The 57,197-nt window shown below is 69.0% G+C and carries 49 protein-coding genes and 1 tRNA gene (1 of these 50 running past the window's edge); 27 read left to right on the top strand and 23 right to left on the bottom strand.

Translation table 11 applies throughout. The features are described 5' to 3' along the window. The 5 genes from queG to FE263_RS09535 form a co-directional block, all read left to right on the top strand. Positions 1-203, top strand: partial view of a tRNA epoxyqueuosine(34) reductase QueG gene (gene queG, locus FE263_RS09555; protein ID WP_138325788.1) — the 3' end only. The gene continues 844 nt to the left of window position 1, outside the view; 203 of the gene's 1,047 nt are visible here — the last part of the coding sequence; the start codon falls outside the window, past its left edge; its stop codon occupies positions 201-203. After that, on the top strand, positions 200-460 hold the full coding sequence (locus tag FE263_RS09550) for a ribbon-helix-helix domain-containing protein (protein WP_138325787.1): 261 nt from the start codon (positions 200-202) through the stop codon (positions 458-460). Before queG ends, FE263_RS09550 begins: the two co-directional genes overlap by 4 nt. A gap of 88 nt (positions 461-548) precedes the next feature. Further along, positions 549-746 carry a 23S rRNA (pseudouridine(1915)-N(3))-methyltransferase RlmH gene (locus FE263_RS09545; RefSeq protein ID WP_138325786.1) on the top strand — a complete coding sequence of 66 codons (198 nt, stop codon included), beginning with the start codon at positions 549-551 and terminating at the stop codon, positions 744-746. 99 nt (positions 747-845) lie between these two features. Beyond that, positions 846-1,676 carry a TerB family tellurite resistance protein gene (locus tag FE263_RS09540; RefSeq protein WP_138325785.1) on the top strand — a complete coding sequence of 277 codons (831 nt, stop codon included), beginning with the start codon at positions 846-848 and terminating at the stop codon, positions 1,674-1,676. A 34-nt stretch (positions 1,677-1,710) separates the two neighbouring features. Continuing rightward, on the top strand, positions 1,711-4,413 hold the full coding sequence (locus FE263_RS09535; protein ID WP_205880329.1) for an MGH1-like glycoside hydrolase domain-containing protein: 2,703 nt from the start codon (positions 1,711-1,713) through the stop codon (positions 4,411-4,413). Here FE263_RS09535 and FE263_RS09530 read toward each other — a convergent pair. After that, the gene (locus FE263_RS09530; protein WP_205880328.1) at positions 4,396-4,848 is read right to left on the bottom strand and encodes a MarR family winged helix-turn-helix transcriptional regulator; all 453 of its coding nucleotides are present in this window, start codon (positions 4,846-4,848) and stop codon (positions 4,396-4,398) included. The genes FE263_RS09535 and FE263_RS09530 overlap by 18 nt on opposite strands. Positions 4,849-5,001: 153 nt before the next feature. On the opposite strand from FE263_RS09530, the gene FE263_RS09525 reads away from it, so the two are divergent. Then, positions 5,002-5,427, top strand: coding sequence for an organic hydroperoxide resistance protein (locus FE263_RS09525; RefSeq protein WP_138325783.1), 426 nt, complete (start codon positions 5,002-5,004; stop codon positions 5,425-5,427). A 32-nt stretch (positions 5,428-5,459) separates the two neighbouring features. Here FE263_RS09525 and FE263_RS09520 read toward each other — a convergent pair whose 3' ends face one another. Next, positions 5,460-6,389, bottom strand: a complete 930-nt coding sequence (locus FE263_RS09520; protein WP_138325782.1) for an alpha/beta fold hydrolase — start codon at positions 6,387-6,389, stop codon at positions 5,460-5,462. After that, positions 6,367-7,356, bottom strand: coding sequence for a methylenetetrahydrofolate reductase [NAD(P)H] (gene metF / locus FE263_RS09515; RefSeq protein ID WP_138325781.1), 990 nt, complete (start codon positions 7,354-7,356; stop codon positions 6,367-6,369). The genes FE263_RS09520 and metF overlap by 23 nt, the downstream gene beginning before the upstream one ends. Before the next feature lie 231 nt (positions 7,357-7,587). Between metF and FE263_RS09510 the strand changes: the two genes are divergently transcribed. Next, positions 7,588-8,373, top strand: a complete 786-nt coding sequence (locus FE263_RS09510) for an MlaA family lipoprotein (RefSeq protein WP_138325780.1) — start codon at positions 7,588-7,590, stop codon at positions 8,371-8,373. Positions 8,374-8,387: 14 nt separating this feature from the next. Then, complete coding sequence (locus FE263_RS09505; protein ID WP_171034025.1) at positions 8,388-9,032, top strand: MlaC/ttg2D family ABC transporter substrate-binding protein; 645 nt, start codon at positions 8,388-8,390, stop codon at positions 9,030-9,032. Positions 9,033-9,058: 26 nt separating this feature from the next. Here the strand turns inward: FE263_RS09505 and FE263_RS09500 are convergent, their stop codons facing one another. From FE263_RS09500 to FE263_RS09480, 5 genes are all read right to left on the bottom strand, one after another. Continuing rightward, a complete protein-coding gene (locus FE263_RS09500; RefSeq protein WP_138325778.1) occupies positions 9,059-9,643 on the bottom strand; it encodes an NUDIX domain-containing protein in 585 nt (194 codons plus the stop codon). A gap of 77 nt (positions 9,644-9,720) precedes the next feature. Then, the gene (gene infC / locus FE263_RS09495; RefSeq protein ID WP_138325777.1) at positions 9,721-10,242 is read right to left on the bottom strand and encodes a translation initiation factor IF-3; all 522 of its coding nucleotides are present in this window, start codon (positions 10,240-10,242) and stop codon (positions 9,721-9,723) included. Positions 10,243-10,417: 175 nt separating this feature from the next. Then, the gene (gene thrS, locus FE263_RS09490; RefSeq protein ID WP_138325776.1) at positions 10,418-12,391 is read right to left on the bottom strand and encodes a threonine--tRNA ligase; all 1,974 of its coding nucleotides are present in this window, start codon (positions 12,389-12,391) and stop codon (positions 10,418-10,420) included. 39 nt (positions 12,392-12,430) lie between these two features. Further along, complete coding sequence (locus FE263_RS09485; RefSeq protein WP_138325775.1) at positions 12,431-13,345, bottom strand: glycosyltransferase family 9 protein; 915 nt, start codon at positions 13,343-13,345, stop codon at positions 12,431-12,433. Beyond that, positions 13,330-14,505, bottom strand: coding sequence for a glycosyltransferase family 4 protein (locus FE263_RS09480; protein ID WP_240759319.1), 1,176 nt, complete (start codon positions 14,503-14,505; stop codon positions 13,330-13,332). The genes FE263_RS09485 and FE263_RS09480 overlap by 16 nt, the downstream gene beginning before the upstream one ends. A gap of 132 nt (positions 14,506-14,637) precedes the next feature. Here FE263_RS09480 and FE263_RS09475 point away from each other — a divergent pair, with 132 nt between their 5' ends. Further along, entirely contained in the window at positions 14,638-15,399 is a 762-nt protein-coding gene (locus tag FE263_RS09475; RefSeq protein WP_138325773.1) for an alpha/beta hydrolase, read from the top strand. Between the two features lie 4 nt (positions 15,400-15,403). Here the strand turns inward: FE263_RS09475 and FE263_RS09470 are convergent, their stop codons facing one another. Together FE263_RS09470 and FE263_RS09465 are read right to left on the bottom strand one after the other, a co-directional pair. Beyond that, the gene (locus tag FE263_RS09470) at positions 15,404-16,285 is read right to left on the bottom strand and encodes a Rossmann-fold NAD(P)-binding domain-containing protein (RefSeq protein WP_138325772.1); all 882 of its coding nucleotides are present in this window, start codon (positions 16,283-16,285) and stop codon (positions 15,404-15,406) included. Between the two features lie 10 nt (positions 16,286-16,295). After that, a complete protein-coding gene (locus tag FE263_RS09465; protein ID WP_138325771.1) occupies positions 16,296-16,964 on the bottom strand; it encodes a glutathione S-transferase family protein in 669 nt (222 codons plus the stop codon). A 220-nt stretch (positions 16,965-17,184) separates the two neighbouring features. Between FE263_RS09465 and minC the strand changes: the two genes are divergently transcribed. From minC to FE263_RS09445, 4 genes are read left to right on the top strand one after another with little or no spacing between them, the layout of a single operon-like run. After that, entirely contained in the window at positions 17,185-17,889 is a 705-nt protein-coding gene (gene minC / locus FE263_RS09460; protein ID WP_338086708.1) for a septum site-determining protein MinC, read from the top strand. Between the two features lie 24 nt (positions 17,890-17,913). Next, positions 17,914-18,729 (top strand): septum site-determining protein MinD, encoded by an 816-nt coding sequence (minD, locus tag FE263_RS09455; protein WP_138325770.1) that lies wholly within the window; start codon positions 17,914-17,916, stop codon positions 18,727-18,729. Beyond that, positions 18,726-19,076: a cell division topological specificity factor MinE gene (gene minE / locus FE263_RS09450; protein WP_138325769.1), complete on the top strand. Its 351-nt coding sequence runs from the start codon at positions 18,726-18,728 to the stop codon at positions 19,074-19,076. The genes minD and minE overlap by 4 nt, the downstream gene beginning before the upstream one ends. An 11-nt stretch (positions 19,077-19,087) precedes the next feature. Beyond that, the gene (locus tag FE263_RS09445) at positions 19,088-19,549 is read left to right on the top strand and encodes a GNAT family N-acetyltransferase (protein WP_138325768.1); all 462 of its coding nucleotides are present in this window, start codon (positions 19,088-19,090) and stop codon (positions 19,547-19,549) included. Between the two features lie 25 nt (positions 19,550-19,574). Here FE263_RS09445 and FE263_RS09440 read toward each other — a convergent pair whose 3' ends face one another. Both FE263_RS09440 and FE263_RS09435 read right to left on the bottom strand, forming a co-directional pair. Beyond that, entirely contained in the window at positions 19,575-20,288 is a 714-nt protein-coding gene (locus tag FE263_RS09440) for a GntR family transcriptional regulator (protein ID WP_138325767.1), read from the bottom strand. 139 nt (positions 20,289-20,427) lie between these two features. Beyond that, a complete protein-coding gene (locus tag FE263_RS09435; protein WP_138325766.1) occupies positions 20,428-22,233 on the bottom strand; it encodes an ABC transporter ATP-binding protein in 1,806 nt (601 codons plus the stop codon). 373 nt (positions 22,234-22,606) lie between these two features. Between FE263_RS09435 and FE263_RS09430 the strand changes: the two genes are divergently transcribed. From FE263_RS09430 to FE263_RS09420, 3 genes are all read left to right on the top strand, one after another. Next, positions 22,607-23,662, top strand: a complete 1,056-nt coding sequence (locus FE263_RS09430; RefSeq protein WP_138325765.1) for a glycosyltransferase family 4 protein — start codon at positions 22,607-22,609, stop codon at positions 23,660-23,662. Positions 23,663-23,899: 237 nt separating this feature from the next. Then, on the top strand, positions 23,900-25,306 hold the full coding sequence (locus FE263_RS09425; RefSeq protein ID WP_138325764.1) for an O-antigen ligase family protein: 1,407 nt from the start codon (positions 23,900-23,902) through the stop codon (positions 25,304-25,306). Between the two features lie 193 nt (positions 25,307-25,499). Beyond that, the gene (locus FE263_RS09420) at positions 25,500-26,582 is read left to right on the top strand and encodes an acyltransferase family protein (protein ID WP_171034023.1); all 1,083 of its coding nucleotides are present in this window, start codon (positions 25,500-25,502) and stop codon (positions 26,580-26,582) included. A 3-nt stretch (positions 26,583-26,585) separates the two neighbouring features. On the opposite strand, the gene FE263_RS09415 is transcribed toward FE263_RS09420, so the two are convergent. Together FE263_RS09415 and FE263_RS09410 are read right to left on the bottom strand one after the other, a co-directional pair. Continuing rightward, complete coding sequence (locus tag FE263_RS09415) at positions 26,586-27,974, bottom strand: ABC1 kinase family protein (RefSeq protein ID WP_138325762.1); 1,389 nt, start codon at positions 27,972-27,974, stop codon at positions 26,586-26,588. Then, on the bottom strand, positions 27,974-29,782 hold the full coding sequence (locus FE263_RS09410; RefSeq protein ID WP_240759316.1) for a M3 family oligoendopeptidase: 1,809 nt from the start codon (positions 29,780-29,782) through the stop codon (positions 27,974-27,976). The genes FE263_RS09415 and FE263_RS09410 overlap by 1 nt, the downstream gene beginning before the upstream one ends. A gap of 182 nt (positions 29,783-29,964) precedes the next feature. On the opposite strand from FE263_RS09410, the gene FE263_RS09405 reads away from it, so the two are divergent. Continuing rightward, entirely contained in the window at positions 29,965-31,449 is a 1,485-nt protein-coding gene (locus FE263_RS09405) for a TolC family outer membrane protein (RefSeq protein WP_138325760.1), read from the top strand. Between the two features lie 11 nt (positions 31,450-31,460). Here FE263_RS09405 and FE263_RS09400 read toward each other — a convergent pair whose 3' ends face one another. The 9 genes from FE263_RS09400 to FE263_RS09360 all read right to left on the bottom strand — a co-directional run bounded on the left by FE263_RS09400 (position 31,461) and on the right by FE263_RS09360 (position 46,643). Further along, positions 31,461-32,588 carry an AI-2E family transporter gene (locus FE263_RS09400; protein WP_138325759.1) on the bottom strand — a complete coding sequence of 376 codons (1,128 nt, stop codon included), beginning with the start codon at positions 32,586-32,588 and terminating at the stop codon, positions 31,461-31,463. A 74-nt stretch (positions 32,589-32,662) separates the two neighbouring features. Then, on the bottom strand, positions 32,663-34,234 hold the full coding sequence (locus FE263_RS09395) for an MFS transporter (protein WP_138325758.1): 1,572 nt from the start codon (positions 34,232-34,234) through the stop codon (positions 32,663-32,665). A gap of 4 nt (positions 34,235-34,238) precedes the next feature. Then, on the bottom strand, positions 34,239-35,327 hold the full coding sequence (locus FE263_RS09390) for an HlyD family secretion protein (RefSeq protein ID WP_138325757.1): 1,089 nt from the start codon (positions 35,325-35,327) through the stop codon (positions 34,239-34,241). Continuing rightward, a complete protein-coding gene (locus FE263_RS09385; RefSeq protein ID WP_138325756.1) occupies positions 35,324-36,487 on the bottom strand; it encodes an HlyD family secretion protein in 1,164 nt (387 codons plus the stop codon). Before FE263_RS09385 ends, FE263_RS09390 begins: the two co-directional genes overlap by 4 nt. Before the next feature lie 81 nt (positions 36,488-36,568). After that, positions 36,569-38,221, bottom strand: coding sequence for an inorganic phosphate transporter (locus FE263_RS09380; protein WP_138325755.1), 1,653 nt, complete (start codon positions 38,219-38,221; stop codon positions 36,569-36,571). A gap of 118 nt (positions 38,222-38,339) precedes the next feature. Further along, positions 38,340-39,365 (bottom strand): ABC transporter substrate-binding protein, encoded by a 1,026-nt coding sequence (locus FE263_RS09375; RefSeq protein WP_138325754.1) that lies wholly within the window; start codon positions 39,363-39,365, stop codon positions 38,340-38,342. A gap of 115 nt (positions 39,366-39,480) precedes the next feature. Further along, entirely contained in the window at positions 39,481-44,034 is a 4,554-nt protein-coding gene (gltB, locus tag FE263_RS09370; RefSeq protein WP_138325753.1) for a glutamate synthase large subunit, read from the bottom strand. 5 nt (positions 44,035-44,039) lie between these two features. After that, complete coding sequence (locus FE263_RS09365; RefSeq protein ID WP_138325752.1) at positions 44,040-45,506, bottom strand: NAD(P)-dependent oxidoreductase; 1,467 nt, start codon at positions 45,504-45,506, stop codon at positions 44,040-44,042. Positions 45,507-45,701: 195 nt separating this feature from the next. Further along, positions 45,702-46,643 (bottom strand): complex I NDUFA9 subunit family protein, encoded by a 942-nt coding sequence (locus tag FE263_RS09360; RefSeq protein WP_138325751.1) that lies wholly within the window; start codon positions 46,641-46,643, stop codon positions 45,702-45,704. Positions 46,644-46,853: 210 nt separating this feature from the next. Here FE263_RS09360 and FE263_RS09355 point away from each other — a divergent pair. The 10 genes from FE263_RS09355 to FE263_RS09310 all read left to right on the top strand — a co-directional run. Beyond that, positions 46,854-46,940: transfer RNA gene (locus FE263_RS09355), tRNA-Leu, on the top strand. A 92-nt stretch (positions 46,941-47,032) separates the two neighbouring features. Further along, the gene (locus FE263_RS09350) at positions 47,033-47,686 is read left to right on the top strand and encodes a ribonuclease D (protein WP_138325750.1); all 654 of its coding nucleotides are present in this window, start codon (positions 47,033-47,035) and stop codon (positions 47,684-47,686) included. 53 nt (positions 47,687-47,739) lie between these two features. Then, complete coding sequence (locus tag FE263_RS09345; RefSeq protein ID WP_240759314.1) at positions 47,740-48,882, top strand: KpsF/GutQ family sugar-phosphate isomerase; 1,143 nt, start codon at positions 47,740-47,742, stop codon at positions 48,880-48,882. Between the two features lie 52 nt (positions 48,883-48,934). Next, positions 48,935-49,681 carry an LPS export ABC transporter periplasmic protein LptC gene (lptC, locus tag FE263_RS09340; RefSeq protein ID WP_240759312.1) on the top strand — a complete coding sequence of 249 codons (747 nt, stop codon included), beginning with the start codon at positions 48,935-48,937 and terminating at the stop codon, positions 49,679-49,681. Beyond that, entirely contained in the window at positions 49,681-50,754 is a 1,074-nt protein-coding gene (locus tag FE263_RS09335) for an LptA/OstA family protein (protein WP_138325749.1), read from the top strand. The genes lptC and FE263_RS09335 overlap by 1 nt, the downstream gene beginning before the upstream one ends. A gap of 5 nt (positions 50,755-50,759) precedes the next feature. After that, positions 50,760-51,527 carry an LPS export ABC transporter ATP-binding protein gene (gene lptB, locus FE263_RS09330; RefSeq protein WP_138326274.1) on the top strand — a complete coding sequence of 256 codons (768 nt, stop codon included), beginning with the start codon at positions 50,760-50,762 and terminating at the stop codon, positions 51,525-51,527. A 9-nt stretch (positions 51,528-51,536) separates the two neighbouring features. After that, a complete protein-coding gene (gene rpoN / locus FE263_RS09325; protein ID WP_138325748.1) occupies positions 51,537-53,081 on the top strand; it encodes an RNA polymerase factor sigma-54 in 1,545 nt (514 codons plus the stop codon). A gap of 109 nt (positions 53,082-53,190) precedes the next feature. Beyond that, positions 53,191-53,805, top strand: a complete 615-nt coding sequence (gene hpf / locus FE263_RS09320; RefSeq protein ID WP_138325747.1) for a ribosome hibernation-promoting factor, HPF/YfiA family — start codon at positions 53,191-53,193, stop codon at positions 53,803-53,805. Between the two features lie 20 nt (positions 53,806-53,825). Further along, positions 53,826-54,926, top strand: a complete 1,101-nt coding sequence (locus FE263_RS09315; protein ID WP_138325746.1) for an NADH:flavin oxidoreductase/NADH oxidase — start codon at positions 53,826-53,828, stop codon at positions 54,924-54,926. A 118-nt stretch (positions 54,927-55,044) separates the two neighbouring features. After that, on the top strand, positions 55,045-57,197 hold a 2,153-nt coding region (locus tag FE263_RS09310; RefSeq protein ID WP_205880327.1), incomplete at its 3' end, for a hypothetical protein.

Below are 57,197 nucleotides of genomic sequence, written 5' to 3'. Positions count from 1 at the left end.
ACGATGCCGGCTTCCGGGCGCGCTTCTCGGGCTCGCCGATCAAGCGCATCGGCCGCAACCGCTTCGTGCGGAACGTGCTGATCGCGATCGGCAACTCGCGCGATCCCGGGCTCGCTGCTGCCGCCCGCGCACTGGCCGGCGATCCCGATCCGGTGGTGGCGGAGGCGGCCCTCTGGGCGGCGGAGCAACTCGGGCCGTCATGACCGCCGGGCTGGTGAAGCGCAGCCTGTCGCTGTCCGGCCACCGGACCTCGGTGGCGCTGGAGGCGGAATTCTGGCGCGCCCTGGAGCGGATTGCCTCGGAAGAGTCGGTCGGCCTTGCCGCGCTGGTGGCGCGGATAGACCAGGCGCGCGACCCGGCACGGCCACTCGCCTCGGCGCTGCGCGTACTTGCCCTGGACCGCACCAGGGACACACCTTCAGGTTGCACGAAAAAATGCGACAAATCTTCTGGTTGTTAATCTCCGGGTAAGCTTCGCACGCCATGTTCGGGGCATCGGAGACCAGCGCCGGAACGGCCGCTGACCGCTTCCAGAAAGGATTGCCACCATGCTCTCGATCAGCCCGACCACCTACCTCGTCCCGGCCATGAAGGTGAGCCCGCTCACCCTGTCGCACCAGCTGCTGATGCTCGCCGAGCAGGCCGACCAGGCCGGACTCGACCGCAGCGCCCGGTCGCTGCTCAAGCTGGCGCACACCGTCTGCGGTGATCGGCCGCGCCGTGGCCTGGCGCTCGATCTGGACTGAACGGGCAGCCCGGTGCAACCGACGGCAGGCCGGCCCGTAGGGTGGGCATGGCGGGGTGGTCGTTGGCCGCCCCGGGCGGCGCATGATATTGGGCAGGGCATGGCGATCTGGGGCAAGGTCTTCGGTGCAGTGACCGGGTTCGCCGTTGGCGGCCCACCCGGAGCCGTGATCGGCGCCGCCCTCGGACATGCCGCCGACCGCGGCTCGCTGCTCGATCCGCCACAAGGCGGCGGCTGGCTCGGCGCCGTCGGCGGCGACGCCCGCGCCAGGCTGGCGCCGGATCCGACCAGTGCCGCGGCCCGGGTCACGTTGCGCATGGCCGCGGTGATGGGACGCAAGGACCAGCTGTTCGCCATCGTGGCCGTCGTGCTGTCGGCAAAGCTCGCCAAGGTCGACGCGCCGGTGAACCGTGCCGAGATCGACACCTTCAAGCGCTGCTTCCGCATTCCCCCGGAGAGCACGCGCGAGATCGGCCGGCTGTTCGACCAGGCACGCAGCCGCACCGACGATTTCGAGCCGTTCGCCGCCGAGCTGGCCGGCGCCTTTGCGGACAACAAGCTGGTGCTCGAGGACGTGCTGGTGGCGCTGTTCGCGATCGCCCGCGCGGACGGGCCGGTGAACGCCCGCGAGCTCGACTTCCTCAAGCGGGTGCATGCGGTTCTCGGGCTGGGCCGCGCCGCCTGGGACCGGGCCGAGAGCGGCGCCGCCCGGCCGAGCTCGGACGAGCCGGACGCCTACGCCGTGCTGGGCCTCAAGCCCGGCGCCACCGACGACGAGATCCGGCAGACCTGGCGCCAGCTCATGCGCGAGCATCATCCCGACCTGATGACCGCGCGCGGCGTTCCGGAGGCCGCCATCGCCAAGGCCGGCGACCGGGTCGCGCGCATCAACGCGGCATGGGATCGCATCAAGCGCGAACGCGGCCTCTGAGCTCACCCGCCTCGTCAGGAACAAGGACTACCCGATGCAGCCAGCGCCGATCATGCAGACCCGCGAGGGAGCCCGTCTGCGTGCGATACGCGAGGGTGCCGCATGGCGGCATTGGGGGCCGTATCTCAGCGACCGCCAGTGGGGCACGGTGCGCGAGGACTACAGCGCCAAGGGCGATGCGTGGACGTATCTCACGCACGACGATGCCCGCAGCCGCGCCTATCGCTGGGGCGAGGATGCGATCGCCGGATTCGGTGACGAGAAGCTGCGCTGGTGCCTGGGGCTGGCGCTCTGGAACGGCCGCGATGCGATCCTGAAGGAGCGCCTGTTCGGCCTGAACAACTCCGAAGGCAACCACGGCGAGGACGTCAAGGAACTCTACTACTATCTCGATGCGACGCCGACGCATTCGTATCTGCGCATGCTCTACAAATATCCGCAGGGCGCCTACCCGTACGAGCGCTTGGTTGCGGAAAACGCCCGACGCGGCCAGCACGACCCGGAATTCGAGCTGATCGATACCGGACTGTTCGACGAGCAGCGTTATTTCGACGTGTTCGTCGAATATGCCAAGGCCGACCCCGAAGACATCCTGATGCGCGTGCGCGTCATCAACCGTGGGCCCGACACGGCGTCGCTGTCGGTGCTGCCGCAGATCTGGGCACGCAACGACTGGTCCTGGGAGCACGACGCGACCAGGGCCGTGATGCATGCCGACGGCGACAGGCAGGTGCTGCTGTCGCACCCCCGCACCGCCCCGCTAAGGGTCAGCGTCGAGGCGTCCGATACGCTGCTTTTCTGCGAGAACGAGACCAACGTGGCGCGGCTGTACGGCGAACGCACGTCGGGCTACTTCAAGGACGGAATCAACGACTACCTAGTGGGTGGCCAGCAGCACGCGGTCAATCCCGAGCGGACGGGCAGCAAATGCGCGGCGTTGCACATGCTGTCGCTGTCGGCCGGCGAGGAGCGCGTGCTGCGGCTGCGGCTGCGACCGGAGTCGGCAACCGGCGACGCCTTCGCCGACTTCGACGCGATCTTCAAACAACGCATGGAAGAGGCGGACGAGTTCTACGCGGCGCTGCAGATCGGCAACGACGATGCCGACGTCAGGCTGGTGCAGCGCCAGGCGTTCGCCGGCATGATCTGGAGCAAGCAGCTCTACGACTACGACGTCCGGCTGTGGCTGGAAGGCGATCCGGCCGGTCCGAAGCCGCCGCCGGGACGCGGCGGCATACGCAACGGCGACTGGCAGCACGTGCACGCCTCCGAGATCATCTCGATGCCGGACAAGTGGGAGTATCCCTGGTTCGCGTCGTGGGACCTCGCGCTGCAATGCCCGGTGCTGGCGCTGGTGGATCCGGATTTCGCCAAGGGTCAGCTGCTGCTGCTGACGCGCGAGTGGTATACCCACCCCAACGCCGCCCTGCCCGCCTACGAATGGTCGTTCAGCGACGCCAATCCGCCGCTGCATGCCTGGTCGGCGTGGCGCGTGTTCGAGATCGACCGCGCGCTCAACAACGCGCCGGACCATCATTTCCTGAAGCGCATCTTCAACAAGCTGACGATGAACTTCACCTGGTGGGTGAACCGCAAGGACGCCTCGGGGCGCAACATCTTCCAGGGCGGTTTCCTCGGCCTCGACAATATCGCGATCTTCGACCGCTCCTCGCCACTGCCGACCGGCGGCGAGCTTTCGCAGTCCGATGGCACCGCCTGGATGGCGATGTATGCATTGCAGATGCTGCGCATCTCGGTGGAGATCGCGCTGCAGGACAGCGCCTTCGAGGATGTCGCGGCGAAGTTCTTCGAGCATTTCCTGCTGATCGCCAGCGCCGAAGGCAACAGCCTGTGGGACGAGCAGGACCAGTTCTTCTACGACCAGCTGGGCTTCGCCGATGGCCGCCGTATCCCGTTGCGCGCGCGCTCGATGGTCGGGCTGATCCCGGTGTTTGCCACCGCGGTTCTGCAGGGCTCCGAGGTGGACCGGCTGCCGCAGCTCAAGGCGCAGATGACCTGGTTCCTCAAGAACCGTCCGGACCTTGCCCAGCTGGTGTCGCATTGGACCGTGCCGGGGCATGGCGACAGCGTGCTGATCTCCCTGCTGCGCACCCACCGGCTGACGGCGATCCTCGACCGGGTGCTGGACGAGACTGAATTCCTGGCGCCGGGCGGCGTGCGCGCGGTTTCGAAGTTCCACGAGCAGCACCCATATCGGCTCGAGTGGGAAAGCCAGTGTTTCGAGTTGAACTACTGGCCGGGCGAAAGCGAGAGCCGGTTGTTCGGCGGCAACTCGAACTGGCGCGGCCCGATCTGGATGCCGGTGAACTACCTGCTGATCGAGAGCCTGCTGCGGCATCACCGCTACTATGGCGACACGCTGACGGTGGAGTTTCCGCGTGGCTCCGGGCGGCAGGCGAACCTGCACGACGTAGCATCCGAGCTGTCGCGCCGCCTGGTGAGCCTGTTCACGCGTGGCGCGGATGGGCGTCGGCCGGTGCACGGCGACTATCCGCTGCTGCAGCAGGATCCGCACTTCCGCGACCTGGTGCTGTTCTACGAGTATTTCCACGGCGACAACGGCCGTGGCGTTGGCGCCTCGCACCAGACCGGCTGGTCAGGCCTGGTCGCGAGCCTGATCCACCGCCTCGCCGGGTACGACTACTCGCACTGGGACGGACCACGGGCCGAGGCCACCGGCGGGAAGCCGGCCGATCCCTCAGGCCGCTTCATGTAGCGAGCGGCGCAGGCTCTCGAGCTCGGCCTGCAGGCGGCGCAGTTCGACGAGCGAGCGACCGGTCGCCTTGATGACGCAGGCCGGGATCGCGGCGGCGTCGCCACGCCGCCGGCGGCCGGCGTCGGTCAGCAGCAGGCGCACCTGGCGCTCGTCCAGGCTGTCGCGCACGCGCCTCAGCAGCCCGGCCGCCTCGAGGCGCTTGAGCAACGGCGTCAATGTGCTGGACTCCAGGAACAGCCGCTCGCCGAGCTGCCCGACGGTGAGGTCGTCGCGCTCCCACAGCACCAGCATGACGAGATATTGCGGGTAGGTCAGGCCAAGCGCGTCGAGCAGCGGCTTGTAGACGCGGTTCATCGCATGGCCAGCCGAGTAGATGGCAAAGCAGACCATCTGGTCGAGCGTCTGATCCTCGGCCGTGGAGCCGTCGTCCTGCATGATGGCTCCGTCCGGCCGCATGACATCCCAGAAGCATCGCGTGCGAGCGGATCGCAACCGCTCTCGTCGCATGGCGCCCATGCGCGCGACTATATTGCGCGCGATTCGATCGCAGGCGATGCACATTCTGCAACCACCGCAAGGGATATCCCGATGCCGACCAACGTCCTCTACAATACCGCCGCACGCGCCACCGGCGGCCGCGACGGCACCGCCGCCACCCTCGATGGCAGCCTCGACGTCCGGCTGAGCACGCCGAAGGAACTCGGCGGCGCCGGCGGCGCCGGCAACAATCCGGAGCAGCTGTTCGCGGCCGGCTACGCCGCGTGCTTCATCGGCGCGATGAAGTTCGTCTCCTCGCAGGGCGGCCCGAAGGTGCCGGCGGATGCCAACGTGACCGCCAACGTCGGGATCGGCCCACGCTCCGAGGGCGGCTTCGGCCTGGAGATCGCCCTCGAGGTGGCCCTGCCCGGGCTCGATCGCGAGCAGGCCGAGACGCTGGTGCACAAGGCCCACGAGGTCTGCCCATACTCCAACGCGACCCGCGGCAACATCGACGTGAAGCTCAAGGTCGTCTGAGCACAGCGGCTGCATTGCGGGACGGCGGTGGGCTACCGCCGCCGTTCCCGACCGCCCGTGTCACCCACCCACCGCCGCACCGTCAGCACCGCATCCGCGAACGCGTCCGGCGCCTCGTAGGGCAAGGCATGCCCGGCATCGATCACCCGATGCTCGTGCCGGGCGGTGAACCGGGCGGCGTGGTCCGCGGTGCCGCCAGGCTTCAGCGGATCCCTCGACCCGTCGAGCGTGACCGTCGGCACCGTGATCGCGGGCCTGCCGGCAAGACGCGCCTCGTGTGCGGCGAGCCCCGGATCGCCGGCGGCCGCGGCAAAGCAGAACCGGTAGGCATGGATGACCACCTCGACGAAGTCGGGGTTCTCGAACGCCGCCGCCGCCGCCTCGAAACGCGCCTCGTCGAGCATCCAGCCGGGAGACCACTGCTCCCAGAGCAGGCGGCACAGCGCGCGGCGATGCATGGCCAGCCCTTCGCGGCCGCGCTCGGTCTGGAACAGGTGCTGATACCACATGACGTGCTCCAGCGCCGGCGCAGCGGGATGGCGCTGCCGGTCGATGTCGATCACGTCGTAGCCGGCATACGAGACCAGTCCCGCGACCCGCTCCGGCCAGAGCGCCGTGGCGACACAGGCGGACAACCCACCCCAGTCGAAGCCGGCCAGGATCGCCCGCTCGATCCCGAGCGCGTCGAGCAGGGCGACGACATCGCCTCCGAGGGCCGCCTGCTGCCCGCTCCGCATGGTGTCCGCCGCCAGGAAGCGGGTCGGGCCGAAGCCGCGCAGATAGGGCACCACGACGCGGGCACCGGCGTCCGCCAGTGCGGGCGCCACCTCGTCGTAGGCCCGGACGTCATACGGAAAGCCGTGCAGCAGGAGCACCGGCCAGCCATCGGCCGACCCGTACTGCAGATAGGCAACCTCCAGGAGCGCGGTGCGCGCGGTGCTAGCCCGCGGCGGCGGCGGCATCGTCGGCCGGTCGCGCGGCCTGCGGGCGCACGCCCAGCACGTGCGCGATCGCATAGGTCAGGTCGGGCCGGTTCAGCGTGTAGAAGTGGAACTCGTCGACGCCGTTCGCCTGCAGCAGGCGCACCTGCTCGGCCGCCACCACCGCACCGACCATGCGGCGGGTGTCGGCATCCTCCTCGGTGCCGCCGAACATCGCGGCGAGCCAATCCGGCACCGTCGTTCCGCAGGAGGCCGCGAATCGCACCGCCGCGCCGAAATTCGAGACCGGCATGATCCCCGGCACCACCGGTTCGGTGATGCCGGTAGCCAGGCACCGGTCGAGGAACCGCAGGTAGGTATCGGCCTCGAAGAACACCTGGGTGATGGCACGGGTGGCGCCGGCATCGAGCTTGCGCTTGAGGTTGTCGAGGTCGGCCTGCACGCTGGTCGCTTCCGGGTGCTTCTCCGGGTAGGCGGCCACCGAGATCTCGAAATCCGCGACGCGCTTGAGCCCGGCGACGAGCTCGGCGGCGCTGGCATAGCCGCCCGGATGCGCCTCGAACGCGCTGTCCTTCGGCGGATCGCCACGCAGTGCCACGATATGCCGCACTCCGGCATCCCAGTATTGCCTGGCCACGTCGTCGACCGCGCCGCGCGAGGCGCCGACGCAGGTGAGATGCGCCGCCGGCGTCAGGCTGGTCTCGCGGACGATCCGCGCCACGGTGTCATGGGTGCGCGCCTGGGTGGAGCCGCCGGCGCCATAGGTCACCGATACGAAGCTCGGCCGCATCGTCTCCAGCCGCCTTATGCAAGCCCAGAGCTGGCTCTCCAGCGCCTCCGTGCGCGGCGGAAAGAATTCGAACGAGAGGATCGGCGCCGGGCTGGCGAAGTCGCGCATCGGCAGCCCGGCGACACGCGGGCCGGTCAGCCAGCGCTCCAGCGGCGCCAGGCCTGAAATCGGCCCGGAGATCGGACTTGCCTCGTTCATGCGGTTCCCAGCTCCGCCATGCGACGGCGCCCAGTTGATGGTAATGGAGGGTATTGGATGGTAGCCAGGACACGCATCCGGCACAAACGTCATGACACGGCAGACAAAGAGGCAACGCGGCGTCATGGTTGCGCGTGGTCGCCCCCGTGTTAATGAAGTTGCCGTGTGACCGTCCGGTCAATCGCCAGGACCGCCGCGGACCAAGCAGGTGCAGAGAAGTCGGGAATGAGAATGCGGACCGTTAAGAACCTGCTGGCACACACCCGGTGCGCCGCTCCGGTCATCGCCGCCGCGCTCCTGCTCGGCGCCGGCGGCTGCGCCCAGAAGCCGACCGATCCGGACGCGCTCGCGGACTACAACAGCACCAACGATCCGCTGGAGCCGACCAACCGCTTCTTCTTCAGGGTCAACAACACGGTCGACAAGTACACCCTCAAGCCGGTCGCCCAGGGCTACGTCTACGTGGTGCCGCAGCCGGTGCGAACCGGGGTGCACAACGCGCTCGCCAATTTCGCCAGCCCGGCCACCTTCTTCAATGACATCTTCGAAACCAAGCCGCGCCGCGCCGGCGACACCCTGGTCCGCTTCGTGGTCAACTCGACGGCCGGCATCGGCGGCGTGCTCGATGTGGCCAAGGGCCTCGGCTACCCGGCGCACGACGCCGATGGCGGGATGACGCTGGCGAGCTGGGGCGTGCCGCAGGGGCCGTACCTCTACCTGCCCGGCCTGGGCCCGTCCTCGCCGCAGGCGGCCACCGGCTTCGGCATGGACATCGCGCTCTCGCCGTTGACCTACGTGCCGCGCGGCTATGGCTTGCTGACCCTGAACTGGGCGCTCTACGGTATCGGGGTGGTGGATGCCCGCGCCGGAGTGCTCGACGCCCTCGACCAGATCAACCGCGATGCGCTCGATCCCTATGCCACGCTGCGCAGCCTGTATCGGCAGCACCGTGCGGCGCAGATCGAGGCGATGCGCAAGGACAACCGTATGACGACACCGGACTGGTACACGCAATGATCGGGGCCGACAGCATGCACGACCGACGTGCTCTCCCTCGCGGCGCCGTGCCTCGCCGCCGCCTCGGCGCCCTCGCCGGCGCCGTCGCACTGTGCTGCGGCATGGCGATGGCAGGCACCCCGGCTCGCGCCGAAAGCGCCGACGTCGCCTTCGTGCACCAGTTCGGCGACAAGCTGGTTGCGGTGATCAACGGTCCAGGTTCGGCCGCCGAGAAGCGGCAGCAGATCCAGCCGCTTATCGATCGCAACGTCGATGTCGATGGCATCGCCAAATTTGCGATGGGCCGCTACTGGAAGCTGGCCTCGCCCACCCAGCAGCAGCAGTTCGTCACCCTGTTCCACCATGTGCTGCTCAACACCATCACCTCGAGGCTGGGCGAATACCAGGGCGTGCGCTTCTCGGTCGGTGCCGACACGCCGCACGGCAACGGCCAGACGCAGGTCGCGACCACCATCGACCGGCCGGGACAGCCCTCCGCCGATGTCGACTGGGTGCTTGGCCATGCCGGTGGTGCGCCGCGCGTCGAGGACGTGTTCGGCGAGGGTGTCAGCCTGAGCCTCACCCAGCGCCAGGACTATGCGAGCTACCTCTCGCGCAACGGCAACGATATCGACAAGCTGCTCGACGCCATGCGCAGGCAGGCTGCCCGCTCCTCCTGACCGGGCCAGCGCCGCGGGCGGCGGCCTCAGATGAGGCCGGACAGCCTTGCGTGCTGTAGCAGCATGATGGTCTTGGCATCGACGATCCGGCCATCGCTGATCATGGCGATGGCGGTGTCGGCAGGTATCTCGACCACCTCGATATCCTCGCCCTCGCCGATCAACCCGCCACCGGCGCCGGTGCGGTCGGACGCCTCGTATTCGGCGACGAAGAAGCTGAGCCGCTCGGTGATCGCGCCTGGGCTCATATAGGCCGCGAACACCGGCCGCACCGCGCGCAGTGTCAGCCCGGCCTCCTCGTGAGCTTCCTTGCGTATGGCGACATCGGGTGGATTGTCGTCCACCAGCCCGGCAATGACCTCCAGCAGCGGCGCGGCATGGCCGCTCACGTAGGCCGGATACCGGAACTGCCGCACCAGCAGCACGCATCCACGAACGGGATCGTAGGCGAGCAGCGCGCATCCGTTGCCGCGATCGTAGGTCTCGCGGTTCAGGGTCTGCCAGGTGCCATCGAAGCGGCGATGCTGCATCCGGGTGGTCCGCAGCACGCCATGGCCCTCGGCCAGCACGCGGACCTCCAGGATCCTCACCTCGTCCGGGCTCTCATCCATGCGGGGTCTCCTCTGCACAAAAGAAAACCCGGGCTCTCACCCGGGTCCTCGTGTCGATCGCGTGGGTGCCGCCCTGCTCAGCGCGGAGAGAGCACCATGATCATCTGGCGGTTTTCCATGCGTGGCATCTGCTCGACCTTGGTGCGCTCGTCCATGTCGCCACGGATACGCTCGAGCACCTTCACGCCGAGATCCTGGTGCGCCATCTCGCGGCCACGGAAGCGCAGGGTGACCTTCACCTTGTCGCCCTCCTCGATGAACGACCGCATGGCACGCAGCTTCACCTGGTAGTCGTTCTCATCGATGTTCGGCCTGACCTTGACCTCCTTGATCTCGATGACCTTCTGCTTCTTCCGAGCCTCGTTCTTCTTCTTCTGCTGCTCGTACTTGAACTTGCCGTAGTCCAGGATCTTGACCACCGGCGGCTCGGCGTTCGGGCTGATCTCGAGCAGGTCGAGTCCTACCGAGAAAGCCCGCTGCATCGCCTCGCGGGTCGGCATCACGCCCTGCATCTCGCCTTCTTCGTCGATCAGACGGACGGACGGGACACGGATCTCCTCGTTGACGCGCGGGCCCTCACGGGTCGGAGGCGCGGGCATCGGTGGTCTGGCTATGGTGGTCTCCTGTGGTCGTTAAGAAGCTGTCGTCGAACGGGCCGACGCGCCGTGGCGCGGCGTTCCTCCCCGCTCCGGGTTCTCGCCCATCCTTCGCCTTGCAAGCAAGTAACCTGACGCGGCGCAGGCAGAGAATCGTCATGCCTGCCGCGGGCGGCTGTCATGTGAGCTCGGCAACATGGTCACGCCCGACGCGTTTCAGATCGGGCGGCAGCGCCTCGTCCGCAAGGGCGCGCACCGCCTCGTCGAGGTCGAGCAGCTCCTGTGCGGCACCGCCCAGCCGGCGCATCGCTACCGTGCGCGCCTCCGCCTCCTTGCGTCCGACCACCAGGATGACCGGCACCCGCGCCAGGCTGTGCTCGCGCACCTTGGCGTTGATCTTCTCGTTGCGGGTATCGGCCTGCACGACCAGCCCGGCACGCTTCAGCCGGTCCACGACCTCGAGCGCATACGGCTCGGCGTCGGTGACGATGGAGGCTACCACCACCTGCACCGGCGCCAGCCAGAGCGGGAAGCGGCCGGCATACTGCTCGATCAGGATGCCGAGGAAGCGCTCGAACGAGCCCAGGATGGCCCGGTGCAGCATCACCGGCCGGTGCCGCGCGCTGTCCTCGCCGATGAAGCTGGCATCGAGCCGGTCGGGCAGCACGTAGTCGACCTGCAGGGTGCCGCACTGCCAGTCGCGGCCGATGGCGTCGCGCAGCACGAACTCCAGCTTGGGGCCGTAGAACGCACCCTCGCCCGGGTTCAGCTCGTAGCCGACGCCAGCCAGCCGGCAGGCCTCCACCAGCGCCGCTTCGGCGCGGTCCCAGGTGGCGTCGTCGCCGGCGCGGTTGTCGGGCCGGTCGGCGAACTTCACCACGAAGCTGTCGAAGCCGAGATCGCGATACACCTGCGCCAGCATGGCGACGAAACGCGCGGTCTCCGCAGCCACCTGGTCCTCGGTGCAGAAGATGTGCGCGTCGTCCTGGGTGAAGGCGCGCACGCGCATGATGCCGTGCAGCGCCCCGGACGGCTCGTAGCGGTGACAGGCGCCGAACTCGGCCATGCGCAGCGGCAGCTCGCGGTACGAGCGCAGCCCGTGCTTGAAGATCTGCACGTGGCACGGACAGTTCATCGGCTTCAGCGCCAGGCTGAGCTTCCTGTCCTCCGCCTCGCCGGCGTCGCCGACCTCGGCGATGAACATGTGCTCGCGGTAGTTCTCCCAGTGGCCGGATGCCTCCCACAGCGAGCGGTCCACCAGCTGCGGGGTGCGCACCTCCACATAGTCATGAGCGCTCTGGATCCGGCGCATGTAGTCCTGCAGCACGGTGTAGAGACGCCAGCCCTTCGGGTGCCAGAAGATCGAGCCGACCGCCTCCTCCTGGATGTGGAACAGGTCCATCTCGCGGCCGATGCGGCGATGATCGCGGCGCTCGGCCTCCTCGATCTGGTGCAGATGGGCTTCCAGCTCGCCGGCGTCGCGCCACGCGGTGCCGTAGATGCGGGTCAGCATCGGGTTGCGGTGGTCGCCGCGCCAGTACGCGCCGGCCACCTTCATCAGCTTGAAGGCGTTGCCGACGTCGCCGGTGCCGCGCATGTGCGGGCCGCGGCAGAGGTCGAGCCACTCGCCCTGGCGGTAGATCGAGATCGGCTCGCCCTCGGGCAGGTCGCGTATCAGCTCCGCCTTGAAGCGCTCACCGCGCGCCTCGAAGAACGCGATCGCCTCGTCGCGCGGCCAGACCTCGCGGGTGAAGCTCGCGTTGCGTGCGACGATCTCGCGCATGCGGGCCTCGATGGCCGGGAAATCCTCCGGGGTGAACGGCTCGTTGCGGGCGAAATCGTAATAGAAGCCGTTCTCGATCGCCGGGCCGATGGTGACCTGGGTGCCCGGATAGAGCCCTTGCACCGCCTCCGCCAGCACGTGCGCCACGTCGTGCCGGATCAGCCCGAGCGACTGCGGATCGCGCCTGGTGACGAACACCACGCGGCTGTCGGCGTCGATCTCGTGGCCGAGATCGACCAGCCGTCCGTCCACTTCCATCGCCAGCGCGGCGCGCGCGAGGCCGGGGCCGATCGAGGCGGCCACCGCGGTGCCCGTCACCGGGGCCGCGAACTGGCGCACGGATCCGTCGGGCAGGGTGATCGCAGGCATGGAATGGCTCCTGGCGGAATGCGGGGACTTCCTATGGCGTCAGCCCGGGAATGCCGCAACCCTGGCCAGGACATCCTCGACCTGCAGGTCGGCGAGGTCGTCGCGCCGAAGCACCACCACGCGCTCCGGGTCGGGCCCGCGCGGCGCGGTCAGCGCAGGGTCGCTCTCTGCGGAGAACAGCACCACGCAGCGGGTGCCCATGGCGGCGGCGAGATGCATCGGGCCGGTATCGTTGCCGATCGCCACCCGCGCACGGGACGCGACACCGCCCAGTTCCGAAAGGCCGGTTTGCCCGGTGAGATCGAGCGCCGTCGGGCAGGCCGAACGGATCGCGGCGGCGAGCGGCGCGTCGCCGGCGGCCCCGACCACCACCGGGCGGAGGCCCCGGGCTGCCAGCGCGCTCGCGAGTGCCGCGTAACGCCCCACCGGCCAGCGCTTGGCCGGGCGATGCGGCGCGGCGCCCGGCACCAGCAGCGCATAGGGTTCCGGCAGCGAACGCCCGTGCCCGGCCAGCCAGCCGAGATCCGGCCACGGCACCTCGGCGATGCCGGCGCGGGCGAGCTGGTCCGCCTGCCGCTCGCGCGTATGCATCGAGTTGCGTGCGCAGTTGTCGTGCGGATGCGAGGCGCCGCGGGCGATGCCGGACCAGCCCGGACGGCCGGCCAGGCGGAAGTAGCGCGACGATCGTCCGGAAGTCTGCAGGTCGTAGACGAAGTCGTATCCGCGCAGCATCCGGCGCAGCGCCAGCACGCGGTTCAGCCGCCACCACGGCGGACGGTCGTCGACCAGCACCTCGTCGAACCACGGCGACGCCTCGCACAGGGCCACGAACGGACGGGTCGTCAGCAGGGCAAGATGGGCGCCGGGGTGATGCCGCCGGATGGCGGCGAACGGCGCGAAGGACTGCACGAGATCGCCGAGCGCACCCAGCTTGATGATCAGGATCCGCGCCATCGTGGGGGATCGGGTTGGCGGCCGAGCAGTTCGTCGTACACCGCCAGCGTCGAACGCTGCATTGCCTGCAGGCAGTAATGCTCGGCGACATGCGCCCGCGCCTGCTCGGCGAAAGTGGCGCGCTCTGCCGGATCCAGCGCCAGCAGGCGGGCGAGGCCCTGCGCCAGGGCGTCGACATCGCCGGGCGGGAACACCACACCGCTGACGCCATCCTCGACGGTTTCCATGGCGCCGCCGTGGCCCGCCACCAGCACCGGCCGCCCCATCGCCTGTGCCTCTATCACCACCCGTCCGAACGGCTCCGGCTTCAGCGACGGCATGACCACCAGGTCGGCGAGCGCGTAGGCGGCCGGCATGTCTTCGCAATGACCGGCGAACCGCAGCCGCTTCATCAGGCCGAGTTCGTGCGCCTGCGCCAGCAGCGCATTGGCGTGGGTGCCCTCGCGCTGGCGCGGCCCGACCAGCACGCAGACCCAGTCCGGCGCGTCCGCCGGCAACCGGGCGAGCGCCCGCAGCAGCAGCTCGTGGCCTTTCCACGGGGTAATCCTGCCAGCCAGCATGATCACCTTGGCGCCGAACGGCAGGTTCCAGTCCGACGCCAGGGCGTGCAGCCGGTCGCCCCGGATCGCCGCCGGATCGAAGGCGGCGAGATCGGCGCCGCGCGGGATGATGCGCAGCCGGTCCGGGCCGACGGCATAGTCGGACCGCAGCCGCTCGGCGACGAAGCGGCTGATGGCGATCACCCGCTCGCCGCGCGCCATGATGGAGTTGTAGCGCTTCTTGAAAGGCAGGTTCTCGCTGTAGGCGCCGTGCCAGGTGGTGACGAAGGCGGCCCCGGTGCGACGCGCCGCCAGCCACGCCGACCAGGCCGGCGCGCGCGACCGCGCATGCACCAGGTCGACCCGCTCGCGCCGGATCAGCCTCGCCAGCCGCCACGCATTCATCCAGATGCCGAGCGGGTCCTTGGTCATCAGGCGCAGCGTGACGTGGCGGCCGCCGGCGCGCGCGACCTGCGAGACCATGCGGCCACCGGCACTCGCCACCAGCGGCGTGCCGCCCGCCTGCGCGATGGCACGCACCATCTCGATGGTGCCGCGCTCGACGCCACCCGCCTGCAGCGACGGGAGCACCTGCAGGATCACCGGAGGCCGACCTTGCACGGAAGGGGGTTTCGCGGGCGGGGAGCTGGACGACATCGCCGGGCGCCATAGCACGCGCCCGGGCGGCTTGTCCCGTGCGGAATCGCAACGATCTGGACGGGAACGGCGATGGTGGGAGGCTGTTGCACCCGCATGCAGGATGCAGCCCTCCCGGACACGATCGAGATCCTGCGGCCCGACGGAGTACGGCTGGCGGCGCGGCGGCAACCGGGCGACGGCCCGGCGATCCTGTTCCTGCACGGGCTGATGAGCACCATGCAGGGCGAGAAGGCGGCGCACCTGGCCGGCCATGCCAGGGCGCACGGCCGCGAGTTCCTGCGCTACGACGCCTCCGGCCATGGCGACAGCGGCGGCCGCTTCGCCGACGGCACCATCGGCGTCTGGCTTGACGATGCCCTGCTCGCCTGCGGACAGGTCCGGTCAGAGAGGATCGTGGTGGTCGGCTCCTCGATCGGCGGCTGGATCGCACTGCTGCTGGCGCTTGCCCACCCGGACCGGATTGCCGGGCTGGTGCTGGTGGCGCCGGCACCGGACATGACCCGGCGGGTGGCGGCACGGCTGCCGCCGGAAGCCAGGCAGGCACTCGACCGCGACGGCGTCTGGCAGCGTCCGAGCCGCTACGGCGAGCCGATCCCGATCACCCGGCGGATGCTGGAGGATGGCGAGCGGCATTGCCTGCTGCACGAGCCGATCGGGATACGCTGCCCGGTCAGGATCCTGCACGGCCAGCGCGATGACGACGTGCCGTGGCAGGACAGCCTGCAACTCGCCGGGCGGCTCGCGGCGGACGACGTGCAGCTGACCCTGGTCAAGGATGGCGACCACCGCCTGTCGCGCCGGAACGATCTCGCCTTGATGACGGCGGCGCTCGACGCGCTCTGCCAGCCGGCCTGATCGCTCAGGCCGCGTCGGCTTCGGCCGCAAGAATGGCAGCCAGTCCCTCCCGGAAGGTCGGATAGCGCCAGCGATAGCCGAGCGCCTGCTGGGTCACGGCGCTGGCCACCTTGCGGTTGTCAGCCCAGAACGAGCGCGCCATCGGGCTCATCGTCGGCCAGGCTCGCGCCAGTTCCACCCCCTCGGGCTCGGGCATCCCGAGCAGGTATGCCGCGTGGGAGGTCACCACCGCGCTCTCCTCGGGCAGGTCGTCGGCGAGGTTGAGCACCCGGCGCCCGGCCGGCAGGCGCCGCATGGCGGCGAAGGTGGCGCCGGCGATGTCCTCGCGGTGGATGCGGCCGAAGCAGTGGCCCGGGGCGATGGTCCGGCGCGCGGTGCCGGCGCGCAGGCTGTCGAAGACGCTGCGCCCGGGACCGTAGATGCCGGCGATGCGCAAGAGGTCGATGACGCCGCCGGTGGCGGTCCCGGCGATAGCGGTCCAGGCCTGCTCCGCCTCGATGCGGCGACGCGCGCGAGGGGAAGTGGGATCGGGTTCGCTGCTCTCGTCGACCCAGCCGCCGCCGCGGTCGCCATAGATCCCGGTGGTCGAGTAGTAGCCGATCCAGCGCAGCCCCGGCGCGGCCCGGACCGCATCGCCGTAGCGCGCCAGCACCGGATCGACATCGCGGCCCTCCGCATCGCGCGGCGGCACCGAGACCAGCAGGTGGCTTGCCTCGCCCAGCGCCGGCGCGGCATCCTCGAAGGCGATCCGCTCGATGCCGTCGCCGGAGTGTGGCCGGCCGGTGGTGCCGATTACCCGCCAGCCGGCTTCGACCGCCAGCATGCCGGTGGCGGTGGCGGCGTAGCCCAGTCCGAATACCAGCAGGGTGGGGGGTGCGACGCTCATCGTCCGGCTGTCAGAAATCGAGATCGGCATAGTGCGGCGGCGGCACGATGCCGGTGATGCGGTCGTTCAGGATGGACCGGAAGCTCGGGCGCGACTTCATGCGGGCGTACCAGTCGCGGGTCGGTGGCGACAGGCTCCAGTCGATGTCGCCTATATAGTCCAGCGACGACAAGTGCGCGGCGGCTGCGAAGTCGGCGAGCGACAGGTTGGCCCCTGCCAGCCATTTCCGGTTCTCCGCCAGCCAGCCGATATAGTCGAGATGGCCGGACACGTTGGCATAGCCGGCCCGGAGTGCGCCGGCATCGGGGTTGCCGCGCCCGACCATGCGCTTGGTGATCTTCTCGCCCACCAGGTTGCGGGTGACCTCCAGGTTGAACTTGCCGTCGAACCAGGCGACCAGCCGGCGGATCTCGACCCGCTCGCCGAGCGTGCGTCCGAGCAGCGGCGTATCGGGATACGCCTCCTCCAGGTACTCGCAGATCACCCCGGAATCCGGGATCGCCAGTCCGCTCTCCTCGACCAGCATCGGCACCGTGTTGGCCGGGTTGAGCGCCAGGTATTCCGGCCGGCGCTCGGACAGCTTCTCGGTCCGGAGCTCGAAGGGCAGCCGCTTCTCGCTCAGCACCAGGCGGACCTTGCGCGAGAACGGGGAGAGCGGGAGGTGGTGCAGGATTCGCATCGCCGGAAATTATTTCATCCCAACCCGGACCGCCATCGCCGTGGCACTTGCGAAGCCCGGAAATCGGGCGGTCCGTCCGCCGCCGCGACCGGCTCGCACGCCGTCGCCGCCCTCTGTTGCAACGTATGACCGCTTTGTGATTGACCACGCCCGTGCAGGCGGATAGTCGCAGCCAGTGTCCGATACCCAGCACCTTCCAGCCGCCCTGCCACAGATTCGCGTGCGCGGCCGCTCGTTCATGGCCCTGGTGCTGTCGCCGGAGCCGCCGCTGGCCTCGTGGCTGCTCGGCCTCGACGCGCAGATCGCCCGCTCCGCCAGCTTCTTCGCCGGCCGTCCGGTGATCCTGGATTGCGGCCTGCTCGATCCGTCCGACGAGGGGATCGCCGAACTGCTGCCGGCGCTGGCGGATCGCGGCGTGCGGCTGATCGCCATCGAAGGGGCAGACCAGTCCTGGCCTGCCACCGAGGGCTGGGATTGGCCGGAGGGGTTTTCGGGTGGCCGTGCCGTCGGCGCGCTCGAGGTGCCGGACGACGTCGAAGGTGGACAGGCGGATGCCGCGGGAGGCGCTGCGGGACTGCAGGAAGCGGCGCGCGCGGCGCCGTCGCTGCTCATCGAGGAGCCGGTACGCTCGGGCCAGTCGATCGTCTATGCCGAGGGCGACGTCATCGTCATCGGGTCGGTGGCGTCCGGGGCGGAGATCGCCGCCGGCGGGTCGATCCACATCTACGGCACCCTGCGCGGCCGCGCGGTGGCGGGCCTTTCCGGCAACCGCGACGCCCGCATCCTGTGCCGCCGCATGAACGCCGAGCTGATCGCCATCGACGGCTACTACATGACCGCCGAGGACATGCCGGCCGGGCTGCTCGGCAAGAGCACGCAGACCAGGCTCGACGGCGAAACGCTCGTGCTGCTTCCGCTCGACTAGATCAAGACACAAGAGGGAGGGACTATGGCCAAGGTTCTGGTCGTCACATCGGGCAAGGGCGGCGTCGGCAAGACGACCTCGACCGCGGCCATCGGGGCGGCCCTCGCGCAGAGCGGCAAGAACGTCGTGGTGGTCGATTTCGATGTCGGCCTGCGCAACCTCGACCTCGTCATGGGGGCCGAGCGCCGGGTGGTGTTCGACCTGATCAACGTGGTGCAGGGCGATGCCAAGCTGAGCCAGGCGCTGATCCGCGACAAGCGGGTCGACACGCTCTCCATCCTGCCGGCCTCGCAGACCCGCGACAAGGACGCCCTCACCCCGGACGGCGTCGCGCGGGTGATCGCCGAGCTGCGCGAGAAGTTCGACTGGGTGGTCTGCGACAGCCCGGCCGGCATCGAGAAGGGAGCGCAGATGGCGATGTACCATGCCGACGAGGCGGTGGTGGTGACCAACCCGGAGGTGTCCTCGGTGCGCGACAGCGACCGCATCATCGGCATGCTGGACAGCACCACGCTGCGCGCCAAGAATGGCCAGAAGATCGACAAGCACCTGCTGCTGACCCGCTACGACCCGGCGCGTGCGGCTCGCGGCGAGATGCTGCGCACCGAGGACGTGCTGGAGATCCTGTCGATCCCGCTGCTCGGCATCATCCCCGAGAGCGAGGAGGTGCTGCGCGCGTCCAACCTCGGCTCGCCGGTGACGCTGTCCAATCCCGAGAGCGCGCCGGCGCGGGCCTATTTCGACGCGGTCCGCCGGCTGCAGGGCGAGACGCTGGAGATGAGCGTGCCGAGCGAGCGCCGTGGCCTGTTCGGCAAGTGGTTCAAGTGGAGGGTCGCATGAGCCTCCTGAGCTTTTTCACCCGCAAGAACTCGGCGCCGGTCGCGCGCGACCGGTTGCAGATCCTGCTGGCGCACGAGCGCACCAATGGCGAGGGCCAGTCCGAGCTGATCGCCAAGCTGCGCGAGGAGATCCTCGAGGTGATCGCGCGGCATGTCACGATCGACCGCGACAAGGTGCAGGTGAAGCTGGATCGCGGCGCCTCGGTCTCCACCCTCGAGATCGATATCGAGGTGCCCGGCCTGAAGCTCGCGGCGGCTAAGCCGAACGGGGGTGCCGCGCATACGGCCGAAGAAGCCGACAGCAAGAGCGGCGCCGACAAGGCGGAGCCCGAAGCGGCCTCTCACTAGGCAGCGGCCCGATGCTCCGGCTCGGATCGCCGACCCGGACGGCACATGAGGTGGTGCTCGCCAGTGGCCATGCCATCAGCGACGATCGTGGCCGGATCGACATGGAGATGGTCCTGGCCTCCCTCGCCCAGACCTACTGGGCGGTGGACATGCCGCCTTCGCTGCTGCTGCGGAGCTGGACGAACTGCCTGCCGTTCGGGATCTACGCGCCCGACGAGCGCCAGGTGGGTTTCGGACGGCTGCTTACCGACTACGCGCTGCGCGCTCACCTGGGCGATGTCTTCGTCCACCCCGGATCACGCGGCCTCGGTCTCGGCCGCGCACTGGTGGAGACCATCCTCTCCCATCCCGGGCTCGCCACCGTCGGGCACTGGACGCTCAGGACCGCCGATGCGCACTCGCTCTATGCGCGCTACGGCTTCCGCCAGGACCCCACCGACAGCAGCTGGATGACGCTGGACCGCAGCCGTTGACGCCCCGGCCCAGGCTGGCGAGCCGTCAGGCCACCTCGGCCAGGGACGCCTCCAGCGCCGCCGAGCCGTGCCGGATATCGGCGATCGCCGCCGCCCGGGCCGCATCGCCGTCATGCGAGCGCAGCGCATCGATGAGGTCGTCATGCGGGTGGCGGGCGACCGGCTCCGGAGTGTCCGAGTTGGTGAGCGCATAGACCGGGCCGATCCGCATCCAGATGCCCTCGAGGATGCGCAGGATCAGCGGCGCCCGGGCAATGCGGCACACCATCCGGTGCAGGTCGGCGTTATGCTCGAGCATCGCCGCGCGCTCGCCAGCCGCGGCCGCGCGGCCATAGCGGTCGGCGAGCTCGGCGGCCTGGTTGATCTCGGCATCGCTGGCACGCTGCGCGGCGCGGCAGGCGGCACGACCCTCGAGGTCGGAGCGGATCTCGACGATCTCGCGCAGCTCCTCCAGGCCGATCACCGGCACCAGGGCAGAGCCGCGCTCGTCCAGGGTCAGCGCCTGCTCGGAAACCAGCCGCAACAGCGCCTCGCGCACCGGGGTCGGGCTGAGCCCCAGCTCGGCGGCCAGCGGGCGCAGGATGAGCTTCTGTCCGGGCCGCAGCTCGCTGTAGATCAGCGAGGCGCGAATGCGCAGGTAGGCCTTCTGGCTCAGGTTCTCGCGTGAGAGCGCCACGCCCCCGGCGTTGCCAAACGCAGTGCCATCGGCAGCGGCCGCCGGCCGGGGGGGCAGCAACATCCTGCCGTTACCCTCTGTCGGAACGATGAAATTCATGGAGGACGGTCCGCCTGAAGCACCCCGGGCACCACGCTCGGGCGAGCATCGTTTATTATGATATCAAAACGCTTTCAATCACAAGTCTGTGATGTGTAAACGTTCAGGCGACATCCTCCAGGCTGACGGCCTGCAGTGAAAGCAGGTCGCGATAGGGCCCCTCGATGCGTTCGAGCTGGGCGGGAGAGCCATCCTGCAGCACCCGGCCGGACTGCATCACGATGATGCGGTCGAAGTCGCGCAGGGTGGAGAGCCGGTGCGCTACCGCGATCACCGTGCGGCCGACCATCAGCCGTTCGAGCGCCTCCTGCACCTTCTGCTCGCTCTCGGAATCCAAGGCGCTGGTGGCCTCGTCGAGCAGCAGGATGGGAGCGTTGCGCAGGAACGCGCGTGCAATGGCCAGGCGCTGGCGCTGGCCGCCCGAGAGCTTCACGCCACGATCGCCGACCTCGGTCCTGTAGCCTTCCGGCATGGCCTCGATGAAGTCGCTGCAGCCGGCATTCCCGGCGGCCACCCGCACCTCGTCGTCGGACGCTTCCGGCTTGCCGTAGCGGATGTTCTCCATCACCGAGCGATGGAACAGCGACACATCCTGCGGCACCACCGAGATGACCGAGCGCAGCGCCTCCTCGGTCAGGCTGCGCAGCTCCACGCCGTCGATCAGCAGCCGTCCGCCCTGGATGTAGCGAAGCCGCTGCAGCAGGGCGAGCACGGTGGTCTTGCCGGAACCGGAACGTCCGACCAGGCCGACCCGGGTGCCGCCTTCGACGCGCAGGTTGAAGCCATCCAGGATCGGGCTGCCGCCGGGATAGGCGTAGGTCACGTTGTCGAACACCACCTCGCCGCGCGGCGGCCCGTTGAAGCCGGTGGCATCCGCCTCGTCGGGCATGTCGTGCGGCAGCAGAAGGGTACCGAGCGCCTCCGCAAGGCGGGCCATGTGCTGGATGGTCTCGACCAGCGCCACCGCAAGATCCCGGGTGCCATGCAGGATCATGAACCCCAGCGTGGTCACCATGACCACCTCGCCGACGCTGGCCTTGTGGCTGTGCCAGAGCAGGATCGCCCACACCAGCAGGCCCGCGGTCATGATCGCGGTCAGCAGCGCGTGCACCAGGCGCAGCTTCTCCAGGTAGCGCAGCGAGCGGCCGCGCCAGTCCATCTCGCCCTTCATGCGCTCGCCGAAGCGGCGGCGCTCGCGATGGGTCGCCCCGAAGGCGCGCACCAGCGGCATGTTGTTGATGACGTCGAGCAGCTCGCCATCCACCCGCGCCGCCTCGGTGGCATAGCGATGGTGCAGCGGACGGCCGCCGGCGGCGAGGCTGAACATCAGCCACGAGAGCAGCCCGGCGAGCACCACCAGGACCGCCGCCATCAGCGGACTCACGATGATCATCAGCAGGATTGAGAAGGCGACGTTGAGGCACGGCGGCAGCACGTTCCAGAAGGTCAGGTTCTCGAGCGTGAACATCGCCGTCGCGGTCGCGGAGATACGTCCTGCGAGGGTACCCGGCATGCGGTCGGCGAAGTACGACGGCGCGTGGCCGGTCAGGTGCCGGAACAGGTCGCGCCTGAGGTCGCCGGTGACCGTCACGAAGGCGTAGGTCGAGATCCAGCCGCCGATGCGCCAGGCCATGTTGTCGAAGGCGATCAGCCCGCCGAGCAGCCCGACCGCCCGCCAGACCGGGCCCATCGGGCCGTTCCTGTGCGAGTTCAGGGTATCGACCAGGAAGTTCACCGCGTAGGACGAGCCGACCGCGCAGCCGACCGCCAGGATCACGGAGAGCATGATGGCGATGTGCTGCACCTTGTGGCGCCGCACGTAGCGGAACATGAACGCGAGCGGCTGGCGCGACAGCCGCACCAGGTCGGCGTCCGAGATCGTCGCCGAATGATCGACGGTGGTGGTCATGCCGCAGTCCCCGGGGCAGACGCGGGTCCGCCCCCCTTGATGTTGGACCGAGCCGATCCGCCGGACCGGCTCGCCTTGATGATTGATCGGATCGCCGGGAAGCGTACCGGAGCGCCTGACTGCTGCTCTAGCAGGACCGTCATGGGCTGTAATCCGCAAGTATGCGTCCGGGCCGCTTGTGGTGCCGTTGCGATGCTCTCCGCGGCTCCCCGCCCCCCACGACGCGATCGGCGTCGAATGCAACCCGGATCGTTCCGGGGACTTATTGGAACGCGGCACCGGTATCGAAATTGACGCCATGTTGCCGCGCGACTGCCGCAAGAATGCCTCGATCGGGGCGCTTATCGTGTGTTGACTGACCAGAGGAGCCCACATGCGCATCGCCCAGATCGCCCCACTGCACGAAGCCGTCCCACCGAAGCTGTATGGTGGCACCGAGCGTGTGGTGTCGTTCCTCACCGAGGAACTGGTCAATCTAGGTCATGAAGTCACCCTGTTCGCCAGCGGCGACAGCGTCACCACCGCCGAGCTGCACCCGTCCTGGCCCCGCGCCCTGCGTCTGGACCCGGCGATCCGCGACCCGATCGCACCGCACATGCTGATGATGGAGCACGTCGCCCGCCGGATGGACGATTTCGACGTCCTGCACTTCCACATGGACTACTGGCCGTTCTCGTTCTTCAGCCGGCAGTCCAAGCCGTTCGTCACCACCCTGCACGGCCGCCTGGACCTCCCCGAGTTGCAGCCGGTGTTCAACACCTTCAACAAGGTGCCGGTGGTGTCGATCTCCGACAGCCAGCGCCGGCCGTTGCCGCAGGCGAACTTCGTGCGCACCGTGCTGCACGGCCTGCCGGAGAACCTGCTGACCCCGACCCCGGGCCCGCGCGACTATCTCGCCTTCCTCGGCCGCATCTGCCCCGAGAAGGGTGTCGACAAGGCGATCCGCATCGCGCGCGCCGCGGGCATCAAGCTCAAGATCGCCGCCAAGATAGACAAGGTCGATACCGAGTATTTCGAGCACCACATCCGCCCGCTGCTGGGTGACGGTGTCGAACTGATCGGCGAGATCAACGACAGCCAGAAGTCCGGCTTCCTGTCCGGTGCCTGCGGCCTGCTGATGCCGATCGATTGGCCGGAGCCGTTCGGCCTGGTGATGATCGAGGCGATGGCCTGCGGCACCCCGGTGATCGCGTTCAACCGCGGCTCCGTGCCCGAGGTGATCGAGGATGGCCTGACCGGCCTGATCGTCGAGGACGAGACCAGCGCGATGGCGGCGATCTCCCGGCTGCGCGACCTTGATCCGGCTGCGATTCGCCGGCGCTTCGAGACCCGGTTCACCGCGCGCCGCATGGCCGAGGACTATCTCTCGATCTACCGCCAGCAAGCCAACCTCAACCGCCCGAGCCTGCGCATCGTCGCGGGCGAGTAGCCCTCGCCCCAGAAAGCCGGGCCGCCGATTTCCGTTCCGGTCCGCCATCCCGGCTTGCTATGAGGGCCCCGGCGACGCCACCGCGTCGTCCGGGGCCCGCTTCGCGTCGCCTCGTCTTGCGCCGCCCCGCTCGTCACGATCCTTCCGGGCGCCTGTTCAGGACCTGCCGATGCCCTGGTTGCCCTTACCGACCCTGACCGAGGCCTCCCGCCTCGCCGCCTTCAAGAGCAGCTACGCATGAGCGCGACCCTGTTGCCACGTGCGCTGCGCGACGCCCCCGGGCTCCGGTCGATCGGCCTGCCCTTCATGGTCGGCGCCGCCTTCTTCCTGATCTACATCCTGGCCGCCTACGAGGGCCAGTCGATGATGATCGGGGTCACCGCCCTCAGCCTGCTCGCCTGCATCGCGGTGGTGACGCTGCGGCTGCCGGTCGCCTGCTGCGCGCTCTGGCTGATCATCGTCGGCACCACGCCGGAGATGTGGCTGACCGACATCCTGCCGGGCCAGAACAACCTGATCACCGCCGTGGTCAAGGCGTCCGGCTTCGCCCTCGCCGCCATCTGCATCCTGCGATACGGGCTGATCGCCGACCTGCTGAACCCCGGTTTCGCATTCGTGCTGATGTTCTTCACCGCGGCAGCTCATGGGTTCCATCCGAACCTGAGTACCGGGGACAGCATACGCACCGTGATCGGCTCGGCGGCGCCTTATGCGTTCTCGTTCAGCCGGTTGTCGCGCCGCTGGTGCGATGTGGTCATCGAGACAACGATGTGGGTCCCACTGGCGGTGCTGGCATTCGGCGTCGTCCTGGCCGGCGCCGGTATCCGTCCGCTTTTCGCGCCGGATGAAAGCGGCTCGATCCGCCTGGCGGGATCGACCCACCCGGCGTTCCTGGCCACCCTCGCGATGATGGCGGTCTATGCGTCCCTGGTGGAGCTATACCGCGGCGGCCGCACCAAGCACTCAGCGCTTGTCGGCATCAACTTCCTGATCCTGGTCGGCACCGGATCGCGTTCGCCCCTGTTCTGCGCCGTGATGGTCACCGGCATCACGTTCGTGGCCCTGAAGTCGGAGAACTTCAATCTGCGCAAGCGCGTGGTGCCTTTGCTTGTCTGCCTGTTCGCACTACCGGGCCTGATGATCCTTGCGGTGACGTCCTCGAGCCTCCGCCTCCTCACGGTGCTTTCGAACCACGCCGAGGGCATGAGCGGGCGCGACATGATCTGGCCGTATTTCGAAGCCGCGTGGGATCGCTCACCGATGCTGGGCTGGGGCGTTGGCGCCGGCAAGATGCTGGTGGATCCGGACAGCCTCACCGCCCACCTGCTCGGCACCACGGCGGCCCATAACGAGTATCTCCGTATCGGCGTCGATGGCGGCTATGTCGGCATCGGCCTGGTGGCTGGCTTCATGACGCTGTGGACCTGGTACTGGACACGCGGGCTGCGGAGCACCGACAAGGTGATCCTGCGCCTGGTCATGATCGGGGTCAGCGTCGAGTGCATCACCGACAACATGCTGATCGCCGCCCCCGCCAGCGCGCTGTTCATGTGGGTGTCGACGGTGTTCGCACGCGGGCGCCTGGAGGCGCAGGACGCGACCCGAGGCGCTTCGCTTGATCTCGTGCCGGTGCCGGCCGGCTAGCGCCCGCCGGCTCGATCTGAGCCTGCCCGGTTCTCTGGTCCGCCATCCCGGATCCCAGGGGGCAATCGTGACGGCCAGCGGAGGTATTCCGGCCTCGTATCAATCTGCTTGAATCCGCACATTCGTTTCGGTTGTTCTCCGCGGCGGCCGCCACGACGGCTCAATCTCCCGAAGGGCGCTGTCGATGGAGGGAATGGCTGCACCGGTCGCATATGTCGGACGATACGACCTGCTCGATGCGCTGCGCGGCATCGCGGCCCTGGGCGTGGCATCCTACCAGCTCGGTCGTTGCACCGGCGCCCCGATCTGGATGCCGCACGGCTGGCTGGCGGCCGATTTCTTTTTCCTGCTGAGCGGCTTCGTGCTGGCCCATGCCTATTCGGAACGGCTGCCGGGACTATCGCCCTTCCAGTTCATGCTGTTGCGCGCGAGGCGGCTGCTGCCGCTAAGCATGCTCGGCGTCGTGGCGGGTGCGCTCGCCCGCGTGCTGCGCTGGTGGTCGGATCCCCCCGCCGCCGGTAGTGTCACCCACCTGCTGGGGGCGAATGGATTCAATCTCCTGCTGGTGCCGAACCCGCTTCCGGGCGGTGCGGCCGGCCAGTGGCTGTTTCCCGGCAACGTCGTGCTGTGGTCGCTGACGTTCGAGATCCTGGTCAACCTGCTCTGGGCTACCATCATGATCCGCGCCGGCAGGCTGCTGCTCGGCGGGTTCGTGCTGAGCGCCGCCCTGCTGCTGGCGTCGATCGCCCAACGCCACGGCTCCCTGGACCTGGGATATGACTGGCAGGCAGCCGGTGGCGGCCTTGCCCGCGCGCTGTTCGGCTTTTTCCTGGGCGTGCTGCTCTGGCGGCTGCGTCCCCTCATGGTGCCGTCCCGGACCATGTCGTGGGTCGCCGCGGTGTCCCTTGTCGCGGTCCTGAGCCTGCCAGCCACGCACTGGCAGGTCGACCTGATGATGGTGCTGGTCGCACTTCCGGCGATCCTGTGGCTGTCGATCGGCCTGGAACCGCGACGCCAGCAGCCGATGTTCCGATGGCTCGGCGAGACTTCCTATCCACTCTACGTCATCCACATGCCGATCATGGGCATTGTCGAAACCTGGCTGCGCCATCACCCGGGGTGGCGTGGCAGCCTGTGGGTTGACGCCGTGGTGCCGCCGATCGTGTTGCTCGCCTGGCTCCTGTGCCGGTGCTACGAGCGCCCGATCCGCCGCCTGCTGCAGCGCCGTCACCCGGTCCACCCTCCTCCGACTGCCGTGGCCGTCGCCGGCGACTGACCTTCACACCATGGCGTGCGACTGCGGGATCGGCGGCGGCACATGCGCCTCCGCCAGCGCCGCCGCCTGGCGCTCCGCAAGCTCGGCCTCGTTGAAGTTGTCGATCAGCTCGTGGAACATGCGATACCAGTTCAGCTTCGCATCGAGGCGCAGGAAGGCGCTGCCGAGCCCGACCGCCGATCGGTCGATCAGCACGAACTCGCGCGGCGGCTTGACCCCGCCGGTGCGCTGCAGCCCGGCATGCACCTTCTCGAGCACCGCACGGCCGAAGGTCGGGTCGTTGGATTGCTGGATCGAGCGCACCCGGTCCTGCAGCAGCGGCTCGTAGAGGAACTTCGCCCACTCGTTCAGAACCGCCATCTTCTCCTTGGTGATGTCGGTGAAGCCCCAGGTTTCGTAGGCATGGTGCGCGCGCTCGGTGTCGTCGTGCTGCATCGCCTCGTACAGGTCGATGATGCCGCGCACGAACTTCGGCCGGAATATCCGGATGGCACCGAAATCAAGCAGGTTCAGCCCGTCGTCGGGGCGCACCTGGAAATTGCCCAGATGCGGATCGCCATGGATGATGCCGTAGCGATACAGCGGCCGGTACCAGGCTCCGAACAAGGCGCGGGCGATCTCGTTGCGGCTCTCCTCCGAGGCGTCGCGCTCCAGCCGCTGCCGGAAGCTCTCGCCGTCGAGCCAGCGCATGGTCAGCAGCCGCGACGTCGAGAGCCCGGCCACCGGCTCCGGCACGCTCACCGACGGGAAGTCGCCGAGCATGATCCGGTACAGCCGCAGGTGCGACGCCTCGCGCGCATAATCCAGTTCCTCGCGCAGCCGCTCGGCCAGCTCCTTGTAGATCTCGTCCTGCTGGATGGCATTGTCGATGCGGTGGTAGAGGTTCATCGCCACCCGGAGCTGCCGCAGGTCGGCATCCACCGTGGACGCCATGTCCGGATATTGCAGCTTGCAGGCAACAACGGTGCCGTCCGGCAGCACCCCACGATGCACCTGACCCAGGCTCGCCGCCGCCGCCGCCTCGCGGCCGAAGCTCTTGAACTTGCGCTCCCAGTCCGGCCCGAGCTCCGCCGCCATGCGCCGGCGCACGAACGACCAGCCCATCGCCGGCGCATTGGCCTGCAGCTGCGCGAGCTCGGCGGCGTATTCGGGCGGCAGCGCATCGGGAATGGTGGAGAGCAGCTGCGCCACCTTCATCAGCGGCCCCTTCAGGCCGCCGAGCACCGCACGCAGGTCCTCGGCATGCGCCCCCTTGTTGACGCGAAACCCGAACCGCTCGCCGGCGACGCGGGCGGCGATGCCGCCGACCGCGCCGGAGGTGCGCGCGAGGCGCCTGATTTCCCCGAACACGCTGGACGCGCGGTCGAGGTCGTTCGGCAGCTTGTCGGCCATCACACGCGCTCCAGTTCGTCGATGAAGCCCGCGATCACGTCGAGCCCACGCTGCCAGAACGCCGGATCGGACGCATCGAGCCCGAACGGCGCCAGCAATTCGCGATGACGGCGAGTGCCACCGGCGCGCAGCATGTCGAGATACTTGGCCTGGAAACCGGGATGGCCGTCCGCGAACACGCCGTACAGCGCATTCACCAGGCAATCGCCGAAGGCATAGGCGTAGACGTAGAACGGCGAGTGCACGAAGTGCGGCACGTAGGCCCAGAACACGTCGTATTCCGGCGTGAAGTTGAAGGCCGGCCCGAGGCTCTCGACCTGGACCTGCCGCCAGAGTTCGCCGATGCGTTCGGGCAGCAGCTCGCCCGACCGGCGTTCATCGTGCAGCAGCGTCTCGAAGCGGTAGAACGCGACCTGCCGCACCACCGTGTTCAGCATGTCCTCGACCTTGCCGGCCAGCATCAGCCGGCGCCGGTCGGGGTCGGTCTCGCTGTCGAGCAGCGAGCGGAAGGTCAGCATCTCGCCGAAGACGCTCGCCGTCTCGGCCAGCGTGAGCGGCGTACCCGACATCAGGTAGCCCTGCTCGCCGGCCAGGATCTGGTGCACGCCGTGACCGAGCTCGTGCGCCAGCGTCATCACGTCGCGCGGGCGGCCATGGTAGTTGAGCAGGATGTACGGATGCGCCGAGGGCACCGTCGGATGCGCGAAGGCGCCGCCGGACTTGCCGGGACGCAGGCGGGCATCGATCCACGGCCGGTCGAAGAAGCGCTGCGCGATCGCCCCGATACGCGGATCGAAGCCCTGGTAGGCGCCCAGCACCCGTGCGCGCGCCTCGTCCCACTCGATCACGCGGTTCTCGTCGCCCGGAAGCGGGGCGTTGCGGTCCCAGTGCTCGAGCTTTTCCAGGCCGAGCCACTTCGCCTTCAGCGCGTAGTACCGGTGCGACAGCCGGCCGTAGCTGCCGGTGACGGCCTGCACCAGCGCGTCGACCACCTCGTCCTCGACCATGTTGCCGCGGTTGCGCGAGCTGCCCGGACGCGGATAGCGACGCCAGCCGTCGGTGATCGCCTTGTCCTTGGCGATGGTGTTGGTGATCAGCGAGAACAGCCGGATGTTGGACTGGAACAGTTCGCCGATGGCGCGCCCGGCCTGCTCGCGGACGGTGCGGTCGCGGTCGGCCAGCCGGTTCAGCGCATCGCCGACGGTCAGCCGCTCCTCGCCCACCGGCACCCGCAGCCCCGCCATGGTCTCGTCGAACAGCCGGCTCCAGGCCGAGCGGCCGGTCACCTCCTTTTCGTGCAGCAGCCGTTCCGCCTCGTCCGACAGCTGGTGCGGCCGGAACACGCGCAGGTCGCGCAGGAAGGGCTGCCAGCGGGCCAGGGCCTCGTCCTCCAGCCTGGCATCGTCCAGGCGGTTCAGCTCCAGCGTGAAGAACACCAGGTCGGAGCCGATGCTGGTGATGCGCTCGTTCACCGACTGGCTGAACTTCGCCACCGCGCTGTCGGACGAGTTGCCGGCGAACAGCAGGCCGGCATAGGACGAGGCCCGGCCGAGCCGCTCGTCGATGCGCTCGTAGCCGGCGATCGCCGACGCCAGCGCCGCGGCGTCGTAGCCGGCGAGGCGTCCGGCATGGGTGGCGGCGAAGTCGCGCGCAGCCCTGGCCGCCTCGTCGAGGTCGGCGGCGAGCGCCGGGCTGTCGGTGGATGGGTAGAGATCGGACAGGTCCCATTCCGGCAGGTCGGCAACAGGTTTCTCGTGACCCGGCCGGGCGGCTGGAGCGGTCGCGGCTTCCGTAGCGGACTCGGGCATCTGGGACACTGATCCTGTCATGACTGGTCCTGTATCTATGGCGCGTACCGGCTGCCTCCAAGGCTGACCGGAGAGCAGCCACGCGACCGCGGCGCCAGCACGCGAAACTTTGTGCGTGGCAAGACCCGGCAACGCTTCCGGACACGCAGCATCCGTCCCGCGGTGCTGGTAGAAGCCTTGCCATGTCCGCCCCGAAACCGCGCCTCGCCCAGATCGCCGCCCTTGCCATCCTGCTGGTGAATGCGGCGCCCGTTGCCGCCCAGGTCCGGCCGCAAGACTTCCGGCCGCCGGACGCCCAGCCGGCGGCGGTCCGTCAGCCGATGAGCCTGCTGCAGGCGCTCGACGCCACCTACGACAGCAATCCGAGGCTGCTCGCCGCCCGCTCGCAGCTGCGCCAGGCCGACGAAGGCGTGCCGACGGCGCTCGCCGGCTGGCGGCCGCGGATCTACCTGGAAGGCCAGATCGGTCCGGGTGTGTACCAGAACCGCAGCGACACGCTGCACTATCCCGAGCACCGCGCGCCGCAGGACTACGAGCTGACCCTGACCCAGACGCTGTACGCCAGCGGCCGGGTCAGCGACGCGCTGGCGATCGCCAAGGTGCGGGTGCTGGCGCAGCGGGCGACCCTGGCGGCCAGCGAGCAGCAGGCGTTGCTGCGCGCCGGCAGCGCCTATCTGAATGTGGTGCGCGACCGCGAGATCCTGCGCCTCGACCGCAATCTCGAGGCGGTGCTGGCGCGCACCCTGCGGGCCAACGGCGTCGAGCTTGCGGCGGGCGCGATCACCCAGGCGGATGTCTCGCAATCGGAGGCGCGGCTCGACCGGCAGCGCGCCGCCACCCTCGCCGCCGCCGCCGACGTCACCGGCGCCGAGGCCGCCTTCGAGAACGCCGTCGGTATCGTTCCCGGCGAGGTCACCCTGCCGGCCGCAGGCTTTGCGATGCCGCCGACGGAGACCGAGGCGCTTGGCATGGCGCAGGATGCCAATCCGGAACTGGTGGCGGCGCGCCACATGATGGACGCCAGCCGGCTCGGCATCGACCTCGCGCGCGACCAGTTGCTGCCGGTCGTCACCCTGAACGGCCTGCTCGAGCGGCAGCGGCAGTACGAGTACGAACTCTATTCGCAGAGCGTCAACGTGGCCCAGGCGCTGGTGCAGGTCATCGTGCCGATCTACCAGGGCGGCGCCGCGTTCTCGGCGGTCCGGCAGGCCAAGGAAGGCAACGTGCAGGCACAGGACCTGGTCGACCAGGCCTCGCGTGACGCAACCCAGCTGGTCCGCACCGCATGGGCCAACATGCTGGCCGCCCGCGAGCGGGTGGATGTGGAAGGCCGCGCGACCAGGGCCGACCTTGTCGCCGAACGCGGCCTGGCCGAGCAGCAATCGGTCGGCGCGCGCACCACGGTGGACCTGCTGAACGCCCAGCAGGAGACGCTGTCGAGCCAGGTCGCCGAGATCACCGCGCGCACCGACCTGCTCGCCGCCGAGCTGACCGTGCTCGATGCCACCGGCGGGCTGACCGTGGCCCAGCTCGACGGCACGCATCCGCGCTACGATGCGCTGGCGCACTATCGCGCGGTGCGCTCGAAATGGGTGGGAACGTCGCCGCCGCACCCGGACCGGGTGTGGCCGGTGGCGTCGCCACGACCCGGGGATATCGACAGGTAGCGAGGCGCGGCCTACGCCTCGTCGTGCGCCTCGGTGTCGCCAAGGATCTCCACCACGTAGCCCTCGCGGATCGCCACCATCGCGGCGGCGGCGAGCGGCGTGCCCATGACGATGCCGAGCGGGCCGAGCACCGCGCCGGCGGCGGCCAGCGATAGCAGGGTGAGTGCGGGCGGCAGCTCGACCAGCCGGCGCTGCACCAGCGGCGACAGCACGTAGCCCTCGATGAAATGGCACAGCACGAACACGCCCGCCGCATAGAGGGCGGTGTCGGCGCCCACCGTGGCGGCGACCAGCACTGCCGGGATGCCCGCGAGTGCCGCGCCGAAATACGGCACGAAGGTCATCAGCCCGGCCAGCACGCCGAGCGCCAGCGGCACCGGAACATGCAGCAGGCTCAGGCCGACCGCGGTGGTCACGCCCACCACGACCATGTCGATGAGCTGGCCGAGCAGCCAGCGGCGCAGGATGCGGCCGACCGCGCGCATGATCTCCAGCGCGCGCGGACGATGCCGGATCGCGATCAGGCGCAGCATGCCGCGCTGATAAAGCTCCGGCGAGATCGCTAGATAGAGCGCGGTGATCAGCACCAGGATCAGGTCGGCGAATACGCCCAGCGTCAGGCCGGCCACCTTGAAGGCAGGCGCCGTCACCTGCCCGGCGCTCGGCATGCTGCCCGACATGTGCTGCTTGATGGTGTGGCCCCAGGAGGTGTCGCCGTAGCGCTGCGACAGCGTATCGAACTCGCCGGTCATCTTGCCGATCAGGTCGCTGCCCTGGTGCACCAGGCTCGGGCCGATATACCACAGGCCGCCGCCGAATATCGCCACGATGGACAGGCTGATGACCGCAAGCATCAGTCCGGCCGGCACGTGCAGGATACGCGAGGTGGTGTCGGCGGCACCGCGCAGCGAGCAGCCGAGCAACACGGCGAAGAACAGCAGCAGCACCTCGTGCGAGAACAGGTAGACCACGAACCCGGCGGCGGCAGTCAGCGCCGCCAGTCGCAGGATGCCCATGATCTGCGCCGTCGACACGCTGGACGGGCTGACATCCGCCTCGCGGGTCGCCGGCACCGGCGGCGCCTCGGGCAGGCTTGGATCGGGGCGGCTCGGATCGGGGTGGCGGGTCGCATCCAGCATGTCGCGGGGTTCCAGTCGGTGATCGGGGCTGCAACCACAACGAGCAGGCCATCGATTGGTTCGCGCGTCGGGAGTTACGGCTTCGTCGGCCGGCCGGGTGGGATCATCACCTTGGCGGGCGCTAGGATCAGCGTCAGCGCCAGCGCCACCAGCAGGGCGATGGCCAGCCAGCCCCAGGCATCGGCGTAGGACAGCACCCTCGCCTGCGCCTGCCCCAGGGTCGCCAGCCTGGTAGCCAGCGGATCCGCCTGAACCTGCGCGATGTAATGCTGTACCGGCGGGCGGCCGGGATCGAGGCTGCGCACCACGTTGGCGTTCGAATGCACCCGCTCGCGTACCGTCACGATGGCGGTGACGATGGCGCCGCCCGCCGAGAAGCCGAGCGTGCGGGTCAGGTTGAACATCGCACTCCCGGTCAGCATGTCCTTCGGCTCCAGCACGCCGGTGGTGAGGAAGGCGTTGGTCACCATCACCATCAGCCAGCCGGTTGCCTGCAGGAGCAGGAACGGCAGGTAGTCGTGCCCGGCCCAGGCCGGCGACAGCCAGACACACAGCCAGGAGCCGATGCAGCCCAGCGTCAGGCCGAGGGCGAGCACCGGCCTCGCATCGACGTGGCGCAGCAGGAACGGCAGCATCGAGGCGACGCAGGCGAGCGGGATACCGAGCCAGAGCAGGGTGTTGCCGACCTGCAGCGGACGGAGATAGCGCAGCTGCTCCTGCTCCATCGGGAACAGCATGGACGCGCCGAGCAGGGAGGCGGAGAACACGCCGATCTCGAGCAGGCCGATGGTGAAGTTGGGCTTGCGGAAGGTGGAGAGCGCATAGAGCGCGTCGGGGCGCCACAGCGTGTTGAGCACGAAGCAGACCGCGAACCAGGCGAACAGCACGAACAGCGCGTCGATGAAGCCGGAATCGAACCAGTCCAGCCGCTGGCCCTGGTCGCACGCCACCACCAGCGACGCGGCCGCGGCAGTCAGGCAGAACAGGCCGAAATAGTCCGCCTTGTAGAAGGCGCTCCACTCGATAGGCTTCTTCGGCAGGAAGGTCAGCACCAGGAACAGGGCAACCGGGCCGAGCAGCGGCGCCGAGGACAGCAGCCAGCGCCAGCCGGCGAAATCGACCGCGACGCCGGACAGCGAGAAGCTCGCGGCGACGGGGATCGTCACCACCAAGCCGTACACCGTCAGTGCCTCCGGCTTCCGGTACGGCGGGATGACCTGCAGGATCGCGCCCAGCATCAGCGGCACCGAGCCACCCTCGCCGAACCCCTGCAGCAGGCGCAGCGCGATCACCGTCGCATAGCTCTGGTGCGCCGTGAGGGCGGCGGCGCTCAGCACGGTGACGACGATCAGCACCGCCGCCATGCGGCGCGGCGAGAACACCATGGCAAGCCAGGGCGTCATCGGGATCATCAGCACCTGGCCGAGCGTGTAGGCGGTGGACAGCCACGAGCCGTCGTCGCTGCCCTGCCGGAAGCCGCCGCGCAGGTCGGCCGCCGCCGCCGAGGCCATGCGCTCGTCGATGTAGTACAGGAAGGCGAACAGCACGAGGCCGGCGGTGCCGAGCAGCATGCCGGCGGTGACCGGCGGCGCGTCGTCCGGCGCCGGCTGTTTCTGCGCGGCCAGTTGCCGCAGCAGCGCGCCCACCGTCTCAGCGACCTTCGGCAGGCGGGGTGCAGCCGGGCCCGTCGATATGCACCAGGGTCTCCACCGAGAGCCCCGGGACCAGCAGCGGCACCGCATCGGTGGGCGTGACGTAGGTGATGCGTACCGGGATGCGCTGCACCACCTTGGTGAAGTTGCCGGTGGCGCGGTTCGGCGGCACCACCTCGGACCAGGACTGGCTGGTCGGGCCGAAGCCGGCGATGCAGCCATGCAGGCCGAGTTCCGGATAGGCATCGACATGGATATCCACCGGCTGGCCGATGCGCATGCCGGCGACCTGCTCCTCGCGATACCAGGCCACCGCCCAGGTGTCGGGCAGCGGCACGAAGGAGATCATGCGGCGGCCGGGCGACACCCACTGCCCGACATGCACCACGCGCTCGGTGACGCGGCCGTCGGCGGGGGCGACGATCCGTGTCCAGTCCAGCCGGATGGCGGCCAGGCGAAGCGTCTCGCGGGCGGCACCGGCCTGCGCCTGCGCCTGCTGCACCGTCGCATCCATCGCCCCCAGCCTGAGCCTGGCCTGCTCGACACCGTTGCGATCACCCTCGCTGCGATCGCGCGCCGCCTGCAGGTTGGTGTCGGCCTGCTGGCGCGCGCGCAGCAGGCCACCGGGCGTGCCGGCCAGCCGGTTCCAGCGTGCCGCATCCTCCTTCGCGTAGGCGAGCTGGGCCTCGCTGACCGCCTGCTGCGCGAGCGCCGCGCCGATCTGCGCCTGCTGCGCCGCGCGCTCGGCCTCGGCGCGCGCGATGCCGGCGTCGGCGACCTGCACCGCGGCCCGGGCACGCGCCACCGCGGCGCGGGCGTAGTCGTCCTCGATCCTGAACAGCAGCTGGCCGCGCCGCACCGGGGCGTTGTCGATGTCGGCCTCCCAGACCACCAGGCCGGGGACACGGCTCTCCAGTGCCGAAGGCTGGCCGCGCAACTGGGCGTCGTCGGTGCTGCGGCTCGAGGTGTTCCAGACCAGTCCGTTCCAGTCGATCAGCATGATGGCGACCAGCACCAGCCCCACCACCACGATGAGCGCGCGCACCACCGGCAGCCTGCTCTGCTTCTCCTCCTTCTGCTCGCTCATCGCGCGGTCCGTACCGGTGCGACCGGCGCGCCGTCGGTGTCGATGCGGGCCAGCGCCGACATGCCTGGCCGGATCTGCCCGGCCAGCGGATCGCCGTCGCGGTCGATGCTGAGCTTCACCGGCACGCGCTGCACCACCTTGGTGTAGTTGCCGGTGATGTTGTCGGGCGGCACGTCGCTGAACTGCTGCGCGGTGAGCGGTCCGATCGCCTCGACATGGCCGGCCAGCGTGGTGTGCGGGTAGGCATCGAGGCGCAGCCGCGCCGGCTGGCCCGGACGCACGTGGTCAAGCTGGCGCTCGCTGAAGTAGGCGGTGATCCAGACATCGTCGAGCGGCGTGAGGGAGACCACGTCGCGTCCAGCCGCGACCAGGTCGCCGACATGCACCTGCCGCACACCGAGCACGCCCGCCTGCGGGGCGACGATGCGGGTGTAGCCGAGATCGAGCCTTGCCGTCGCCAGCGCCGCCTCGTCCACCGCCAGCGTTGCCTGCGCCTGTGCCAGCCCGGCATCGAGCAGGGCGAGCTGGGCGCGGCTGACATCGGTCCGGCTGCGGCTCTGCGCGGCCTGCGCACGGGCGACGCCGAGGCTGGCCTCGCTCATCTGGTAGCGCGCGAGCAGCCCGAGGTCGGAGCCCAGGATGCGGTGCTGCCTGGCGGCCTCCTCGGCGGCGAAGTCGGCCCGCGAGGCGCTGCTGCCGGCGAGGTTGCCGGACTGCGCCACAGTGTGGGTCGCAGCCGCGCGGGAGGACTGCATCGCGGCGATGGCGGCACGATCGGCGGCCACCGTGGCCTCGTCGCGGGCGACGGCGCAGCGGTAGTCGTCGTCCTCGATCACCATCAGCAGCTGGCCGGCGGTGACCGCCTGGTTGTCGGTGACCAGCATCTGCACGACATAGCCCGACACGCGCGCGGCAAGCGGCCGCTCGGTGCCGTCGGCATAGGCGTCGTTGGTCTCGGGATCGTCGCGGTTGGCAAATACCTGGTCCCAGCCGACGCCCCAGGCGACAAGGGCGACCAGCCCGATCAGGCCGGCCAGGAAGAAGGCGAAAGAGATCCGCCCACGATAGGCCTGACGCCTGGCGGCTGCTTTTTCCTCCGAATTTTCCTTGTCGGACTTCTCCCGGTCGTCCTGTTTCTGTCCGGGATCATCGTCTGCCATTGCGGCGCCCTGTAGCACCGCTCGTCACGCACGGCCCATTAGCAAGATCGTGAAGAAAAGGCGGTCAACTTCAGGCAAAGTTCAGAAGACGCTGTGCAGCACCGTGTAGAGCACGCCGGCGAGCAGGGCCGCGACCGGCAGGGTCAGGATCCAGGCCATCGCCATGTTGCGCAGCGTGCTCCACTGCAGGCCCGAGCCGTTCGCCGCCATCGTGCCGGCGACGCCGCTCGACAGGATGTGCGTGGTGGAGACCGGCAGGCCGTAGGCCTCCGCGGCGCCGATGGTGGCGGCGGCGACGAGCTCTGCGGAGGCGCCCTGCGCGTAGGTCAGGTGATCCTTGCCGATCTTCTCGCCGACGGTGATCACGATCCGCTTCCAGCCAACCATGGTGCCCAGGCCGAGCGCGATGGCGACCGATACCTTCACCCAGATCGGGATGTAGCGGGTGCCCTGGTTGAGGTGGCCTGTGTAGGCCTTCATCGTGCCGGCATCGGCGCCGGAGAACGCGCCGGGCGTCTTGATCAGGCTGCCGACGGCGGCCGACGCCAGATACATGTCGTTGCGGATGTTCGGGACCGCCTCGGCCGGGACGTGCCGGATGGTGCCGTTCTTCTGGATCTGGCTGGCGATATCGCCCGAGAGCGCAGCCAGGGCGGCATAGACCGTGGGCTCGTTGAGGGCACGGGTCTTCAATGCATGGTCCACCACCGAGCGGGCCTGCGCGGCGTCGGGGCTGGCGACGCTGCCGGCATGGCTGTGCAGGATCGCCTCGGCCTGATGGGTGGTCTGGATGAAGGCCGGCATGGCGCTGTCGGGCATGGCGCGATTCAGCGCGAAGGCGGTCGGCGCGGCGCCGATCAGGATCAGCATGATCAGGCCCATGCCCTTCTGGCCGTCATTGCCGCCATGCGAGAACGACACCCCGGTGCAGGTCAGGATCAGCAGGCCGCGTATCCACAGCGGCGGCGGCTTCTTGCCCTGGGGCGCCTGGTAGAGGTCCTTGCGGTGCACCATCAGCTTGAGCAGCAGCAGCAGGCCGCCGGCGGCGATAAAGCCGATGATCGGGCTGAACAGCAGCGACTTGAGCACGCTGATGACCGGGCTCCATTGCAGGCCGGCGCTCGCCTCGGAGGCCGGGGCGAGCATCTGGTTGGCGAGGCCGACGCCGATGATCGAGCCAATCAGCGCGTGCGACGACGAGTTCGGGATGCCGAACGCCCAGGTGGCGAGGTTCCACAGGATCGCCGCGATCAGCAGGGCGAAGATCATCGGATAGCCGCCGGTGCTGCCGGCGTTCAGGATCAGGTCGATCGGCAGCATGGTGATGATCGAGTAGGCCACCGCGCCGGTCGAGGTGAGCACGCCCAGGAAGTTGAAGGTCCCCGACCACACCACCGCCACCGCGGGCGACAGGCTGTTGGTGTAGATCACCGTGGCGACCGCATTCGCGGTGTCGTGGAAGCCGTTCACGAACTCGAAGCCGAGGGCCACCAGAAGCGCGAGGCCGAGCAGCACCAGGGTGCCGATCGCAAGCGCCGGTGCATGGCTTGCGCTCATGTCGGTGACCAGGCCGTAGATCGCATAGCCCAGGCCACCGACCAGCAGCAGGAAGAACAGCAGCGCGCCGCTCAGGTTCGGCTTGCTGCCGGCCGCGGGCTCCTCGAAACGGGAGGACTGGAAGCGTTCCGGGCGGGTGCCGGCCCCTGGTCGCTGCTGCACGGCGACGTCGGACATCTTTCTCAACCCTCGAAGGTATGAGCGTTCCTAGACGGGCCAAATGTCAGACGGTGTGTCGTTTTATTGACAATTCGTATTCGAAACGAACATGTTCGCGTGCCTGGCAAACCTCGGTTCAGGCCAGATCGTGATCCCAGAAGTGGCGCAGTTCCAGCCCGTTGCGCGCCACCGCGTCCAGGGAGAGTGGGCGGAAACGAGCCTGCTGCGCCGCGGTGAAGCCGATCCGGGTCGCAAGCGCCGCATCGAGCCGGACGCCGTTGACGGTCGGCAGCAGGCCGCTCTTCTCCGCCATCGCACGTTGCACGTCGCCGTGCAGCAGCAGGTCAAGATAGGCCATTGCCGCGGGCTGCTGCTTCGAAGCCGTTGGGATGCAACCCATGATTGTGAACGGAATGGCGCCCTCGACCGGTACCTGGTCATGCACCGGATGGCCCTGCTGCTGCCAGATGTGCGCCCTGGAGCGCCACATCGGCGCCATGTCGATCTCGCCCTTGGCCAGCGCGGTCCCGAGCGCCTCGTTGTCGGCGTAGAGGCGGAGCACCCCGGCCTTGCGCAGGCCGGAAAACACGCTGCGGGCCGCCTGCAGGCTTGCCGGCCCGTCATGCTGTTCGGAGATCGCGGCGGCAGCGAGATTGTGGATCGCAAGCTGGCTGGAGAACCCGACCCGACCCTTGCGGGCCTGCGCGAACATCTCGCGGAAGCCGCGCGGTGCTGTCCGGACGCGGCCGGTGTTGTAGGCGATGGTCAGCGCGGTGCGGCCCTGCGGCACGCCATAGGGGCTGCGCAGGCCGGCGACGATGCTCGGCAGGCTGGGCACGCCGGCGGTGGTGAGCGGCACGAACATCTGGCGCAGCGACAGCCGGTAGGCATCGACATCGGAGAGCAGCCCGACATCGATGCCGCCCGCGTCCTGGGAGAGCAGTTGTGCGACCCGCTCCGGCTCGGTGCCGGGATGCTGGCCCACGACCAGCTCAAGGCCGGCGGCGCGGCCATCGACGACCTCGCGGATCGCGGCGCCATAGGGTCCACCCCAGCAGGCGACCTCGACGTGACGCATTCCGGCCGTCGCCGCGAAGGCCCGGCCCGCCGGCAGGGCGGCGAGGCTGGCAAGCAACAGCCGTCGGGAGAGGCACAGGCGCATGGAAACTCCAGCCGGCGAATAGAGGCCCACGAGAGGGGCCGATGCAGGGACGACAGGCTGGCTCCCTACAACCCGCGCCTCCGCCTGTCGACCCGCCGCCGCATCACCCCGGCGGTCAGGCCATCAGCGCCATCTGCTGCGGCGCCGCCTCGTTCAGCGCCTTGGCGTACTCCTTCGGGACCACGTGCCAGAAATGCGGCAATGCCTTGTCCCAGTCATGCAGCAGCAGGGCGGCGAACCGGCTGCTGGTCTCGCGCGCATGGGTCTCGATCAGGCCGCGAAGCTGCTGTTCGGCAGCCCCCTCGACCCGGCTCCAGCCGAGCGTGTCGGGGTTCACCCGCAGCTCGAAATCGCCGCGCTGGTCGTAGACGAAGGCGATGCCCCCGGTGAAGCCGGCGCCGAAATTATCGCCCACCGGGCCCAATACCACCACGGTGCCGCCGGTCATGTACTCGCAGCCGTTCGAGCCGCAGCCCTCGATCACCGCGACCGCCCCCGAATTGCGCACCGCGAAGCGCTCGCCCGCCTGCCCCGCCGCATACAGCGCACCGGCGGTCGCGCCATACAGCACGGTGTTGCCGATGATGGCGTTCTCGTTGCTGACCAGCGCCGAGGACGGCGCCTGCCGCACCACGATAGTGGCACCCGAAAGACCCTTGCCGACATAGTCGTTGGCGTCGCCGATCACCTCGAGCTTCAGTCCCTGCACCGCGAACGCACCGAGCGACTGTCCGGCGGAGCCGCGCAGCCTGACGGTGAGGTGCCCCGCCGCCAGCGTCTCCATGCCGAACCGGCGTACGATCTTGCTGGAGATCTTGGTGCCGATGGCGCGGTGGGTGTTCTGCACGTTGTAGTGCAGCTGCATCTTCTCGCCGTGCTCGAACAAGGGCCTGGCGTCGGCGATCATCTGCGCGTCCAGCGTCTCCGGCACCTCGTTGCGGCCCTCACGGGTGCAGAACCGCGCGTGCGGTCCCGGGTCCGCCTGCGCCAGCAGCGAGTTGAGATCCAGGTCGTCGAGATAGTCCGCGCCACGGCTGACCTGGTGCAGCAGGTCGGTCCGCCCGATGATGTCGTTCATCTTCGAGAAACCGAGCGAGGCCAAGATGTTGCGCACGTCCTCGGCAATGAACGAGAACAGGTTGATGACCTTCTCGGGGGTGCCCTCGAACTTCGCCCGCAGCGCCTCGTCCTGCGTGCAGACGCCGACCGGGCAGGTGTTGGAATGGCACTGCCGCACCATGATGCAGCCCATCGCCACCAGAGATGCGGTGCCGATGCCGAACTCCTCGGCGCCAAGCATGGCCGCCATCACCACGTCACGGCCGGTCTTCAGCCCGCCATCGGCGCGCAGCTTAACCCGGTGGCGCAGGCGGTTGAGCATCAGCACCTGATGCGCTTCGGCGAGCCCCATCTCCCAGGGCAGGCCGGCATATTTCACCGACGTCTGCGGGCTGGCACCGGTGCCGCCGGAATGCCCCGAGATCAGGATCGCATCGGCGCGCGCCTTGGCGACGCCGGCTGCGATGGTGCCGATCCCCGAGCGCGCCACCAGCTTCACGGTGACGGTGGCTTCCGGGTTGATCTGCTTGAGGTCGTAGATGAGCTGCGCCAGATCCTCGATCGAGTAGATGTCGTGGTGCGGCGGCGGCGAGATCAGCGTGACGCCCGGGGTCGCGTGGCGCAGCTTGGCGATCAGGCCGGTGACCTTGAAGCCGGGCAGCTGGCCACCCTCGCCGGGCTTCGCACCCTGCGCCATCTTGATCTCGATCTCGCGGCAGTCGTTCAGGTACTGCGCGGTGACGCCGAACCGTCCCGATGCGATCTGCTTGATCGCCGACGACGCGTTGTCGCCGTTGGCACGCGGCTTCGAGCGCGCTGGGTCCTCGCCGCCCTCGCCGCTGTCCGAGCGCGCGCCGATGCGGTTCATCGCGATCGACAGTGTCTCGTGGGCTTCCGGACCAAGCGCGCCGAGCGAGATGCCGGGTGCCAGCAGCCGCTTGCGTATCTCGGTGATGCTTTCGACATCCTCGACCGGGATCGGCGTGCGCCCCTCGCGGAAATCGAGCAGGTCGCGCAGCGCCACCGGCTTCTGCCGCCGCACCGCATCGGCGTAGCGCTTGTACGTGGTGAAGCTGTCGGTGGCACATGCTGTCTGCAGCGTGTGGATCAGGCCGCCATCGAAGGCGTGCACCTCGCCACGGCGGCGCAGCTTGTACAGCCCACCCACCGGCAGGGTGATCGCCTCGTCGCTCCACGCCGCCTCGTGCAGGCCGAGCACGTTCTGGGCGAGACCCGCCAGCCCGATGCCGGAGATGCGCGACGGCATGCCCGGGAAGAATTCCGCCACCAGCGCGCGCGACAATCCGATCGCCTCGAAATTATAGCCGCCGCGATACGACGCGATCACCGAGATGCCCATCTTGGACATCGTCTTCAGCAGCCCCTTGTCGATCGCCTTGCGGTAGCGCTCGACCGCCGTGCGCAGCGGGATGTCGCCGAACAGCCCGCGACGATGCCGGTCGGCGATGCTCTCCTGCGCGAGATAGGGGTTCACCGTGGTCGCACCAACGCCGATCATCACCGCGATCGCATGCACGTCCAGGCACTCGGCGGTACGCACGTTGAGGCTGGTGAAGGTGCGCAGCGAATGCCGCACCAGATGCGTGTGCACCGCACCGGTCGCCAGGATCATCGGGATGTAGGCGCGCTCCGGACCCTGGTGCTCGTCGGTCAGGAACACATGCGCGCAGCCGGCGCGCACGCCCTCCTCGGCCTCCCGCCTGATCCGCTCGATGGCGGCGCGCAGGCCGGCCTCGCCATGATCGGCCTCGAAGGTGCAGTCGATCACGCAGCTGTTGTCGCCGAGGAACTCGCGCAGCGCCTGGTGCTCGCCGGTCGACAGCATCGGGCTCTCGAGCTGCAGCAGCTCGCACTGCGCCTCCTCCTCGGCCAGCACGTTGCCGAGGTTGCCGAGCCGCGTGGTCAGGCTCATAACGCGGGTTTCGCGCAGGCTGTCGATCGGCGGATTGGTGACCTGGCTGAACGCCTGCCGGAAATAATGCGCAAGACCCCGGTAGGTCTCCGACAGCACCGCCAGCGGGGTATCGTCGCCCATGCTGCCGATGGCTTCCGCGCCCTCGGCGCCCATCGGCTGCAGGATCATCTCGAGTTCCTCGAGCGTGGTGCCCACCGCGAGCTGGCGGCGGCGCAGCGCCTCGCCGGTGTAGAGCACCGGCTCGCCGGCATCGGCGCGCACGATCTCGTCGATGCGATGAATGCGCTTCGCCCAGCCGGAGAAATCCTGCCGGCCCGAGAGCAGGTCGAGCAGGTCGTCGTCGCCGTAGAAGCGGCCCTCGTCGAGATCGACCGCCACCGTCTGCCCCGGCCCCAGCCGCCCGCGGCTGACGATGTCGCCCTCGGGGACCTTCACCATGCCGGTCTCGGAACCGACGATCAGCATGTCGCTGGCGGTGACGGTGTAGCGCAGCGGACGCAGGCCGTTGCGGTCCAGCCCCGCGATCACCCAGCGCCCGTCTGTGCCGCAGATCGCCGCCGGCCCGTCCCACGGCTCCATCACCGCGTTGCAGTACAGGAACATGTCGCGGTGCGCGGCATTCATCGCCGGCCCCTTGGTGATCGCCGCCGGCACCAGCAGCGACTTTGCCATCGGGGCATCACGGCCGGCAAAGGTCAGCAGCTCGAACACGTTGTCCAGCGAGGCGGTGTCGGAACCACCGACCTGCACCACCGGCTTGATGTCGTCGATGAACGGGTCGAGTGTCGCATCCGCCAGCCGCGTCTCGTGGCTCTTCATCCAGTTGACGTTGCCGGAGATCGTGTTGATCTCGCCGTTGTGCGCAAGCTTGCGGAATGGCTGCGCCAGCCGCCAGGTCGGGAAGGTGTTGGTCGAGTAGCGCTGGTGGTAGATCGCGAACCGGCTGACGAAGCGCGCATCGAGCAGGTCCGGATAGAAGTCGGTCAGGTTCTCGGCGAGGAACATGCCCTTGTAGATCACCGATCTGCAGGACAACGAGCAGATGTAAAGCTCCGCAACCTGCGCCTCGATCGCCGCCTTCTCGATGCGCCGGCGGATGACGTAGAGGTCGCGCTCGAATTCCACCTCCGGCACGTCGCGCAGGTTGCGTATCATGATCTGCTCGATCTCGGGCCGCGTGGCATTGGCCTTTTCGCCGATGCAGGCGGTATCGATCGGCACCTGCCGCCAGCCATAGATGCCGTAGCCGAACGCCAGGATCTGCGTCTCGACGATGGCGCGGCAGCGCTCCTGCGCCGAGAGGTCGGTCTTCGGCAGGAACACCATGCCGATGCCGATCACCTGCCCGCTGCCGGCCGGGCTGCCCGCGCGAGCGATGGCGTCGGCGAAGAAGTCCTGCGGGATCTCGACATGGATGCCGGCGCCGTCGCCGGTCTTGCCGTCGGCATCGACCGCGCCCCGGTGCCAGACAGCGCGGAGCGCCGCGATCCCGGCCTCCACCACATCGCGCCGGCGGCGTCCGTCGAGCGCCGCCACCAGGCCGACGCCGCAGGCATCGTGCTCCTGGCTGGCATCGTAGCTGCCGGAAATCGCGTCGGCATTGCGCTGCCAGGCGGCGACGAATTCTTCTCCACTCTCGCCGGAGACGTCGTTCTGCAATTCCATGCGGTCCATTGCGGTCACTCCGCTGCCTGGATGTTCAGCTGCGCGTCGGCGGCTGCGTGCTGCTGCAGCCAGCGATGCATGCTGGCGGCGGCGTCGCGGCCGTCGCGGATCGCCCACACCACCAGGCTGGCGCCGCGCACGATGTCGCCGGCGCCGAACACGCCCTGCAGGCTGGTCATGAAGCTGGCATGGTCGACCTTCAGCGTGCCCCAGCGCGACACCTCGAGGGCGGGCTCGCCCCACAGGGTCGGCAGCGGCTCGGGATCGAAACCGAGCGCCTTGATGACCAGGTCGGCCGGCAGGGTGAAGCCGCTGTTCTCGACCGGATCCACCGACTGCCGCCCGGTGGCGTCCGGCAGGCCGAGCTTCATGCGCACCGCGCGCACGCCGGTAATCGAATTGTCGCCGAGGAACGCCTCGGGGGCTGCCAGCCAGACGAAGTCGACGCCCTCGTCCTCGGCGTTCTTCACCTCGCGCAACGAGCCGGGCATGTTGGCGCGGTCGCGGCGATAGAGGCACTTCACCGAAGCGGCGCCCTGGCGGATTGCCGTGCGCACGCAATCCATCGCGGTGTCACCACCGCCGATCACCACCACATGCTTGCCTGCCGCATCGAGCAGGCCGCTGTCGAAGTCCGGTACCACGTCGCCGAGCGAGCGCCGGTTCGAGGCGGTCAGGTAGTCGATCGCCTTGACGATGCCGGGCAGGCCGACGCCGGGGCCACCTATGTCGCGAGACTTGTACACTCCGGTAGCGATCAGCACCGCGTCGTGGCGCTCGCGCAGCGTCGAGAAGGCGATGGTGTGGTCGTCGTCCACGTCGCCGATGCCGGCGCCGAGGTGGAACACGATGCCACCCTGCTCCAGCAGCGCATGGCGACGCGTCACGATCTCCTTTTCCAGCTTGAAGCCGGGAATGCCGTAGATCATCAGGCCGCCGATGCGGTCGTAGCGGTCGTAGACATGCACCTGGTAGCCGCGCTTGCGGAGCTGCTCGGCCGCCGCCAGCCCACCCGGGCCGGCGCCGACGATGGCGACGGACTGCTCGCGCTCCAGGTGCGGGGTGATCGGCTTCACCCAGCCGGCCTCGAAGGCATGGTCGGTGATGAAGCGCTCGACCGCGCCGATGGTGACGCTCTCGAATCCCTTCTCGATGACGCAGTTGCCTTCGCAGAGGCGGTCCTGCGGGCAGATGCGGCCGCAGATCTCCGGGAAGTTGTTGGTCGCCGAGCTGACCTCGTAGGCCTCCTCGAGGCGCCCCTCGGCGGTCAGCTTCAGCCAGTCGGGAATGTCGTTGGAGAGCGGGCAATGGATCGAGCAGAACGGCACGCCGCATTGCGAGCAGCGGCTGGACTGCACCTTGGCGGCCTGCACGCTGAACGAGCGGTAGATCTCGTTGAAATCCTCCCGCCGTTCGGGCACCGCACGCTTGTCGGGCTGGTGTTGCTGCACGTGGGTGAATTGCAGCATGCGATCGACCATGGCGGTGTCCTTGCGTCGGGCGGGGGCGTCAAGGCGGGGGCATCAGGGCGGCGGCGTCCCGGGACGATTATCTATAAAGCCTCCAACACGGCTTAAAAGACAGCGATGCTGACCTACTTCGCCGGGATTACCGATCCGATAGCCGCTTCACCCAGGAAAAATCAGCGGATAGGCGATAGCATGGCCGGAACGGTCCTATTTCGGCAACTCCCGCTTGCCGCCGCCGGGGCGGTAGCGGTTCAGGTAGCCGGGCACCACAAGTTCCAGCGGCGTCGGAGCAATGCCCAGCTCCTCGAAACCCGCCATCCCGTCCGACACCACGTTGTCACGTGCCAGCATGGTCAGCTGGTCTCGCGTCAACGGCTTGCCGGGCACATGCTCGAGGATGGACGCCTGCAGGCGGGCCAGCCCCATCGGCACCTCGAAGATGCGCGGCTTGCGGCGCAACTCATGCAGCATCCAGACCATCAGCTCGCGGAAGCTCCAGACCCGCGGGCCGCCCAGTTCGAACACCCCGCCGGCGCCAATTTCGACGGCGCGCAGCACCGCCTCCGCCACGTCGCCGGCATAGACCGGCTGGAACTTCGTATCGCCGCAGAACAGCGGGAACACCGGCGCGAGACGGGCGATGCCGGCAAAGCGGTTGAAGAAGGCGTCCTCGGGGCCGAACACGATCGACGGCCGCAGCACCACGGCGGCGGGAAAGGCGTCGTGCACCGCCTGTTCGCCGGCCTGCTTGCTGCGACCGTATAGGCTCGGGCTGTCGGTGGCGGCGCCGATCGCCGACATCTGCACCAGCGCACCGGCCCCGGCCGCGGCCGACAGCCGTGCAACGCGGCCGGCTCCGTCGGCGTGGACACGCATGAAGTCGCCGGCCCGGGCCTCGGCCAGGATACCGACCAGATTGACCACGATATCGGCGCCCTCGACCGCCTGGGCGATGCTGGCCTCGTCGGCCAGCGAGGCATAGAGCGGCACCACCTGGCCGACGCGTCCCATCGGACGCAGCTCGTTGGCGCGAGCCGGCCGGCGGACCGCCACGCGCACCACGTGCCCCTGCTGCGCCAGCCGCTTCACCACGTAGCGGCCGAGGAAGCCGGAGCCGCCGAACACTGTCGCAACACTGCGGGTCGCCATCAGGGTCTTGATCCTACTGTCGTGGGGATGCGTTGGCGGAACGATCCCGCCGGCACTCCGGCTGCATCACTATCGGAGGCCCCGGCTTCCCTCAACCGCGGCCCCGCCTGCCTGGCGCAACCACCAGGCGGTGGAAGCACCGGTTGACGCGCGGCCCGGCGACCGGTAGATCGCCCCACCACCCGCCGCTGACGCGACGGTTGCCCCTCAGCCCAGGTGGCGGAATTGGTAGACGCGCAGGTTTCAGGTACCTGTGGCCGAAAGGTCGTGGAAGTTCGAGTCTTCTCCTGGGCACCAGAAGGGCAAGCCGGCGTCGGCGGAATGGCGGCGGTGACGGATACCGCCCATCGTTCCGGTCGCCGGCCCTCCCCCTGCCCGCTTCCCGGAAGATGAGTTCCACTCAGTTCATGCAGAACGCCACCATCCACCTGCACCGGCACGACCTGCCGGACGATCTCGCCCTCGGCGGCACCGTCGCCGTCGATACCGAGACGATGGGATTGCTGCCGCATCGCGACCGGCTCTGCCTGGTGCAGCTCTGCGCCGGCGACAGCCAGGCGCACCTGGTGCAGATCGTCCCGCCGTCACTCGGCGGACGTGGCGCCGATTGCCCCAATCTCAAGCGACTGCTGTCCGATCCGGCGACCGTCAAGCTGATGCATTTCGCCCGCTTCGATGTCGGCATCCTGCAGCACGCCCTCGGCATCACGGTGTCACCGGTGCGCTGCACCAAGATCGCCGCCAAGCTGGTGCGAACCTTCACCGACCGGCACGGGCTGCGGGAGCTCTGCCGCGAGTTGCTCGGCATCGACCTCAACAAGCAGCAGCAGACCTCCGACTGGGGTGCCGCGGACCTCTCCGCCGAACAACTGTCCTATGCGGCGTCCGACGTCCTTCACCTGCACGCACTGTGGGAGCGGCTCGAAGGCCTCCTGGTGCGCGAGGGCCGGCTCGACCTTGCCATGGCCGCGTTCGACTTCCTGCCTGCCCGGGCCAGGCTCGACCTCCTCGGCTACGAGAACCCGGACATCTTCGCGCACTGAGCTCAGGTGCAACGGTCGGGGGCGCGCTGGTACGCGACGGCGCCGATTTGACCATGCCGGGCGCCGTGACCATACAGGCGCGTGCGGAGGGTCCCGGCATCCGCGATTGCGGAGTAGTATCCCTGCAGACGATGACCGCGCAGAACCCGACCTTGAGCGACCCCGACCTCGCAGACCACGCTCTCGACGCAGATCGCCTTGAACAAGGTGGCCCGGCGGTCGACGACCTGCGGAGCGCAGCCGACGTGCTGCGCGCCGAGGCGGCGGGAATTACCGCGATGGCGGCGGCGATGCAGCCCGGACAGCCACTCGGTGCCGCCTTCGTACGCACCGTCGAGATGCTGTCGGCGCTTCCCGGTCGGGTGGTGGTCTGCGGCATGGGCAAGTCCGGCCATGTCGGCCGCAAGATCCAGGCGACCCTCGCCTCGACCGGCACGCCCTCGCTGTTCGTTCATCCGGCGGAGGCGTCGCACGGCGACCTCGGCATGATCCAGGCCGGCGACGCGGTGCTGGCGCTATCCAACTCGGGCGAGACCGCGGAACTCGCCGACGTCATCGCGCATTCGCGGCGCTTCGACATGACGCTGGTGGCGATCACCGGCGCCGCCGCCTCCACGCTGGCGCGCGCCGCCGACATCGTCCTGGTGCTGCCGGCCGCCGCCGAGGCCTGCCCGATGGGCCTAGCGCCCACCACCAGCACGACGATGCAGCTCGCCCTGGGCGATGCGCTGGCGGTCGCGCTGCTGCAGCGACGCGGCTTCACCGCCCGCGAATTCGGCCTCTACCACCCGGGCGGACGCCTCGGCGCCAGGCTGCGCCGCGTCGGCGAACTCATGCATACCGGCGAAGCGATGCCGCTGGCGGAGCCGGACCTGCCGATGCTGCAGGCGGTGATGCTGATGACCAGCAAGGCGTTCGGCTGCCTGGGCATCACCGGACCGGATGGACGTCTGGCCGGCATCATCACCGATGGCGACCTGCGTCGCGCGATCGACCGCGACCTGCGCACCCTGCGCACCGCCGACGTGATGAACACGAGGCCGCGCACGATCCCCGCTTCGATGCTCGCCGCCGAGGCGCTGCGCTTGATGAACGAGGCGCTGCGGCCGATCACCAGCCTGTTCGTGCTCGACGAGGCAGGGCGTCCCGCCGGCATCCTGCACGTGCACGACCTGCTGCGCGCCGGGATCGCCTGATCATGATGCGCCGCCCCACCGCCGCCGCCGGCTTCGCCAGGGCCCGGCACCGGTGAACGATCTCGGCAACCCGACGGAACCGGGCCGGCAGGAGCCGAGTGCCGCCGCCGCGCGCCGCCGCATGAGCGTGCAGCAGGCGCCGTCGCATCGCCGGCCGCCGACCGAAAGCGAGCAGGCAAGGCGACGCCTGCTGCTGCAGTGGACCAAGTGGATGCTGCCGGTCGGCGCGCTGGTGCTGCTGGGATCGATCGCGGCATGGCCGGAGATCGACCGCTCGCTCAATGCCAGCCGCGTCGCCTACCGTCAGGTGGCCGCGATCCGGCTGGACAGCGGCAGCATGCTCGGACCGCGCTATCGCGGGCTCGACGCCCATGGCCGGCCCTACATGATCACCGCCGAGACCGCGCGCCAGGTCGGGCCGGAGCGGATCAACCTGGACCATCCGATCGCCGATACCCTCTCGCAGGGCGGCACCTGGCTGCAGATCAGCGCCCGCAAGGGGGTCTACATGCAGCATAGCGAACTGCTCGACCTTTCCGGCCACGTCACCTTCTACCGCGACGACGGCACCATCATGACCAGCCCGACCGCCGGCATCGACGTCCGGCGCGGCATCATCCTGTCCGATGACTGGGTGCACGCGGAGGGCCCGTTCGGGGTGCTCGATGCGCAGGGCACCTTGATGTCGCAGCGCGACGGTATCGTGCAGTTCCGTGGCCCCGGCCGGATGATCCTCAACGACGACCGTGCCGCGCGCCCGGCGACACCGCCTGCGACCACCAGCCAGGGCCATTCGTGATGCGTCGTTGCCTGCTTCTGGACCTCGTGCGCCGGCCCTCACTCGTCGCGGCATTCCTCGTGACGGCATTGCTCTCGACCTTGGTAGCGGCCGGGCCGGCCGGCGCCCAGCCGATCGACCTGTCGCATGGCGGCCAGATCACCGTCACCGCGCTCGGCGGCTTCGACTGGGACCAGAAGTCGCAGATCGTCACCGCCTACCGCAGTGCCCAGGCGGTGCGTGGCGGCGTGACGGTGACCGCCGACCGGCTGCGCGCCTACTACCGCAAGAAGGCCGTCCCCCCCGGAACCACGCCCAAGCCGGCGCCGGCTTCCGCCACCGCCGGCGGCAAGCCCGGCTCGCCAGGCGGACCCGGTGGCGACGATACCGGAGCCAACGAGATCTACCGGCTCGAGGCGATCGGGCACGTGCACATCTTCACCGCCACCGACCAGGCGTTCGGCGACCACGCGATCTACGACATCGACCAGGCGGTGCTGGTGATGACCGGCCACGACCTGCACCTGACCACGCCGACCCAGCTGCTGACCGCGCGCGACGTGATGGAGTACTGGTCGCAGACCCGCATGTCGGTCGGCCGCGGCAACGCGACCGTCACCACCAACGACGGCCGCCGCATCCGTGCGGATATCCTGGTCGGCTACAGCGCGCCGAACGCCTCGCCGCCGGCCGGGGCGGCAAAGGGCGTCGCGGCAAAACCAGCCGCCAGCCCGGCCGCCGCCGACGATCCGATCCAGAGCTCCGGCAAGCTGAAGCTCGTCCACGCCTTCGGGCACGTCGTGGTGCGAACGCAGACCGAGACCATTACCGGGGATCGCGGAGTGTATGTTCCAGATACAGGCATTGCGCGGATTGTCGGCAACGTCCACATCACGCGTGGGCAGAACCAGCTCAACGGCGCCGCCGCAATCGTCAACATGCATACCGGCCTCGCCACCATGACCGAGGATCCGGGGACATTAGTGCGGGGTTTGATCGTGCCGAACGACAACAACAACCCGCCGGGCGGCAAGCAGGGGGCGGGCGGCGCGCCTGCCCCGAAGGCGACGAGGGCCGGGAAATCGACGCCTTGAACGAGATGGGATCCAACCCGCTGGACCGTCCCGCCGAGGAGGTGTCCGGCAGCACCGGGCTGTCCGCGCAGTCGGTCGGCAAGAGCTACCGCAAGCGCGCTGTGGTGAGCGACGTCTCGATCAGCGTGCAGCGTGGCGAGGCGGTCGGTCTGCTTGGCCCGAACGGCGCCGGCAAGACCACCACCTTCTACATGATCGTCGGGCTGGTGCAGCCGGACGAGGGCACCATCACCCTGGACGGTGCGGATATCACCCAGTTGCCGATGTACCGGCGCGCACGCCTGGGCATCGGCTACCTGCCGCAGGAAGCCAGCATCTTCCGCGGCCTCAACGTCGAGCAGAACGTCATGGCGGCGCTCGAGGTGGTGGAGAGCGATCCGCAGCGTCGCGAAATGATGCTGGACGAGTTGCTGCGCGAGTTCGGCATCGCCCGGCTGCGGCGGTCCCCCTCGCTGGCGCTGTCCGGCGGCGAGCGGCGGCGCCTCGAGATCGCCCGCGCGCTCGCCAGCCAGCCGAGCTACATCCTGCTCGACGAGCCGCTTGCCGGCATCGACCCGATCGCAGTGGGCGAGATCCGCGATCTGGTGAGCCATCTCAAGCATCGCGGCATCGGCGTTCTCATCACCGACCACAACGTGCGCGAGACGCTAGAGATCATCGACCGCGCGTACATCATGCACGGCGGCCAGGTGCTGATGCAGGGCGTGCCGGAGGAAGTCGTCGCCCACGAGGACGTGCGCCGCGTCTATCTCGGAGAAAGATTTTCGTTGTAGCCTCGCCGCATGGCACTTGGACCACGGCTGGAGCTCAGGCACACACAGACCCTGGTAATGACGCCGCAGCTGCGTCAGGCCATCAAGCTGCTGCAGTTCTCCAACCTCGAAGTCGCGGCGTTCGTCGAGGAGGAACTGGAGCGAAACCCGTTACTTGAGCGTGACGAGCGCGGCGATACCATGCCGGAGCTGGCGGCACTCGACCAGCGTCCGCTTCGCGATACCGCCGCCGAGCCGATGGCCACTGATCTGCTGGTCGGCAGCGACACCTTGCCGGATGCCGGCGCCACCCCGCTCGACGCCGACCACGCCGAACAGTTCGATGTCAGCGGCTACGATGCAGTCGGTGGCATCGATACCGGTCCGGGCTCAGGCGGTTCCGGCCAGGCGATGGGCGAGGATTGGGGGCCCAAGGGCGGTGGCGGCCTGGATGGCGAGGCCGGCGCGTCGTTCATCGACAGCCTCGCCGACACTCCACGCTCGCTGCGTGACCATCTCGGCGAGCAGCTCAGGCTCGGTCTCGAGGATCCGGTCGACCGGCTGATCGGCGCTCACCTCATCGCACTGCTGGAACCGGCGGGACGGGTCTCGATCGATGACGCGGCGCTGGCACGGGCACTGGGTGTTGCGACCGGGCGCGTCGCTGCCGTGCGGGCCCGGATGATGCGTTTCGATCCGGTCGGGCTGTTCGCCCGCGACCTGCGCGAGTGCCTGGCGGCACAGCTTGCCGAACTGAACCGGCTCGATCCCTGCATGGAGATCCTGCTCGACAACCTCGAGCTGCTCGGCCGACGCGAGATGAAGCGGCTGCAGGCGCTGTGCGGCGTCGATGCCGAGGATCTCGCCGACATGGTGGCCGAGATCCGCGCCCTCGATCCCAAGCCGGGCGCCGGCCACGATACCGCGCCGCCGCAGCCGATCCTGCCCGACGTGCTGATGCGGCCGGGCCTGAACGGCGACTGGATCCTGGAGCTCAACCCGGACACCATGCCAAGGCTGCTGGTCAGCGAGGCGTTCCATGCCAAGGTCTCGCTGAACGCGGCGCGCGAGGACAGGCTGTTCCTGAGCGAACGGCTGGCCAGCGCCAACTGGCTGGTCAAGTCGCTGCAGCAGCGCGCGCAGACCATCCTGAAGGTCGCCGGCGAGGTGATGCGCCGGCAGGACGGTTTCCTGCTGCGCGGCGTCGGTCATCTGCGCCCGCTGATCCTGCGCGATATCGCTGAGGCCGTGGAGATGCATGAGAGCACGGTGTCGCGGGTGACCGCCAACAAATACATCTCGACACCGCGCGGGCTTTTCGAATTGAAGTATTTCTTCACCACCGCGATCGCCGGCGTGACAGGCGAGAGCCATAGCGCCGAGGCGGTGCGTCACCGCATACGCGGCATGATCGCCGCCGAGGATGCCATCAGCGTGCTGTCGGACGATGCGATCGTCGCCGCACTTCGTCGTGAAGGCGTAGACATCGCCCGCAGAACCGTGGCCAAGTATAGGGAGGCCCTGCGCATACCGAGTTCCGTGCAGCGTAAACGGGAAAAAGCGATCTCCGCCTGATGTCCGGTCCACCGGAACAAGTCCGGTCCGGCTGTGCCACCACGCGCGAGCACCTCTCCCGACAGACCCGGCCATGGCTCGGCCCTACGCTTCGAGGGAGACAGCACGCATGCAGATCAATGTTGCCGGCAAGCAGATCGACCTGTCCGATGCGCTTCGCTCGCGGGTCACCGCGCATCTCGACGTGATCGCCGAGAAGTATTTCGACGACGCGCTCGAGGCCAACGTGACGTTCGGTCGCGCGCGCAGCTTCTTCACCTGCGACATCAACCTGCACGCCGCGCGCGGATTGCTGCTGCGTGGCGAGGGCGAGGCATCGGATGCCCACAGCGCCTTCGACGATGCCGCCGAGCATATCGCCAAGCGCCTGCGTCGCTACCGGCGCCGCGTCAACGAGCACGCGCGCGATCTCGCGCAGCGCCGTCGCCCTGAGATCGGACGGCAATACGTCCTGCGCCAGGACGAGCCGGCGCCGGCGACCGGACGTCCGGCTGCGAGCGGCCCGGCGACCTGGATGAATGGTTCGGCCACCGGCGCCTACGCCACCATCATCGCCGAGCAGCCGACCGACATCGCCCGCCTGAGCGTGGGCGAGGCGGTGATGCGTCTCGATCTCGCCGACCAGGCGGTGCTGATGTTCCGCAACAGCGCCAGCAGCGAGATCAACGTGGTGTACCGGCGTCCCGATGGCCATATCGGCTGGCTCGACCCGACTTCCGCCTGAGACAGGAAAACTTCCGCCCCATGAGCCGACTGTTCGAACCGCTGCGGCTGGGTGAGCTGCGGCTCGCCAACCGCATCATCATCGCGCCCATGTGCCAGTATTCGGCCGAGGACGGCAGCGCCGGCGACTGGCACATGATCCATCTCGGGCAACTGGCGCTCTCCGGCGCCGGGCTGCTGATCCTCGAGGCCACCGCCGTATCCCCCGAGGCGCGCATCTCCCCCGGCGATCTCGGCCTGTATTCGGACGAGAACGAAGCCGCGCTGGGCAAGGTGCTGTCGGCAGTCCGGCGCTACTCGCCGATCCCCGTCGCCATGCAGCTAGGCCATGCCGGCCGCAAGGGGTCCTGCCGAGTGCCCTGGGAGGGCGGGGTGCAGATCGCCCCGGACGCACCCGGCGGCTGGCAGACGGTGGCGCCCTCGGCGGTTCCGCATGGCCAGGACGATCATCCGCCGCATGCGCTCAACCGGCACGGCCTCGACAAGGTGCGCGACGATTTCGTGGCGACAGCACGGCGCGCAGCACGGCTCGGTATGGACGGGCTCGAGATCCACGGTGCGCACGGCTATCTGCTGCACCAGTTCCTGTCGCCGATCGCCAACCACCGGACCGACGAGTATGGCGGCTCGCTGGAAAACCGGATGCGCTTTCCGCTCGAAGTGCATGACGCGGTGCGCGCGGCGTTCCCGGCCGACAAGCCGGTCTGGATGCGAATTTCGGCGACCGACTGGGTGCCGGATGGCTGGGACATCGAGGGCACCGTCGCCCTGTCGCACGCCCTCAAGGCGCGCGGCTGTGCCGCGATTCACGTCACCACCGGCGGCGTCTCCCCGGCGCAGGCGATCACGCTCGCACCGGGCTACCAGGTGCCATACGCGCAACGAGTAAAGGCCGAGGTCGGCCTGCCGACGATCGCCGTCGGACTGATCACCGAGCCCGGGCAGGCGGAGGCAATCGTGGCGCAGGGCGAGGCGGATGCGGTGTCTCTCGCGCGTGCGATGCTCTACGACCCGCGCTGGCCATGGCATGCGGCAGCGGCGCTCGGCGGCCAGGTCCCGGCGCCGAAGCAGTATCTGCGGTCGCAGCCGCATGGGCTGAAGGACCTGTTCACTTCCGCCTGACGACAAAACCGGCGCGCGCAACCATGGCGGGCGTTCCTTTCATCATTTCTTAGATAATGTCTCCGATATTGGCCTCCATCGCGGCGCGGCTAAGCGCGGCCGCCTGGAGACTTTATCCATGACCGCATTCTCGGCCCTCTCGGCCGCCGCGATCTCGACCCAGACGATCGCTACCATTGCCGCCTTGACCACGGCCGACTTCGCGCCGCTCACGGCGCAGCAGATGGACGCGCTGACCTCGGCGCAATGGGCGGCGATCGTGCCGGCCGCACTGTCGGCGCTGACCACCACGCAGGTCTACACGATCTCCAGCACCGCGCTGGCCGGACTGACCTCGGCGCAGCTCGTCGCCATGTCCTCGACCAGCGTCGAGGCGCTCGAAGGTCCGCAGATCCCTGGCCTGACGATCGCGGCCCTGGCGGGTCTATCGGACGCCGAGATCGCCGGCTTCAGCGAGCAGTTCATGTACATCACCCCGGCGCAGCTCGCCTCACTGTCCATCGACCAGTTCCAGGCGATCAGCTCCAATTCCCTGCTGCTGCTTACCGCCTCGCAGTTCGGGGCCTTCACCACTACGCAGATCCAGGCGCTGACCAATGCCCAGCTCATCGGCCTCAGCGGCAAGCAATGCGCCTACCTCAGCGGGCCACAGCTTGCAGCCGTGAGCACCGCCAACCTTGCGGCCCTCACCGCCTACCAGGCGCAGTCGATCTCGGTTGCCGCCCTCGCCTCGCTGACCTCGACACAGGTTGCCGCACTGACGCCGGCCATCCTCGCGTCCCTGGCCGGCAAGAGCCTGGCCGCGATCAGCAACGCAGCCCTCGCCGGCGCCACCACGGACGAGATCGCCGGCCTCGCCGGAATGGGCCAGTTCGCGACCCTCACCGTCGCACAGATCGCCGCCCTCTCGCCGGTACAGCTCGGCGCCATCACCACCTTCGAGATGACGGGGATCACGACCGCGCAGCTGCAGGCGCTCACCGCGGCACAGATCGCCTATCTTACCCCGGCCGCCTTCGCGACCCTCGGCTCGGCCCAGCTCCACGCCCTCTCCGGGGCCCAGCTCAACGCCGTCAGTTCGACCGATATCGCTTCCATCAGCTCGGCTACCATCGCCGGTCTCTCGACCGCCGCCCTCGCAGGCCTCGGCTCCACGCAGATCGACGGCTTGGACATCGCGTTTGCGGGCGTCACGACGGCGCAGCTCGCCAGCCTGACCAGTACAACCCTGGCCAGCCTGGACGGGAGGGAGTGGGCCAGCCTCACCACCAGCCAGATCGCGTCCTTCACCACCGCGCAGATCGCGAGCCTCGCACCTGCAGCGCTCGCCGCCATCCCGACCGCCAACTATGCCGGCCTGACCTATGCGGACATCGCCGCCCTCACCACCGCCCAGGTCGCCGCCCTCGTTCCCAGCGAGATCCTGTCGTTCTCAGAGCTGCAGATCGCGTCACTCACCAAGCCGCAGGTCGCAAGCATCTCGATCACCGATATTGCAGCCCTCGGCACCGATCCGGCCCGCATGCTGAGCACCAACGCGATCGCCGGCCTGACCGCCACGCAGATCGTGGCGATGGCGTCGACCAGCGTTGAGGCGCTGACGGAAAACCAGGTACCGGCCCTAAGCCTCGCCACCTTCGACGCCCTGACGCCCGCGGAACTTGCCGGCTTCGTCAACAACCAGATTGCCTTCATGACCGTGGCCGAGGTCGCCTCGATGTCGGTCCTGCAGATCCAGGCGCTCGGTAGCAACCTGCTGACCCAGCTGACCGCTCCGCAGCTCGCCGCGCTGACCACCGCGCAGATCGCCGCCCTGACCACCACACAGGTCGCCGGGCTCGGCAGTACCCAGTTCGCCGCGTTCTCGGCACCCCAGGCAGCGGCGCTCAACCTCGCCGACCTCGCCGGCCTCACCACCAACCAGGCGACCTCCCTGTCGCTCGCTGCCCTGGCGGCCCTGACCTCGACGCAGGTCGCGGCGATTTCGTCGTCCGCGCTGGAGGCCCTGTCCGCCCGCGGCATCGCCGCGATCACCACCGCAGCCCTTGCCGGTGTCAGCACCGACGAGATCGCCGCCCTCACCGCCTACGCGTCGGGCCAGTTCCAGGCGCTCACCGCAGCCCAGATCGCCGCCCTCTCCACCGCCCAGGTCGCCGCCATCACCTCCGGCGAGGTCCTGGGCATCACCTCGGCTCAGCTGCAGGCGCTGACGCCACGCGAGATCGCCGCCCTGACCTCGGTGCAGGCCGGAACCATGACATCGACCCAGCT

The sequence above is a fragment of the Lichenicoccus roseus genome, from assembly GCF_005844085.1.
In the GTDB taxonomy this organism is placed as follows: Bacteria; Pseudomonadota; Alphaproteobacteria; order Acetobacterales; family Acetobacteraceae; genus Lichenicoccus; species Lichenicoccus roseus.
Note: the sequence above shows the minus strand (reverse complement) of the source record. Positions and strands in the feature narration are given on the sequence as shown.

What these genes read in the sequence shown, in the direction of transcription:
- FE263_RS09550 (WP_138325787.1), top strand. Translation starts at nt 200, where the DNA reads ATGACCGCCGGGCTGGTGAAGCGCAGCCTGTCGCTGTCCGGCCACCGG.
- FE263_RS09545 (WP_138325786.1), top strand. Translation starts at nt 549, where the DNA reads ATGCTCTCGATCAGCCCGACCACCTACCTCGTCCCGGCCATGAAGGTG.
- FE263_RS09540 (WP_138325785.1), top strand. Translation starts at nt 846, where the DNA reads ATGGCGATCTGGGGCAAGGTCTTCGGTGCAGTGACCGGGTTCGCCGTT.
- FE263_RS09535 (WP_205880329.1), top strand. Translation starts at nt 1,711, where the DNA reads ATGCAGCCAGCGCCGATCATGCAGACCCGCGAGGGAGCCCGTCTGCGT.
- FE263_RS09530 (WP_205880328.1), bottom strand. Translation starts at nt 4,848, where the DNA reads ATGCAGGACGACGGCTCCACGGCCGAGGATCAGACGCTCGACCAGATG.
- FE263_RS09525 (WP_138325783.1), top strand. Translation starts at nt 5,002, where the DNA reads ATGCCGACCAACGTCCTCTACAATACCGCCGCACGCGCCACCGGCGGC.
- FE263_RS09520 (WP_138325782.1), bottom strand. Translation starts at nt 6,389, where the DNA reads ATGCCGCCGCCGCCGCGGGCTAGCACCGCGCGCACCGCGCTCCTGGAG.
- metF (WP_138325781.1), bottom strand. Translation starts at nt 7,356, where the DNA reads ATGAACGAGGCAAGTCCGATCTCCGGGCCGATTTCAGGCCTGGCGCCG.
- FE263_RS09510 (WP_138325780.1), top strand. Translation starts at nt 7,588, where the DNA reads ATGCGGACCGTTAAGAACCTGCTGGCACACACCCGGTGCGCCGCTCCG.
- FE263_RS09505 (WP_171034025.1), top strand. Translation starts at nt 8,388, where the DNA reads ATGCACGACCGACGTGCTCTCCCTCGCGGCGCCGTGCCTCGCCGCCGC.
- FE263_RS09500 (WP_138325778.1), bottom strand. Translation starts at nt 9,643, where the DNA reads ATGGATGAGAGCCCGGACGAGGTGAGGATCCTGGAGGTCCGCGTGCTG.
- infC (WP_138325777.1), bottom strand. Translation starts at nt 10,242, where the DNA reads ATGCCCGCGCCTCCGACCCGTGAGGGCCCGCGCGTCAACGAGGAGATC.
- thrS (WP_138325776.1), bottom strand. Translation starts at nt 12,391, where the DNA reads ATGCCTGCGATCACCCTGCCCGACGGATCCGTGCGCCAGTTCGCGGCC.
- FE263_RS09485 (WP_138325775.1), bottom strand. Translation starts at nt 13,345, where the DNA reads ATGGCGCGGATCCTGATCATCAAGCTGGGTGCGCTCGGCGATCTCGTG.
- FE263_RS09475 (WP_138325773.1), top strand. Translation starts at nt 14,638, where the DNA reads ATGCAGGATGCAGCCCTCCCGGACACGATCGAGATCCTGCGGCCCGAC.
- FE263_RS09470 (WP_138325772.1), bottom strand. Translation starts at nt 16,285, where the DNA reads ATGAGCGTCGCACCCCCCACCCTGCTGGTATTCGGACTGGGCTACGCC.
- FE263_RS09465 (WP_138325771.1), bottom strand. Translation starts at nt 16,964, where the DNA reads ATGCGAATCCTGCACCACCTCCCGCTCTCCCCGTTCTCGCGCAAGGTC.
- minD (WP_138325770.1), top strand. Translation starts at nt 17,914, where the DNA reads ATGGCCAAGGTTCTGGTCGTCACATCGGGCAAGGGCGGCGTCGGCAAG.
- minE (WP_138325769.1), top strand. Translation starts at nt 18,726, where the DNA reads ATGAGCCTCCTGAGCTTTTTCACCCGCAAGAACTCGGCGCCGGTCGCG.
- FE263_RS09445 (WP_138325768.1), top strand. Translation starts at nt 19,088, where the DNA reads ATGCTCCGGCTCGGATCGCCGACCCGGACGGCACATGAGGTGGTGCTC.
- FE263_RS09440 (WP_138325767.1), bottom strand. Translation starts at nt 20,288, where the DNA reads ATGTTGCTGCCCCCCCGGCCGGCGGCCGCTGCCGATGGCACTGCGTTT.
- FE263_RS09435 (WP_138325766.1), bottom strand. Translation starts at nt 22,233, where the DNA reads ATGACCACCACCGTCGATCATTCGGCGACGATCTCGGACGCCGACCTG.
- FE263_RS09430 (WP_138325765.1), top strand. Translation starts at nt 22,607, where the DNA reads ATGCGCATCGCCCAGATCGCCCCACTGCACGAAGCCGTCCCACCGAAG.
- FE263_RS09425 (WP_138325764.1), top strand. Translation starts at nt 23,900, where the DNA reads ATGAGCGCGACCCTGTTGCCACGTGCGCTGCGCGACGCCCCCGGGCTC.
- FE263_RS09420 (WP_171034023.1), top strand. Translation starts at nt 25,500, where the DNA reads ATGGCTGCACCGGTCGCATATGTCGGACGATACGACCTGCTCGATGCG.
- FE263_RS09415 (WP_138325762.1), bottom strand. Translation starts at nt 27,974, where the DNA reads ATGGCCGACAAGCTGCCGAACGACCTCGACCGCGCGTCCAGCGTGTTC.
- FE263_RS09410 (WP_240759316.1), bottom strand. Translation starts at nt 29,782, where the DNA reads ATGCCCGAGTCCGCTACGGAAGCCGCGACCGCTCCAGCCGCCCGGCCG.
- FE263_RS09405 (WP_138325760.1), top strand. Translation starts at nt 29,965, where the DNA reads ATGTCCGCCCCGAAACCGCGCCTCGCCCAGATCGCCGCCCTTGCCATC.
- FE263_RS09400 (WP_138325759.1), bottom strand. Translation starts at nt 32,588, where the DNA reads ATGCTGGATGCGACCCGCCACCCCGATCCGAGCCGCCCCGATCCAAGC.
- FE263_RS09390 (WP_138325757.1), bottom strand. Translation starts at nt 35,327, where the DNA reads ATGAGCGAGCAGAAGGAGGAGAAGCAGAGCAGGCTGCCGGTGGTGCGC.
- FE263_RS09385 (WP_138325756.1), bottom strand. Translation starts at nt 36,487, where the DNA reads ATGGCAGACGATGATCCCGGACAGAAACAGGACGACCGGGAGAAGTCC.
- FE263_RS09380 (WP_138325755.1), bottom strand. Translation starts at nt 38,221, where the DNA reads ATGTCCGACGTCGCCGTGCAGCAGCGACCAGGGGCCGGCACCCGCCCG.
- FE263_RS09375 (WP_138325754.1), bottom strand. Translation starts at nt 39,365, where the DNA reads ATGCGCCTGTGCCTCTCCCGACGGCTGTTGCTTGCCAGCCTCGCCGCC.
- gltB (WP_138325753.1), bottom strand. Translation starts at nt 44,034, where the DNA reads ATGGACCGCATGGAATTGCAGAACGACGTCTCCGGCGAGAGTGGAGAA.
- FE263_RS09365 (WP_138325752.1), bottom strand. Translation starts at nt 45,506, where the DNA reads ATGGTCGATCGCATGCTGCAATTCACCCACGTGCAGCAACACCAGCCC.
- FE263_RS09360 (WP_138325751.1), bottom strand. Translation starts at nt 46,643, where the DNA reads ATGGCGACCCGCAGTGTTGCGACAGTGTTCGGCGGCTCCGGCTTCCTC.
- FE263_RS09350 (WP_138325750.1), top strand. Translation starts at nt 47,033, where the DNA reads ATGAGTTCCACTCAGTTCATGCAGAACGCCACCATCCACCTGCACCGG.
- FE263_RS09345 (WP_240759314.1), top strand. Translation starts at nt 47,740, where the DNA reads ATGCCGGGCGCCGTGACCATACAGGCGCGTGCGGAGGGTCCCGGCATC.
- FE263_RS09335 (WP_138325749.1), top strand. Translation starts at nt 49,681, where the DNA reads ATGCGTCGTTGCCTGCTTCTGGACCTCGTGCGCCGGCCCTCACTCGTC.
- lptB (WP_138326274.1), top strand. Translation starts at nt 50,760, where the DNA reads ATGGGATCCAACCCGCTGGACCGTCCCGCCGAGGAGGTGTCCGGCAGC.
- rpoN (WP_138325748.1), top strand. Translation starts at nt 51,537, where the DNA reads ATGGCACTTGGACCACGGCTGGAGCTCAGGCACACACAGACCCTGGTA.
- hpf (WP_138325747.1), top strand. Translation starts at nt 53,191, where the DNA reads ATGCAGATCAATGTTGCCGGCAAGCAGATCGACCTGTCCGATGCGCTT.
- FE263_RS09315 (WP_138325746.1), top strand. Translation starts at nt 53,826, where the DNA reads ATGAGCCGACTGTTCGAACCGCTGCGGCTGGGTGAGCTGCGGCTCGCC.